Raw genomic sequence first — 57,671 nt, 5'->3', positions numbered from 1 at the left:
TTGTCGATTTTTCCAATCCTAATCATGAGCAGCAAATAGAGATAACGGATAAGACTTTAAACGAGATAGGCATTAAAGGGATTCCAACGATTTTTGCTTATAATAAAGCGGACCTTACCGATTTGGATATTCCCCAGGTGAATCGTGGTTCTGTGTATATGTCAGCGAAAAACAAAGTTGGCATCGAGGAATTGATAGATCAAATTCGTAAGCATATTTTTGTCGACTATATTCGCTGTGAAATGCTGATTCCATTTGAGCTAGGGCAGCTGGTTTCTTATTTCAATGAAAATGGTCACATAACGGAAACAGAATATGAAGCAATCGGATATCGAATAAAGCTTGAGTGCAAGAAAACGGATTATGAGAAATATAAACGATACGTTATTCATCCGGAATGAACCTGCCTGTTGATAAATTGTTAACTGTTTGTTGATAAGTGGAAAAGTCGATTCATTAATGTGGATAACTTTTGGTGGAATGCTTCTGTTCTGCAAAAACAAAGAGAATAATGCCATATAATATGTGAATAAGTTGTGGATAAAAGTGAAAAGACCCAGGAAACCAAGATTTGAGTTTCCGGGATTTTTTTTTATGTGGACAAAGTGTTGATAATTAGGCCTTCAGAAAAAATCATCCAAAGAATATCAATAAGTAGGATGAAAAGTACGTTTGAATGTAGAAAAATGACGATGTTTATCACTTATTGTTAGGAAATATAACATGATTATTACATATTGCATATCTAACATATGGAAATACTTTACACTTTGTATAATGTAACTTACTTTTTAACATTATAAAATAAAGAATACTCAATTCTCTGATTTATCATCAGGATTTGAGTTTTTAAGATTAGTAGGGGGGCTTTTTGTGTTAGAAGGAAGCAGGGACCGAGGCGTGACCAGTGAGAGAATGATAGAAAATAATAAACAAAACGAGAGAATTTTGGCTGGGAAATCGCCATGACTGTTAGTTGAATACATTGATGAAAACCATGTTGGCAATGCTTTCAATCGTTTAAATATGAGGACAGTGGAAAGAAAATCAATTCCTCCCTTTTTTATTTTTCAAAAATAAATGTTTGGAAGGAGAAATAGTGGATGAGTATGACGAGCCCGTTAAAAGGTGATCTGGAGATTAACTTTCAGGAAGCGGAGAGGGGTTTATCCCCGAGGGAAGCTTTGGAAGAATCGAATCGATGTTTATACTGCTATGATGCCCCATGCATCCAAGCCTGTCCGACCGGAATTGATATTCCAGGTTTTATTAAGAAGATAGCTTCAGGTAATTTTAAAGGGTCGGCCAAGACGATCATGACAGCCAATCCTGTCGGTGCCAGCTGTGCGCGGGTATGTCCGACAGAAGAGTTATGTGAGGGGGCATGTGTCCTGAACCATTCTACAAAGCCAATCATGATTGGCAATCTCCAGCGTTATTCCACAGATTGGGCCATCCAAAATAAACAAGCCCTATTCAAGGCCGGTAAGAAGAATGGCAAAAAAGTTGCCATTGTAGGAAGCGGTCCGGCGGGTTTGTCTGCAGCAAGGGAGTTAGCCTTGCTTGGCTACAGTGTAACCATTTTCGAAGCTGAAAAGAATCCAGGCGGATTAAATACATACGGAATTGTATCGTTCCGTTTACCTCAAAGCATTTCTTATTGGGAAGTTGAACAAGTAAAGAGTTTGGATGTTGATATTAAAACGAATACAAGGGTCGGAGTGGATGTTTCCGCAAATCAGCTGACTGCCGACTATGATGCGGTCATTTTAGCGATCGGCATGTCCGATGTTCCTAAGCTTGGAATTGAAGGGGAGGATTTGGCTGACGTTTATGATGCAATCGATTTCGTGAAAGCGACGAAAACAGGGGCAATCACTGATAAATTCATTGGGAAGAAGATGGCGGTTATTGGGGCTGGAAACACGGCGATCGATGCCGCGACCTGTTCTGTACGCCTGGGCGCCGAACAGGTGAGCATTATTTATCGTCGTACCCAAAAGGAAATGACAGCCTATGATTTTGAATATGAGTTTGCCAAACAAGAAGGTGTCGGGTTTCACTGGCTGACTGCCCCTTCCAGGATACTCTCGGATGAAAGCGGTCAAGTTACGGGCATCGAGTGCGTGAAGATGGTGCTTAGCGAGGCGGGGGAAGATGGCCGGCGCCGTCCAGTCCAAATTTCCGGATCAGAGTTCGTCATACCGGTCGATGGGGTCATTCGAGCTATAGGCCAATCCAGGTATGTAGGGTTGATTGAACAGTTCGGCATCCAGCATGATGATGGTGTCGTAACATTGGAGGGTGATTCCTATAGGACATCGAATGAAAAGATTTTTGCGTGCGGTGACGTGATCTTCGGTAAAGGCCAAGGTGAGGCAATGGTTGTTTCAGCTGCCCAGCAAGGGAAGAAGACAGCCTATGAAATTGACTCGATTTTGATGGGCGAAGCGGTGGATATTGCTTAATAACTATGAAAATTAGGAGGCTTATCATGGCTGATTTATCAATTGATCTTGCAGGTATTAAATCCCCCAATCCTTTTTGGCTTGCTTCTGCACCACCTACCAATTCGGGTTATCAAGTCCAGCGCGCATTTGAAGCTGGCTGGGGCGGAGCTGTTTGGAAGACATTGGGTGAACCCATCCTGAATGTCTCATCACGTTTTGCAGCGGTCGGCTTTAATGGACAGAGAGTTGCCGGGTTCAACAATATAGAATTGATTACGGATCGTCCACTTGAAGTGAATCTGAAAGAAATATATGAAACGAAGAAGAGGTTCCCTGATCATGCAATCATTGCATCGGTGATGGTGGAGCCACAACAGGAAAAGTGGCATGAAATCATCAAGCGAATAGAAGATGTAGGGGTCGATGGTTACGAGTTGAACTTTGGTTGCCCGCACGGTATGGCAGAGCGTGGGATGGGAGCTGCTTCGGGACAGGTTCCCGAGCTTGTCGAAAAGCAAACATACTGGGCGAAGGAAGCTGCATCCAAACCCGTCATCGTCAAGCTTACACCCAATATAACCGACATTACGGTTACGGCTGAAGCGGCGGTGCGCGGCGGTGCGGATGCAATAAGCATGATCAATACGATCAACAGCTTGGCAGGAGTGGACATCCATTCATGGAATACGATTCCCCATGTAGGCGGCAAGGGGGCTCATGGAGGGTATTGCGGTCCCGCCGTGAAGCCGATTGCTTTGAATATGGTGGCTGAGTGTGCAAGGAATAAAATGATCAATGTTCCCATTTCCGGAATAGGCGGCATTTCAAATTGGCAGGATACGGTTGAATTTTTATTGATGGGTTCGACTGGAGTTCAAATTTGTACGGCTGCCATGCATCACGGTTTTAGAATAGTAGAAGACTTGATTGATGGCCTGTCCAATTACCTTGATGAAAAAGGGATTTCTTCTGTGATGGATATTGTTGGTAAGTCGGTGCCGCGTTATTCCGACTGGGGGAATTTAGATCTTAATTACAAGGTCGTCGCGCGCATTAATAATGATGTGTGCATTAACTGCAATAAATGCCATATTGCGTGTGAAGATACATCTCACCAATGTATAGATATGTTAAAGGATACATCAGGCAGCTCCTTCTTGAGAGTGCGCGAAGAAGATTGCGTAGGCTGTAATCTTTGCTCGATCGTCTGTCCGGTCGATGGGGCGATCGATATGATCGAATTGACAAATGAATTACCGCCAATGACATGGAATGAACGCCAGTCGTTCCTTGGGGGCATAAGCAGTGAAAGTGTTGATTTCGTAAAATGATGGAGGGGTCGAAGATGAAGAAAATCATTAAAAATGGAACGATTGCAACCGCTGCAGATACGTATCAGGCGGATATATTGATTGAAAATGAGAAGATTGCAATGATTGGCAAGGACCTGTCGTCTGAGGGGGCTGAAATCATTGATGCAAAAGGCGCTTATATTTTTCCGGGGGGCATTGATCCGCATACCCATCTCGATATGCCGTTTGGAGGGACAACGACAAAGGATGATTATGAAACGGGGACGATTGCTGCTGCATATGGAGGCACAACAACGATCATCGACTTTTGTCTGACCGAAAAAGGGGTGCCGTTAAAGAAAGCAATTGAAACATGGCATGAGAAGGCCAATGAAAAAGCGGCCATAGATTATGGTTTTCATTTAATGATCAGTGAGATTAATGATGATGTATTGGCTGAGCTGCCAAGTATTATTGATAATGAAGGGATTTCTTCCTTTAAAGTCTTCATGGCTTACAAGAATGTTTTTCAAGCTGATGATGCCACGTTATACCGCACTTTGTTGCAAGCAAAGGAACTTGGCGCACTGGTCATGGTTCACGCTGAAAATGGTGATGTCATCGATTATCTTACAAAGCAGGCGCTTGCTGAAGGTAACACCGATCCAATTTACCATGCACTGACAAGGCCTCCGGAGCTTGAAGGGGAAGCGACTGGACGGGCAGCTAAACTGACGGAAATGGCAAATGGTCATCTCTATGTGGTTCATGTCACCTGTGAAGATGCGGTTGAAAAAATCACTGAGGCAAGAAATAAAGGGGTGGATATTTGGGGGGAGACTTGTCCGCAATATTTGGTTCTTGACCAATCTTATCTTGAAAAGCCCCATTTCGAAGGATCTAAGTATGTATGGTCCCCGCCGTTAAGGGAGAAGAAAAACCAGGAAGTGCTATGGAATGCTTTGAAAACGGGGCAGCTGCAAACGATCGGCTCCGATCAATGCTCGTTTGATTTTAAGGGACAGAAGGAGCTTGGACGTGAAGATTTCACGAAAATACCGAACGGTGGTCCAACAATTGAGGACCGCATGAGCATCCTCTTTTCTGAAGGGGTCATGAAAGAGCGTATTACCTTGAATCAATTCGTGGACATGACCTCTACGCGTGCTGCCAAACTATTTGGGTTATTCCCTAAGAAAGGGACGATTGCAGTGGGCTCGGATGCTGATATTGTCATTTTTGACCCGAAAGTTGAAAGGGCCATTTCTGCAGATACTCATCACATGGCTGTAGATTATAATGCGTTTGAAGGTATGGAAATTACAGGTGAACCAGTTTCCGTTTTATCGAGAGGTCAATTCGTCATTAAAGACAAACAATTTGTAGGCGAAGCTGGAAAAGGGCAATTCCTGAAACGGGCAAAATATAATGCGGCGCTGAAGCCGGATACCGGGAAAAAGCTTCCAGTCTAATTTCGGTAAGGAATGTTGCAAATTATTTTAGGGGGATTTTCTATGAGTGAGAAGAAAGAATATTTAAAGTCTCCCGATTTGCTGCCTATACCTCATAGTGAGAAAAATATAAGTGCAGCCGGATTTGGTTTCATTTGGGTGGGCATGGCTGTAGTATTGGCTGCCTTCGCAATCGGTGGGAACGGTGTTCAAAGTTTATCCTTAGGCTGGGTCGTTCTTGCAACGGTCATTGCCTGTGTGGTTCTCGGCTTTTTGATGACAATGACAGGAGATATTGGTGTTGAACATGGAATATCATTCCCGGTCTATATGAGGGCGCCGTTCGGTACGATTGGCACCCACATCCCTTCGGTTGTACGGGGTTTTGTAGCGTCATGCTGGTTCGGCCTCAATACTTACTTCGGAGCCACTGCAATGAACGCTATCTTCACAACCCTTTTTGATTTTGATAATTGGTTTATATGCTTCCTCATTTTTGCCGTTTTACAATTAGTCAACACGGCAATGGGAATAAAGTCGATAGAACGATTCGCCGACTTGGCGGCGCCCGTTATCATTTTAATTTCTGGCTGGATGTATTTCACTCTATCCGATCAGGCAGTGGCCCAAGGAAGAGATGTATGGTCCTGGATTGAAAGTCCGGTCACTGGCGGGGCTGCTGCCACGGCTTTCATGGTAGTCATCATGGCTAATATGGGATTTTGGGGCACGTTGACTGCGGATATGCCCACGCTTTCCCGCTATATAAAGGCACCAAAAAATGAAAAAAATTGGTTCAAGCGCAATAAGGGGCAAATAATTGGGAATATTATCACTTATCCCATCACGCAGACGTTCATGGTGATCATCGGAGCGGTTTCTTATATGGCTGTTTCCAATTATGATCCGGTGGTTGCCATACAGGGATCAGCAAGTGGAATTGCTCTCGGCGTCCTTTTAATCATGATCGTATTCGCTCAATGGTCGACGAATACTACGGCCAATGTCATTCCCGCAGCTACCATTTTCTCCAATGTCATGGGTCCTAAAATGCCATTTTGGGCAGGAGTCGTTGTGGCGGGGTTTATTGGGATAGTGGTTCAGCCATGGAGCCTGTTCGGCATCATAATAGAAGTTTTATTAATAATAGGTGGGATCCTGGCATCCATTGTCGGCATCCTTATAGCGGATTACTATTTCCTCCGTAAACGGAGAGTGAATGTAAAAGAACTCTATGAGAGTGAAGGCCAGTATAAATACTTGAATGGGGTGAATTGGGCAGGAATCATTTCTTGGGTGATTGGAGGAATCGGTGCCACGATTTTTTCGAATTATTCGTTTATTATTGGCTTACTTCTCGGCGGTGCAAGTTATTATATATTAGCTAAGTATTGGTGGTTCAAGCAATATGAACAAGCTGAAATAATGGATCCCAGCGATGAGAAATATTTAGGCATTTCCGTTGGCAGGGATTGGAGTATCGAAAAGGATCCAAAACTTGAGGAAGAGATGGTTTTTCCGGCTTCAACCGGCAAGGAGAACGTATGAAAAAAGGGGGGAATGGAAATGTCCGAATATCAAGAGTATCGCTTAGAAAGGGAACAAATCGATTTTTTACTTGAAAGAGGATATCGAATCACCCGTGTTTCCGAAAGTTTAAGTGGAGCTTTTCTCGATTTTGAACTGATTGAAGGAACGAAGCAGGAATGGAAGCAATTGAACATCAAAACCCCGGAAGGAAGGAAATACTTCTCTACATTGCTGTTCAAAAAATTGAATTGAAATAGTTATGGACCGGGCCTATTCCTCGCGAATGGGTCCTTTTTCTTGTACCTGTTCGAGTTTTTTGTAGAATTTTGACGTTAGATTTTCTAACAAGTGTCTGGAGATTTAAAGGTTGTCCGTTTATAATAGATTTTAAAGCAGTTTTATAAAAGGATGTGTATGGATGAATACATCGATTACAATCGAGGAAATTCTAACACGCAAGCATTTTAATCTGACGGATATAATTGCAGGTAGCAGTGGGATAAAGCGTCAAGTGAAGTGGGTACACTGCATGGAAGTCACCCAAATCAGCCATTTGTTAAATGGAAATGAACTGATTCTGACTACCGGTTTAGGGTGGAAAGATTGCGATGACACATTTCTATCCTACTTAAGGCAGTTAATTGAATGCGATGCAGCTGGACTCTGTATAGAGATTGGCGCCAACACCATGGCCGTGCCGCAATGTGCGATCGATCTCGCAAATGAACGGCAATTCCCTATCATCCTATTTCATGAAGAAGTCCCTTTCGTAGAAATCACGCAGGATATTCATTCCCTTATCATCAATAAACAATATGAGATGATCTCCAACTTAGAAAACTACTCCCAGCAGTTAAATAAAAATCTCCTCGAAATTGACCATTATGAACCAATCCTAAAATTTCTCCACAGCTATTTAAATGTACAGGTTATTCTTATCTTTAATGAAAATGATATAGCCAGCATTCCAAAAATAAAGAAAAAAATAACCTATCAAATGGTGGCGGACATATACGAAGAGAAGCGGAAATTGGATAAAACCGTTCTTGGACAGCCGATTCAAGTGCTCGGTGAAAATTATGCGGAACTGCTCATTTGCAGCAACGACAGAGAGTTGACTGATTTTGATTCACTGATCTTGGATCGAACGGCTACCGCATTGGCACAGCATCTATTAAGGGAGTTATATATAGAAGAAAAGAAAATGTCGGAAGAAAGTAAATGGCTTACAAATTGGATTGAAGGTGAATATAGTGACGAAGCAATCCGGGAGAGGCTTTCCTATATTGATCCGAAAATGCAGTTGGATGGCGGAATTGTTTGCATTTGCAAACAACACCCAAAATATAATAAAAGTTCCACAAAATTAGATGGAACCTATTTTAAGATAATGTTTAGAACAGTTTTTGAACAGTACGGCTTTCAGATATTTTCCATGGAAATACATCAGCATCTTGTTTTTATTTTAGGTGATAATCGTGCATCTGAAGATTGGAAATCAAGGGTTACAAGCGCGGTGGATCGAATCATGAAAATGGATGCAAGCGGGCGTAATCGCATGGGGCTGCTTTCCATTGGGTTTGGAAAGCATGTTCAAAGGTTAAGTGAGATTTATAAAAGTTATGAAACGGCCCGTGAGACTTTGCTGCTTCAGGATACATTACCAGAGGACAACAGGAGCTTCTTTTATCAGGACTTACATATGCATCGCATGATTTCGCTCATAAATAAACATGGTAATCTGGAGGAAACGGTATACGAATATTTAGGTCCGGTCATTGAATATGACAAGCAAAACAATGGTGAGTTAATGCCTACCCTGAAGACCTATCTTGCTTGTAACGGTTCCAAGCAGGAAACATCGAAACAACTATTCATTGTCCGGCAAACGCTATATCATAGGCTTGAAAAATTGGAGAAACTGCTAGGTTCTGATTTTATGCGTTCGGATAAGCGCCTAGGCCTTGAATTCATGATTTTTGCATTGGACTTCTTACAATACAGCAGCAGGCAGATAAGCGGAAAATATGTAGACAAATATATTGGGAGATAAAAAAATAAGTACGGCTGAAGGGTGTCCCTGGGACATCCTTTTTTGAATGCAAGGAAATAATGCTGACATCAAATTTGCCTATATAGCAGCTTCTTGATGTCAGCATCTTATATTAATATTCATCTTTTTTGGAAAGGCAGAGGTCACATTCCAAGAGGTAGGATTCAGCTTGTTCAGTGATATGGGTCCCGCATTCCGAACATTGTTTAGGCGGCAGTGTCCTGAAGAATTCCAATGGGTTTTTCGTTTGCATGATGATTCCTCCTTATGATTTGGTTTAATTTAGTCTTCGTGTTTCGAAAGGCAGCGGTCACATTCCATTAAGTAGGATTCAGCTTGTTCAATGATATGGGTCCCGCACTCCGAACATTGTTTAGGCGGCAGTGTCCTGAAGAATTCCAATGGGTTTTTCGTTTGCATGATGATTCCTCCTTCTTGATTTGGTTTAATCAGTCTTCGCGTTTGGAAAGGCAGTGGTCACATTCCATTAAGTAGGATTCAGCTTGTTCAGTGATATGGGTTCCGCACTCCGAACATTGTTTAGGCGGCAGTGTCCTGAAGAATTCCAGTGGATTTATAGTTTGCATGATGATTCCTCCTTTTTTTTATTTGGTTTAATCAGTCTTCGCTTTTGGAAAGGCAGCGGTCACATTCCATTAAGTAGGACTCAGCGTGCTCAATAATATGGTCACCGCACTCGGGGCAATGTTTAGCAGGGATATTGTTAAAAAACTCAATCGATTTTTTCATTTGCATGATATTTCCTCCTTTTAATGGTAGATATATTTTCCGATCGCTTTATTCTTCACGTTTGGAAAGGCAGCGATCGCATTCCATCAGATAGGAATCTGAGTGGTCCACATGTGTTTCACCACACTCCGGGCAATGTTTAAATGAATCGATTATGAATAAATCTGATTGATTTGCTTGCATGTCTCGCTCCTCCTCTTTATAGTACAGTTTTGGGTGTTTACTAGTTGTTATAATACAGTATATACCCGAATTTGGAAATTGTATAGGTATTTTACAGAAAATTTGAAATTTTTTTCGTTGATAGTGTGAAAACCTTATAGGAAAGGGATTTATCATCCATTTATTTTTGTATTTTTCTTCACGGCAAGTAGGGAATGGAAGAAATGATGCTTTTTATGAAAGGGAAAAACAAAGAGGGAGCGAAAGGGACAGGCGATTTTCAATTGGTTGAGCAAGGTATTAATGTAACAGATGTGGAACAGGAAAGTTCAGTGATAAGTGAATGCCTGTTTCAAAGCCTATGTAACAAATAATAGCTTGTTTTAAAATGAAGGCAATATTCAAGTGGCAGCGATTATTTGTAAGTTACTGGGGGAAATGCTTATTTAACAATCAGAAAAAATGTCCGTGTGGTTTTAGTACATCAGTAAAGAGGTAACTTGCTAGTAGAAGTACAATAATGGGAGGTAGCATATGTCGAAAGCGATGATTATCATCAATCCGTCTTCAGGTAAGGAAAAGGCAGGAAAGATTTTGCCGAAAGCGAAAGAGGCCCTTGGTGAGATTTATGATGAGGTAAGTGTTTGTAAAACGGAGGGAGAGGGGGATGCTACGGATTTTGCAAAGGAGGCCTGTGCAGAAAGGTTCGATGCTGTCATTTCCATGGGTGGGGATGGAACGGTGAATGAGATAGTGAATGGCTTGGGCGAGCAGCAACATCGGCCTATTTTCGGAATCATTCCACTAGGAACTATTAATGACTTCGCGAGATCTTTGGGAATACCCCTGAATCCCAATGCAGCCATTGAGATATTAAAGGATATGCATATTAAGGAATCGGACATAGGGAAGATCAATGACCGTTACTTCATGAATGTGTTGGCAGTAGGGGCGATCGCCGAGGCTACCTATAATGTTACCGTTGAACAGAAAACCCGTCTGGGGTCTTTTGCATATTTCATTGAAGGAGCAAAAGCGATCATTAAAAAGACTCCGTTTCCTTTAACGGTTGAACATGATCAGGGAAAATGGATGGGCGAGGCTCATTTACTAATTGCAACAATGACTAACTCTGTCGGCGGTTTCGAACAACTTGCACCAGAGGCGGAAGTGAATGATGGAAAGCTGCACACATTCATCATTAAGGATTTATCTCTTCCTCTCATCGTCAAGATCATTCCCAGTTTGATTAGGGGGGAGATCAAGGAGCATGACGAAGTTGAATATATTAAAACATCCAAGCTCCATTTAGCCACTTCAGAGGAACTGGCAGTCAATATCGATGGCGATGAAGGCATCCTTCTTCCTTTCCAGGCAAATGTACTGCACAAACATCTTCGTCTCTTTGTCCCGGGAACTAAATAAGTTTTTAGTCCCAGCTTGTTATGTGGGTGTCTTTTCACAAGGCTCTTTTTGTATAAAGATTGTTGTTTTTAAAACGATACTATTTAAGGTTGATTGGAGCGGAAGTGCGAGACTCCAGCGGGAGCAGCGGGACAGGTGAGACCCCACAGGCGTTTACGCCGAGGAGGCTCACCGCCCGCCCCGCGGAAAGCGAGCATCTGGAGGGGAAATCAACCACACCGCACTACTTGGTAAATAGCAACAAAGTATGCGAAAACAGCCTTTCACAAAGACCATTTTCATTCATCATGTGGGAAAAGCTGATTATGGTTAGCCAATCAGCTTTTTTCTGTTTTATGCGTACCTAAGTTTGTTGATGGAGTCGATTTTATACATCCAATCACCTCGAACTTCAGATATTATTACAGGTATCATTATTCAGGAGGATTCTAGGTTAAAATAGTTAATGCATGAATGAATGGGTATAAATATGTTACGCTAATAGTTATGAGAATAGATGAGAGAGGAAGTTTGATGTTTGTATGGAGTTTTTTCTTGTTATATTAGCCCTTCTTATATTGATTGGAGTGTCTAATGTAATTAATCATTTTATACCCTTTATACCTGTACCATTAATACAGATAGCACTGGGTGTCATATTTGCACTTTTACCCCTGGGTATGCATGTTGAGATGGAGACGGAATTATTTTTGCTGTTATTCATCGCGCCGCTATTGTTCAATGATGGAAAAAATGTACCCCGAACAGCACTATGGAAGTTGAGGGCACCCATTCTAATGCTTGCACTGGGCCTTGTATTCATAACGGTTTGGGCAGGCGGGTATTTAATTAATTGGATGATCCCTTCGATTCCATTGCCGGCAGCATTCGCTTTGGCGGCCATTTTGTCACCCACGGATGTTGTGGCAGTGAGCGCTTTGGCGAGTCGGGTCAAGTTACCGAAGAGCATCATGCACCTTCTCGAAGGAGAAGGACTAATGAATGATGCCTCAGGTCTAGTTGCCTTTAAGTTTGCCGTTGCAGCTACAGTCACTGGTGTTTTCTCCTTAGTCGATGCAACCTTCAGTTTCATATGGATTGCAATTGGTGGGTTTGTAGGTGGAGCAATACTTGCTTTCATCATTATCAGGCTTCGTGTATTTCTTCGCCGTTTAGGGATGGAAGACGTCACGATGCATATGCTGATCCAAATCCTAACTCCTTTTATTATTTTCCTCGCTGTGGAACATTTCCACCTTTCTGGGATTTTAGCGGTCGTGGCTGGGGGAATTGTCCATGCCATTGAACGAGATCGGGAAATATCACCAACTGTAGAACTTCAGGTCGTATCAAAGAGTACATGGTCCGTCATTTTATATGTATTGAATGGCCTTGTATTCGTTTTGCTTGGCTTGCAAATCCCAAGCGTTGCGAAAACTATATTTCAAGATCCAGCCTTCAATAATGGACAAGTGATCCTTTATATCGTAATCATTACACTTTTCCTCTTCGCTTTACGATTCATTTGGCTTACGGCTGCCTGGTCGATTGGCTGGATGACGAAAAAAGCAGGCGCCCAAAAACCTGACTTCAAAGCGGCCGGAATCATTACCATTTCCGGTGTTCGCGGAGCTGTAACGTTAGCGGGTTCGTTTTCGATTCCGTATGTGTTGGCGGATGGAAGTCCTTTTCCAGAACGTTCGTTAATCATCTTCATTGCAGCAGGAGTCATTTTGCTGACCTTGATTGTTGCGAGTGTATTTCTGCCAATAGTGGCACGGTCCGAAGAAGAGGAAGTGGTGGACAAGCAGGCTGACAAAACGAAAACTGCAACCATTCACTCACATCAAGCGGCAATTCGGGTGATTGAGTCTCAAATGACAGATGAAAACCGGGAAGCGGCTTTATCGATCATTTCGAGATACTTTACCAAGATCAATGAATTATCCTATGTAGAACAGGAGAAAGAGCCTGCTGCATTAAGGGAAGAAGAGAAAGAACTTCGCTTCAAGGCCCTTGAAGCAGAGCAAAGATTCCTGGATAGGCTCATTAAGGATGAAAAAGTGGACCGGGAGACGGCGTATATATGCAAGGAATACATCCAGCGTATGGAAAGTGCCGTAACAAATCGACTGAAGTTCCGTTTTTTCAGGTCGGTAACGCTTTTCAGAAGAAGTATGCTAAGGGTTTTAAAATTATTTTTCCCTAATAAAAGTGAAATAAGAAAAATCAATCTTGAGAGATTGGAAAAGGTCAGGGATCTTAAAATCAGGATGTATAAAGCTGCCATCCAAGAGGTACAGGCCGGAATTACAGCTGATAATCATAAGACATCCTCGATGATCATAGAAGAGTATAAAGTGCTGATTTTAAAATGCAAACGTGAAAATAGAGGCCGGACCCCGAGTAAAATGGCCGATTATGAAAGAGAGCTGTTCTACAAAGCGATCCAGGCAGAACGGGACGAAGTGCAGGATATGTTTGAAAAACGAGTAATTTCCCGTGATGTTGCCAACATACTCCGCCAGCAAATCAATTTACGGGAAGCACTGACAATCAATGAAAATACACATTGATTTACTTAAGGAGCACTGCCTATATATTCGGCAGTGCTCCTTGCGGTTTGTGAAGGGAATACCGGACTAGTCATCGAATCATTAATGTATCCATAATTGATGAAAGGGGGTGTGCTCAATGAAACAGGACAAGGAAATCGGGACCATCACCTTAACGCCTTATTTACCGGAACATCTTCACCAGCTTTCCCAGTTTTATTTACCGGATACACAAACCCCTTTTTCAGCTCTCCCCGAAGAGTCACTGAAATATTGCCGGGAAGATTGCGACAGGAATCCTATCGTAATATTGGCTGAGGGTATTCCAGTTGGTTTTTTCGTTTTACACATTGGCGAGAATATCACTCCTTTCACCAACGATAAAAAAGCGATATTACTCCGTGGATTTCTTGTTGATCAAAAGCATCAAGGTAAAGGGATTGCGAAGAAAGCCTTGCAAATCCTTCCGGAATTCGCAAAAGGGATTTTTCCAAACAAGGATTCGATCATCCTGGCAGTGAATGTCGGAACGTGATTGCAAAATCTCTATATTCGAAATCGGGGTATCAGGATACAGGGATTCAAAAAGTAGGCCGAAGCGGGTTGATGGAGATTATGGAGTATAGATTAGATACGATGAACAAGGATATGGAATAAGGAACGAAATACAAATATTGTTGAATCTAGACTTTTCCAAGAGGAGAGGTCTTTTTTGTCCAATTTGTTACAGGTTTCATTACGAAACCAATGAATTAGAAGGGCGGCTTTTAATAATGCCGCTGCCTTATGGTACACTTTACTTAATGCAAAATTCGTTAATCGAGGTGTAGTCCCAATGAAAACAGTCGTAGTCGTAGGTGGAGGCATTACCGGTTTATCAACCATGTATTATTTACAAAAAACAGTTAAAGCGAGGAGTCTCTCCGTACGATTGATATTAATAGAAGGAAATGAGGAACTAGGCGGTAAAATAAGGACTGTGCACAATGGTCCATTTAAAATTGAAGCGGGTGCCGATTCGATTGTCGCCAGGAAACAAAATATAAAACCATTTATTAAGGAATTGAACCTAGAGGATGAAGTTGTCTATAATGCGACGGGAAAATCATTCATCCATACAGATGGGATGCTGAAGGGAATCCCCGAGGATGCCCTATTCGGAATACCAATGAGCCTGGAGTCGCTGGCGAAAAGCGATCTGGTTTCCGCCCAAGGTAAGGTTGACGCCTTAAAGGATTTCTATACAAAAAATGAGACGTTTACGAAGAATGACTCAATTGGTGTATTTCTTGAAAGCTTCTTAGGTAAGGAATTGGTGCAAAAGCAGATATCGCCTGTCCTATCGGGTGTTTACTCAGGAAAATTAAATGAATTGACCATTGCCAAAACACTCCCGGAGATGCTGGATTATAAAAATGAATATGGCAGTATAATACGCGGTTTATCGGAAAATAAGCAGAAATACCAAAGCAAGGGAAATAAGAAGTTCCTTTCGTTTAAAAATGGCTTATCAACATTGGTTGATCGAATTGAGGCAAGCCTCGATATGGTGGAAATTTTAAAAGGGGTCAGTGTAGATAAAATTGGAAAAGGAGATGAAGGGTACGTCATTTCATTGGCAAACGGTGAAACGCTGGAAACGGACTTCATCGTATTGAGTACACCGCATACAGTTGCCCAGAAATTATTGGGTGATCGGGAGTTGGATGAGGACTTCGACGGCTTGATCAATAGTTCGATGATTAGCGTTTATCTTGGATTCGATATCCCGGACAGCATGCTTCCTAAAGACGGGACAGGTTTCATTGCAGGTGATAATAGTGATTTGATCTGCAATGCATGTACATGGACAAGCCGGAAATGGGAGCATACTTCTGAAAACAGTCAGCTTTTGGTAAGGCTTTTTTATAAAAGCTCTAGTCCGGACTATGAACGCTTACGGTCCCTTACAAACCAGGAATTGATCTCTGTGGCTTTACGCGATATTAAAAACAGTCTAAGCATTTCCGGGAATCCAGTAACGAGTGAAGTTACGAAATGGCATGAAAATATGCCCAACTACCATATTAAACATCCTCAAATCGTTCAATCACTGGAGGCAAAAATCTCCAAGGATTATCCGAATGTCTTACTTGCGGGCTGTTCATACAATGGTGTCGGAATACCGGACTGTATTGCTGATGGGGAAAAGAAAGCGCAGGAGATATGTCTGAAGTTGTAAAAGGGGACTGCCAGGTGGCGGTTTCAGACTGTAGACAAACTCGAGGAAAAATATCATCTACTGTTTTTTTGAGTGTTTGTAAAATGGAACGTTGATTTCCGCTCCAGGCACTCGCTTTCCGCGGGCGGTCCGGGAGCCTCCTCGGCGCGCTTGCGCCTGCGGGGTCTCCCCTGGACGCGCTTTTCCCGCAGGAGTCTCGTACCTTCCGTTCCAATCAACTTTATTTTAACTTTTAGCGATTTTGTAATAGGTACGATTGCAGCACCAGCTATGATAATAATATCTAAGAATTACAATTAGAAAACGTGATTGGAAGAGGACACCAAACATATTTGCGGTTCTTTTTTTAGCAATGTACGGAAAGAAAGGATCATCAAAAAGGTTTGACACGTCACATTTGGCAAGAATACGTGGAAGAATCATGAGAGGTAACTATTTCTATACCCTGCTTTGCTTCATTTCCAATAGTAAATCAGAAAGGACTGCCCTGTGGCGGTCCTTTTTTGTATTCACGCCTGGAAATACCGTTTGAAGTTTCCCGCATTTCCTGTATAATGATATTCGTAAAATTAAACTGAAAGTTTACTTATATAAAACTTTATCTACTGTGGGTTTACTATAAGTAAACCGATTGAGGGTAATGGGATGCAAATTGGAAAAAAAATAAAGAACCTTCGCTTGAAAAAGGGATTGACCCAGGAAGAATTGGGGGAAAGAACGGATTTAAGCAAGGGATATATTTCACAGTTGGAAAGGGATCTTAGTTCCCCTTCAATTGAAACTCTTTTCAATATTTTAGAAGTACTCGGCTGCAAGCCGAAGCAGTTCTTCGATGAAGAGGATCAAGTCCAAAAAGTGGTTTATGAAGAAGAAGCACAAACATTTTTCATCGATGAAGAACGCGGGTATCAAATCCAGTGGCTTGTGCCTGAATCGAATGAAAAGGAAATGGAACCTATTCGGCTGACTCTTCAGGAAAAAGGGGAGTTCAAACAGTTTGAACCATCCTTGTCTGAAACTTTCGGTTATGTATTACGCGGAAGAGTCATTGTAAAGCTAGGTACACACACGTATTTTGTCAAGGCAGGGGAGTCGATTTATTTTCATGCTTCAGATGAACATCAAATCATCAATGATTTTGAAGGTCCGTCAGAGTTATTACTCGTGGTGACGGAATCATACTTATAGAATTCAATACAAATGCAATCGTTGAAGATTGATGAGTAAGGTAATGGAGAGAGGGAAGAAGCTATGTCAAACGGGAATATAATACGCTTCGATCAGGTTACGAAGCAATTTGATGATGATACGGTAGTTCTCGATAATGTTAGTTTTGAGATCGAGAGAGGGAAGTTCTATACGCTCTTGGGTCCTTCCGGATGTGGGAAGACCACGATCCTTCGCTTGATTGCCGGATTTACGGAAGCCTCCAAAGGTGATATTTACTTCGAAGGAAAAAAGATCAATGATGTGCCAGCCAATAAAAGGCAGGTGAATACGGTATTTCAAGATTATGCACTTTTTCCGCATTTAAATGTATTTGAAAATGTAGCATTTGGTCTTCGGATCAAAAAAATGAAGAATTCGGAAGTGGAAATCAAGGTGAAGGAAGCCTTAAGCTTTGTTAATTTGGAGGGGTATGAAAAACGGGAGATCAGGGAAATGTCCGGCGGTCAGCGGCAACGGGTAGCGATTGCCAGGGCGATTGTTAATGAACCTGAAGTCATCCTACTGGATGAACCGCTATCTGCACTCGATTTAAAATTGCGTACAGAAATGCAATATGAATTGCGGGAGCTGCAACAGAGGCTTGGAATCACGTTTATCTTCGTCACTCATGACCAAGAGGAAGCATTGGCGATGTCAGATGAGATTTTTGTCCTTAACAAAGGGAAAATTCAGCAAAGCGGGACCCCTACGGATATTTATGATGAACCGCTGAATCGGTTCGTTGCCGATTTCATCGGTGAGTCTAATATTGTAAAAGGAAAAATGATTGAAGATTACCGTGTGGAATTCGTTGGCAGACAGTTCGAATGTGTCGACCAAGGATTGAACAGTAATGAAGCTGTCGATATCGTCATCCGCCCGGAAGATTTAGAGATTACTTCCGTAGATCGCGGAAAACTGCAAGTTCGGGTGGATTCCCAGCTATTTCGCGGTGTTCATTATGAAATCAGCTGTTATGACCATGATGGAAATGAATGGCTTGTCCAATCAACGAAAAAAGTGGCAGTTGGAGATGAAATAGGTCTTTATTTCGATCCGGAATCGATTCATGTCATGCGATTGGGTGAAACGGAAGAAGAATTCGATAAACGCCTGGAAGCGTATCATGATGGGGAAAGTCATGAAGAATAAAATATCCCGGAATATTTACTTCATACCCTATGTCTTATGGATTGCTTTATTCGTGATCGCACCCATTTTGTTAATCCTTTACTATTCCTTCTTTGACATTGAAGGCAATCTATCTTTGATTAACTATCAAAAGTTCTTTACGCCTGTATATTTAAAAATGACTTTAAGCTCATTTTGGTATGCTTTCCTGATTACGGGGATATCCCTTTTAGTCGCTTATCCGACCGCTTATTTGTTAACGAAAACAAAGCATAAGCAGTTGTGGCTTTTGCTGATCATCGTTCCTTCCTGGATCAATTTACTTTTGAAGGCTTATGCCTTCATTGGTATTTTTGGCACTTATGGTGTGGCGAATGGTTTTTTAGAAGCGGTAGGAATCGGAAAGCAGCAGATTCTCTTTACGGATTTCAGCTTCATATTCGTTTCGGTTTATATTTTCATCCCGTTTATGATCTTACCGATATTCAATGCGCTTGATAAAATGAATCCAACCCTTGTGGATGCGGCCAATGACTTGGGAGCGTCCCATTGGATGACATTCCGCCGTGTCATTTTCCCATTGACGTTAGATGGTGTAAAGACGGGATGCCAGGTAGTCTTCATCCCGGCACTTTCATTGTTCATGCTTACAAGACTGATTGCCGGTAACAGAGTCATTACGCTTGGTACGGCTATCGAGCAGCACTTCCTTGTGACACAGGATTGGGGAATGGGTTCCACAATTGCGGTATTTTTGATTATTATAATGTTCCTGATTATGTTTGTAACGGGTAACCGAAAGCAGGGTGTGTAAATTGGGCAAAAAATTATCACCAATATCAAGAGCGTTTCTCGTTTTGATTTTTCTCATACTCTATGCACCGATTTTCTTTTTAGTCTTTTACTCTTTTAACAGCGGTGGAACGATGTATGACTTTAAAGGGTTCACGATGGAGTGGTACAAGGAACTGTTCCAAGATACAAGGCTGCTGATCATTGTATTGAATACACTTGTGATCGCCTTATTATCCGCAGTGATCTCAACGATCATAGGCGTGATGGGGGCGATTGGAATTCGGTCCTTTACGAGCAGTAAAGCTAAGAATACGGTATTATCATTGAATAATGTATTGATTGTCAGTCCCGATGTGATCATCGGTGCTTCCTTCCTGATTTTATTCACAATGGCCGGGATCAAGCTTGGATTCTACTCGGTACTGTTGTCGCATATCGCCTTCAGCATCCCGATCGTAGTGCTGCTGGTCCTTCCGAAACTTCAGGAAATGAGCCCTACTTTAATTGATGCGGCCCGAGATTTAGGAGCAAGCCGGTGGGATGTATTGACGAAGGTGATCCTTCCATACATCTTACCAGGTATCTTTGCTGGTTTTTTTATGGCATTGACTTATTCACTTGATGATTTTGCAGTTACGTTCTTTGTGACCGGTAATGGCTTCTCCACTCTTTCTGTGGAAATCTATTCATTGGCCCGCCGTGGGATTTCATTGAATATCAATGCACTATCGACACTGCTGTTCGTCGTGACACTGCTATTGGTTGTCGTATATTACTTTATAACTCAACGTGCAAGGCAAACGGGAATGGGGGGGAAACGATGAAAAGGCTTGTCCAAATGTTTTTGATCATTTCCCTCGTATCCGCTTTGCTGCTATATGCGATTTCAAGGTTGAATTCATCGCAGGGGTTTACGAGCAGCAATACGCTTACCATCTATAATTGGGGCGATTACATCGATACGGATCTAATCGAACGTTTTGAAGAAGAAACAGGGATAAAGGTCATTTATGAGACGTTCGATTCGAATGAGGCCATGATGACTAAAATCGAACAGGGCGGTACTACTTATGATATTGCCATTCCGTCTGAGTATATGATCGATAAGATGCGGCAGGAAGACTTGCTGATTCCCTTGGATCATTCCAAGCTTCCTAATTTGAAAAACATCGATGAACGGTTCATCGACCTGCCATTCGATCCGGAGAATAAATATTCCGTCCCTTATTTCTGGGGAACTGTTGGAATTGTTTACAATTCCAAGATGCTCGGCGGCAAAGAAATAACGGCCTGGGCGGATTTATGGGATAAAGATTTAAAAAATGAAATCCTTTTGACGGATGGGGCTAGGGAAGTGATGGGCATGGGTCTGAACTCATTGAATTATTCATTGAATGATATAGATGAAGAACACCTTCAAGAGGCAAAATCCAAACTTGATGCCCTCACCCCGAATATTAAAGCGATAGTGGGAGATGAAAGCCGCATGCTATTGGAAGCCCAGGAAGCGGCGATCGGCCTTGTTTGGTCGGGAGTTGCTTCTGAAATCATGGCTGAAAATGAAGATCTCGAATACGTTGTTCCAAAAGAGGGGTCCAATTTATGGTTTGATAATATGGTCATCCCGAAAACAACCAAAAACGTCGATGCGGCTCACCAGTTCATCAACTTCATGCTGGACCCGAAAGTTGCGGCACAGAATGCTGAATATGTAAGTTATTCGACACCCAATAAAGAGGCACTGAAATATATGCCTGAAGAAGTGGTGAAGGATGAACGTTTCTATCCATCACCGGAACTGACAAAGAAACTCGAAGTGTACGAAAACCTCGGGAAGAAAAACTTGGCCCATTACAACGAACTCTTCCTTGAATTCAAGATGCATCGTAAATAACACAAGAAGAAAAGCATGGTGTAGGAATTCCCTCCGTACACCATGCTTTTTCCCATTCCGTTACCTGTATATCAAAAGTCGATATAACGGTATAATTTCGTTTTTTGTAGTGATCAACCAAATATCAAAGTAACTTGGTAGTAGAATGAAATACACTAAAATATCTGTAGAGATATAAGTATGTTAGTATAATGATAGGTTAGTGCATATTGAAGGTAAGATTAAAATCTTAAGGATTAATTAATATTTCCACGCTATCATTATAGAAAAATTAAGGGAGAGTATTCATGAAACTATTAAGAAGCACGAAGGCATATATTTGGGCAGGGAGCATTTTGATCATTGCCGGGATCATGGCATTTGCGATGATATCTTCCACGGATAAGACAATGGCGAGTATCGATGGCGAGAAAATCAATAAGGATGAGCTATATGATGCGCTTGTTGCGGGGTACGGAGCAGATACTTTGGACCTGTTGATTACGAATAAATTGGTTGAATTGGAAGCGGAAAAAGCGGGAATTAAAATTAAGGATGAAGAAATCCAGAAAGAAATCGATACTATGGCTGAGTCCTATGGTGATGAAAAGTCGTTAAAAGAGCAATTGGAAGCAAGCGGTTCTTCCATGGATGCCTTAAAAAAGGACATCGTGGTTTATCTGCAAACGAAAAAACTGGTCGAACCGAGAATTACCGTGACGGACGATGAAATCAGTACGTATTTTGAAGATAATAAAGAAACATTTGATCAAGCTGAACAAGTGGAAGCTAGTCATATCTTAGTAGAAGACGAAAAAACGGCTAAAAAAGTTGCGAAAGAAATTGCAGAAGGCGGTGATTTCGCTAAATTGGCAGCTGAATATTCCACTGATACACAAACGGCGGATAACGGCGGAAGCCTGGGGTATTTTGGGAAAGGTGATATGGTGGAGGAGTTTGAAGATGTTGCCTTTGATCTTGATATAAATAAAGTCAGTGATCCAGTCAAAACCGATTATGGGTACCATATCATAAAAGTAACCGGAAAGAAGGAAGCAAAAAAAGCTAATTTAGAAGACAGTAAAGATGTAATTAAAGAAACGCTTCTTTCTGAAAAATTACAAGAGGAATATCCCGTTTGGTTGGCCGAAGTGAAAAAAGATCATGAGATAACGAATAAATTAGAGGACTCTAACTAAGGTTATCAAGTGAAGTGATATACCGAACAAAGAAGCTGAGGCATAACGCCTCAGCTTTTTTAATGACTTGTATAATTTGGATGTTGATTTCCGCTCCAGGCACTCGATTTCCGCGGGCGGTCGTGCAGCCTCCTCGGCTTGGGCCTGCGGGGTCTCCCCTAGACGCGCTTTTCCCGCAGGAGTCTCGTACCTTCCGTTCCAATCAACTCCGTTATTAGATTTAGATAGAACCATACCTATTGAGTTGAAGTTGTTGCTTTTGGGTCAAATGGCTCGTGAACATCATTTGATGAAAGGCACGTTATCCGACCCCCATTTGCCTCAGCTTTCTAATGGCTTGTACAATTTGGACGTTGATTTCCGCTCCAGGCACTCGCTTTCCGCGGGCGTTCCGGGGAGCCTCCTCGGCTAGCGCCAGCGGGGTCTCCCTTGGATGCGCTTTTCCCGCAGGAGTCTCGCACCTTCCGCTCCAATCCACTTTGTTATTAAATTTAGATAGAAACCATACCTGGGAGTTGAAGGCGTTGCTTTGGGTCAAATGGTTCGGGAACATCATTTGATGAAAGGTACATTTTCCGGACCCCTTTTGTCTACAAAAACAAGCTGGGGCTTAATGCCTCAGCTTGTTTTATATATTAGAAGTTGGATGAAATGGATTTTTGATTGGATAATCCAGATTTTTTAACGATTTCATCACTCTCTTTTTCACCTTTATCATTATCGGATTTCAATGATTGTGATGGTGTTTCTTTCAGCTGTTTACCGGCAACGACCACTTTTGAACTGATGTCTTTCAATTCACTTGTTGCGTCTTTAGCTGTACCAAGGGCATCGGTGGAGATATCCTTTACTTCGGATACTTTACCCACCACGTCTTCATTAACGGTTTCATATAGTGTTTCAACGTCATTGATTGCCTCTTTAATCGTCTCCGTTGCCCCTTTGACTCCTGATACCATCTGTTCCTTCATATCGCCGGGATTTTCCTTGACCTGTTCAATCATATTCATGGAGTTGTCTTTTAAAAGGACGGCGGAACGCTTTACTTTATTTCTTGTATTGGAGTCAAGCAAGGTCAACGCACCACCAACAAGACCTCCAATCAGAATCCCTTTTAAGAGTTTGCTATTCGGTTGAGTTTCGATAGTCGATTGATTTTCGATGGTTGATTGAGTCATTTATATTTCCTCCTTTAGAATAGTAGATTGTGTGCTTACTTTGGGTTTTCCCTTATTTACCATAAGTTAAACTGGAAATAATAAACTATCATGGGATTGACATAATAAATAAAACAATAGTAATCTACATATAGTTAAATGACTGAACTACTTTTCGGGAGGTGCAACGATGACTAATGACAAAGTTTCTGGATTGATTGATCGATATATGAGGGTTTCCTTCTATGTCAATAAGATGGGTGAGCTTTTAATAAAAGATCAGATTTGTGATGTACTGACGAACGAACAATACTATACTTTACGGTTCATTCAACAACAGCGGTTGTGTACATCGACGGAAATCAGTGATGCCTTTTATATTAATAAGAGTGCCGTCACGTCCAACATCAACAGGCTGGAAGGCAAGGGATTGATAGAACGGGAACAGGACCTGGTTGACCGAAGGGTCTTTCACTTGAAGCTTTCCAAAGAGGGGGAAGCATTGTTACAGGAAACGGAAAATAAGATTCATAAATTGGTAGAGAGCATCATGACGAAATTCGATTATGAAGAGATCGTTAAATTCCTTGATACATATGAGAAGCTATCACAAATTTTCATTCAAATGAAAAATGAGGAATGGGAGGAAATATAAATGAGGGGGATCATTAAGGGAAGATGGCTGGTCATTATCGTTTGGGTTGCAATTACAGCAGGATTATTGTTTGCGGCACCGAATATGGCGGAACTTGTCCGGAATAAGGGACAGCTGGATGTACCGGCAGAGTATTCCTCCGGGATGGCCAATGAGCTAATGAAAGAGATCCAGGATAAGGATGAGTCACAAGTGGCTCTCGTATTCCATGGTGATAAGAAGCTGTCTTCCTCGGAATTGAAAGAGATTGAGATAGCGATCCAAAAACTTGAAAAGAATAAAGCAGAGCTTGGCATCAAAGAGGTCATGACCCATTTTAAAGAGCCCTCGCTAAAAGGTCAGTTGGTCTCGGAGAATGAATCAACAGTTCTGACTTCCATCACGATGGTGAAGGGGGACCGAGAAGCTAAGGACGTGATCGATGCCCTTTATAAAGAGTTGGATCAAGTGGATGTCGAGCATTATTACACAAGCAGCTGGATGATCGATGAAGATCTTAATGCCAATTCCCAAGAGGGGCTGAAGAAAACTGAAGGCATCACGGTCGTCTTCATTCTGGCTGTATTGCTGATAGTCTTCCGTTCAGTTGTGACACCGATCATTCCGTTAGTAACAGTCGGTTTCACTTATTTATGTTCACAATCCATCGTCTCATTCCTGGTGGATAAATGGGACTTTCCGATTTCGTCTTACACCCAAATATTCCTGGTAGGCATTTTATTTGGAATCGGGACTGATTATTGCATCCTGCTTCTTAGTCGTTTCAAGGAGGAGCTATCGTCACAGGATTCCTTGCCTGAAGCGATCGTGGAAACATACCGAACTGCCGGCAAGACTGTCTTCTTCAGTGGGCTGACCGTAATGATTGGCTTTGCGGCAATCGGTTTTTCTACTTTTAAGCTCTATCAATCTGCGGCGGCCGTTGCCATAGGGGTTTTCATTTTAATGATCGCCCTATATACGATCGTTCCATTTTTCATGGCGGTTCTTGGCAAGAAGCTATTTTGGCCGGCAAAAGGGAAGCTTGAGCATAGTGAAAGTAAACTATGGGGAATTCTCGGTAACTTTTCCTTGAATCGCCCATTGCTGGCGCTTATGATCGTTGCAATCGTCTGTGTTCCCTTTTTGTTTATGTATGATGGGAAGATTTCCTATAACTCCCTTGAAGAAGCGGGCGATGATGTTCCTTCCATCATGGCATTTAATATCATTTCCGATGAATTCGGGCCAGGACAATCCATGCCAACACAGATTGTCATAAAAAATGACGAACGCATGGATTCGGAGGATTACGTCGCACTTGCTGAAAAAATCAGCCAGGAAGTCGTCAAGGTAGATGAAGTCGATGTAGTTCGTTCCATGACCCGTCCGACAGGTGAACCCATTAAGGACTTATTTGTCGCGAACCAAGCCGAAACTTTGGAAAAGGGAATCGGGGAAGGAAATGAAGGCATTAAACAAATCAGTGATGGATTAAAAACGGCAGGCAGTGAGCTTTCCGATTCAGGACCGCGCTTGAAGCAAGCGACGGACGGAATAGGGGGTCTCATATCCGGGACCAATGAATTAAAGAGCGGCGTAGGTCAGGTGGAGAATGCGTTAACAAGCATTGAAGCAGGCATTCGCGATGGGTCCTCAGGGACTGGGGACATTAAAAACGGACTGATTGAGGTCAAGGCAAATTTGGAGAAGCTCGCCACCGGAAGCGGACAGCTCCTCGAAGGCTATAAACAATCAGCTAATGGGTTAAGTGAGCTGACAGGAGGATACAAAGAGATTCAATCTAACCTTACGGGCGTATCACAAAGCCTTGCTGGGTTAAATCCTTCTTTTGAGCAAATGGAAGCCACACATCCAGAATTACAGGCTGATCAGTCCTATCAAACGATCAAGCAAACGGTACAAGGGGCACAGGGTGGCTTGGAACCCATGGCAGCTGGCCTTTCCGAGCTCAATAGGAATCTTGGTTCAGTGTCCGGGGGTTTGAATACGGCGAATCAAAATATGGCAGAGATCGTAAAGGGTCAAACTTCTCTTGGGGAGGGCCTGAACCAATTGATTTCAGGTGTTGACACTTTACAAAAAGGTCTAAGCAGCATGGCCAATGGTCAGGGGGAAGTCATAAATAACCTGTCAGGATTTAAAGGCGGCCTTACCAGCTTAAGTAATGGGCAGCAAGAGCTCCTAAATGGTTTTTCAAGCCTCGGCGGGCAACTTACCGATTTGACAGATGGCTTAAATGAAAGTGCGGATGGTCTGAATGAAGTCCATGATGGACTATCGTCTGCACAGGGTTATTTATCAGGGCTGGCAAAAACGGATAAAACGGTAACAGGTATGTACATTCCCAAAGAAGTAGTGGAAAGCGAAGAATTCGGGGAAGCATTGAACGCGTATTTATCTGAAGATGGTAAAATCATGACCATGGATGTGGTATTCAAGGCGAATCCATATTCCAATGAAGCAATCGAGCAAATCGATTCGATTGAGGCAACTGTCGAAAGAGTAACGAAAGATACAAAGCTTGAAAATGCGCAGGTGGCGATAGGGGGAATCACAAGTACACATCATGACTTGGGCATGATGTCTGAGGAGGATTTCTCACGGACGGTCGTTTTGATGCTGTCGGGTATCGCAATCATTCTCTTTTTCATGCTGCGATCACTGGTCATGCCGGTCTATTTGATTGTGTCGCTCGTTTTGACTTATTATACAGCGGCAGCCATTACAGAGTTGGTTTTTGTTAATATTCTCGGTTATGCCGGCATCGGCTGGGCAGTTCCTTTCTTTGCTTTCGTCATCTTGATTGCTCTTGGCATTGACTATAGCATTTTCTTGATGGATCGCTTTAACGAGTGGAAAGATAAACCGGTCAAGGAAGCGATGTCACTGTCCATGAGAAAAATGGGAACGGTGATCATCTCAGCGGCTGTCATTCTGGGTGGAACCTTTGCTGCCATGATGCCAGCAGGTGTTTTATCGCTCTTGGAGATAGCCACTCTAATTTTGGTGGGGCTTGCTTTATATGCGTTTGTCATATTGCCATTGTTTATTCCTGTTATGGTTGCGGCGTTTGGAAATGCAAATTGGTGGCCGTTTTTGAAAAATAAGGAGTAAAGGGAAGTAACCATTAAATAAAAGAAGGCATCCTAATGGATGCCTTCTTTTATAGTTCACCACGACTGCTTCACGATGAACATAAAGCATATGTATTCCTTTTTGGCATATCGAATCATAATTGGGGAATTCTTGTTTTATATTTCGCGATGATCTTTTGATTGTGTTCATCTGCCCCTTCGATATTACTGCTCAGGAATACAGGAGGGGTCTCCCCTGATTCAATAATCGTTTGGATGACTTGCGTGAAAATCATATTGAGGAGAACGGCGCCGATCACGGTCGATCCAGAACCAAAAGATATATTATTTGATTTCAGTAATGTGTCACCTTTGGCAATATGATTGTCTATGACCAAATCAACGACATCGTGGAGATAATGCTTCTGTTTATGCCGTGAAGGACAACTTTTTGCATACTCCGGTGATGTTAGTCCAATGACGAAGGCCCCTTTTTCTTTTGCGATAGTGGCGACATCTATGGGAACGGGATTTACCCCGGATGATGAAATGACGATACAGACATCACCAGGACGGATATCCTCATCATGCATGAATTTCTCTGATAGGTCATTTTGCCGTTCAAGTTGGGATGACCTTGAAGCTCCCTTAAAAAGCATCAAATCTTCAACGAAAATAGGACGAATTGCGGCTAACCCACCTGCCCGGTAGAATACCTCTTCGGTCAAAATATGAGAGTGTCCGCTTCCGAATAGATGGATGATTCCATCCGACATCACCGCTTTTGAGATATGGTCCACGGTTTCCTTAATTGATTGCTTTTCCTGTTCTCCCACAATTGTGAGTAAAGCCTGCACTTCTTCAAAGTATGTGTTCATATTTTGTGACACCCTCCGATTACCTTTGGCAATTAAAATACTTTAGTGATGAAAATATTCAATTTTATCTGCTTATAGTGATAGTGAACTTATACCTGTCCGCACGATATGCCGATTTAACATATTCAAGGGGAGTTCCATCCATTAGGAACGTATGCCTTTGAATGAATAATATGGGTGAGTGCTTTGGAATCGCTAAATGGGTGACTTCTAATTCAGAAGCAATTGATGATTCCAACGTTTGTGTAGCATAGTCTATTTTAAGTTTAATGTAATTCTCCACATATTGGTAAAGGGAGAGGTTAATGATTTCTTCCGTTAATCCTTTAATTAAATTGGCAGACATGTACACGGTCTCGAGCGCCATTGGAACATCATCAGCCAACCGAATGCGTTTTATTTCATAAACGGGAGCATAAAGGGAAATGTGCAATTCACTGGCAATCTTCTTATCAGCCGGAATGATTTCAAAGCTCAGCAGCTTACTGCTTGGATTTAATCCCCTTGCTTTCATGTCCTCGGTGAAGCTGGTCAACCCATTGAGCTGCTGCTCCAGTTTCTTATCGGCGACAAAGGTTCCCCTTCCTTTTTGACGGTATAAGTATCCGTCATTCACTAAATTATTTATGGCTTGCCGGACGGTCATCCGGCTAATTTCGAATTGCTCGGCATATTCACGTTCAGATGGAAGGGCATTGTGCGCTTGGAACTCACCGTTTTCTATTTGTCTTTTTATTTGTTCTTCGATTTGAAAATAAATCGGAAGAGGTGAGTTTTTATCAATCATCGACTTTCGCTCCTTTTAGGGTATTATCACTCCGGATAACGCTTTTTGGTCTGCGATAATTGTAACACTATTATGTTTTTTTAGGATAGATGCAGGGAAGTCCTCGGAAATGTCACCGTGTATCAATTTCTTCAAGGTTTCAGCTTTTTCTTCACCAGATATCAGCAGCAGAATTTCCTTGCTTTTCATGATGGTTGAAATTCCCATCGTAACGGCATGTGTAGGAACTTCGTCTATGGAATCGAAATAACGTGCATTCGCTTGGCGCGTTGAATCTTCAAGTGTCACGACATGTGTACCCGATGTGAATGAAGTTCCAGGTTCATTAAAACCAATATGGCCATTTTGCCCAATACCAAGTATCTGAAGATCGATCCCTCCCACGGAATCAATCATTTCGTCATACCGTTTACATTCTCCGTTGGTATCATCGGCTGTGCCATTTGGCAGGTGAGTACGCTCTTTATTTATATTGATGTGAGTGAATAAGGAGTCATTCATATAATAATGGTAACTGTTTGGATCATTTGGTTTTAAGCCGATATACTCATCAAGATTAAAAGATGTTACATTTTCATAAGAAGTATGATTATTCACATGGTCTTCAATCAAATTATCGTACATTCCTTTTGGGGTGCCGCCTGTAGCAAGGCCCAATTTGATTTTTGGATTCCCTTTGACTTTTCCAATCACTATTTCTGCAGCTGTCCGGCTCATTTCCATGTAGTCCTGCACCTGTATGATCTTCATTATACATTCTCCTTTTTAAAAGCTAAATTTCCTCTGCAGAACGTCATTTCAACGTCCAAGCGGTCATTCAATATTACAAGGTCGGCGTCTTTGCCAACCTGGATGCTTCCTTTTCTGTCAAAAATCCGAAGCTGTTTGGCAGGGTTTTCTGCCGTCATTTTTATAATGTCAGTCATGGAACAATTGGTATATTCCAATGTGTTCTTGATGGCATCGTTCATTTTCAATATACTGCCGGCTAGTGTACCGTCTGAAAGCGTTGCTTTCGTTTCGTTCACATACACAGGCTGACCACCTAAATCATAGGTTCCCTTTTCAAGCCATTTGGCACGAAGCGAGTCCGTTATCAAGATCATGCGTTCACTTGTAATTTGGTTATATGCCAGCTTCACCATTTCCGGCCTGCAGTGAATGCCGTCAGCAATAAGTTCAACATATAGCTCGTCTCGAAGATAAGCAGCTCCCAAAACACCAGGTTCGCGGTGATGGAGTCCCCGCATCCCATTATAAAGATGTGTAACGTGGGTAGTGCCTGCCTGGATTGCTTCATCTATTTGGTCATATGTTGCATCTGAATGTCCAATGGAGGCTACGACGCCAGTTCCCCTTAAGTGGGCGGCTAGATCTAATCCATTTGGTTGTTCAGGAGCAAGCGTTACAAGCTTGATTTGATTTTCGGCCATTTCCTGCCACTTTTTAAATAGAGTGACATCAGGATCAATGATATAATCCTCAGGCTGCGCTCCTTTACGGGCTGGTGAAATGAAAGGACCTTCTAAATGAATCCCAACTATTTCAGCGTGTTCTTCCGTTTGATTTTCAATATATTTACCAGCATTAAGAAGTGCTGATTCAATGGCTTCGGTAGATTGAGTCATTGTAGTGGCCAGAAAGCTCGTGGTTCCTTCTTTGGGAAGAGTCTCCGCCATTGTTGATAATGCTTCATGTGTGGCATCCATTGCATCGGAATTGGATGCCCCGTGAATATGAATGTCGATGGCACCGGGAATTACCTGATAATCCGGTGAAAGAGTAATGACCTTTGCATCATCTTCCTGTTTGTAATGGCTGACTGGACCAACCTCGGCAATTTTTCCATCCACGACTTTAATATACCCATTTTTGTATGTTTCCTTTTCGCCATGAACTATTAGATTATTAATAATGAATGTTTTCATACATAATCTCCTTTATGAAAGTAAAACTTAATGAATGAGTCATGAAAAAGTTTCATATATTTTGCCCTCATTTTATCGTTTTTATCAAAAGTTGTCTAGACCAGTTAAGGGGTATAAGGAATAAAAAAGATATTATTGCTTTATTTTCGAAGAATATAGTATATTTTCAAGTAAATTGGTATAGACATCTATATATTTTCTGTGCTAGTATAATCCAAAGAAAAGTTATTATATTGATAAAATGAAAACGCTTTATACGTCTTTTCGTTCTGCTGAATTAAAAGAAGTTAGGAACAAGGGAGATGAGTTCGATGTTAAATTTTTTACAAAAGATTGGGAAGGCTTTAATGTTACCGATTGCTGTTTTGCCGGCAGCGGCTTTATTGCTTCGTTTAGGGCAACCGGATTTACTTGATATTCCATTTATGGCTGCCTCGGGAAAAGCGATTTTTGATAACCTTGCCATATTGTTCGCTTTAGGTATAGCAATTGGTTTATCAAAAGATGGAAGCGGTGCTGCGGCATTAGCAGGTCTTGTTGGTTACTTTGTTTTAACGAATGGTACACAAGCGATTAATAAAGATATCAACATGGCTGTATTAGGCGGTATTATATCGGGTATAGTTGCAGCTCTTCTATATAATAGATATTCCGAAATAAAACTCCCTGAATGGCTTGGATTCTTTTCAGGGAAACGATTCGTCCCGATCATCACTTCGCTGGCGATGATTATACTTGCGGGAATATTCGGTTTTGTTTGGCCTCCGATTCAAGATGTAATCAATAGTGTCGGAGACTGGATTACAGGTGCAGGGGCATTGGGTGCCGGCGTATTCGGCGTATTGAATCGCTTATTGCTTCCAGTAGGATTGCATCATGTCTTGAATAGTATGGTTTGGTTCGTTTTTGGTGAATACAATGGAGCGACAGGTGATATAAATCGTTTCTTCGCAGGGGACCCGACTGCTGGGCCCTTCATGACCGGTTTTTTCCCGATCATGATGTTCGGTCTTCCAGCCGCAGCATTTGCGATGATTGCAGCTGCTAAAAAAGAGAAACGTAAATTGGTGACGGGGATGCTTGTTGGGTTAGCTTTCACTTCTTTCCTAACAGGAATCACTGAACCTATTGAATTTTTGTTCATGTTCATCGCACCGGTGTTATATGTAATACATGCCCTTTTAACCGGGGTCTCCCTGGCACTGGCTGTTATATTGGATATCCATCATGGGTTTGGATTCTCCGCAGGGGCCATTGATTATTTCTTGAACTTTGGTATAGCGCAAAAACCGCTATGGCTAATACCGATTGGTTTGGTATACGCGGCAGTTTACTTCGTGATTTTCTATTTTGTCATCAAGATCATGGATTTAAAAACACCTGGCCGTGAAGACGATGAGGAAGTTGTGGAAGAAGAAACAATTGTGAAAACAGGGGATAAATATACCGATATGGGATCGCTTTTCATTCAAGATCTTGGCGGTAAAGAGAATATAAAGCTAATTGATAACTGTGCAACGCGCTTGCGTTTACAAGTGGCCGATTCAGGAAATGTGAATGAAGCAGCCTTGAAAAGGCATGGTGCACGAGGTGTCATGAAGTTGAATAAATCGAGTGTGCAGGTCATTGTTGGAACGAATGTTGAATTCGTTGCAAATGCAATGAAACAACTTGTCAAGAATGGCGTCGATCCAAGCAAAGTGAAAACAAGTTCAGCTGCACAAGTGGCAGAGGATAAAATGGAAGAAAACCAAGCTTTGGGTGCAAATGACTTTGTCCTTCCGATTGAAGGAACCGTTTTACCGATCGAACAAGTTCCCGATCAAGTGTTTGCCATGAAAATGATGGGGGATGGCTTTGCTATCGAGCCAGTCAACGGAAATCTAGTATCCCCAATCGATGGGGAAGTTCTAAGTATCTTCCCGACAAATCATGCACTGGGATTAAAAATGGATAATGGTCTGGAAATTCTGATCCATGTTGGGTTGGATACAGTTAAACTAAATGGCGAAGGGTTTACATCCCTTGTGCAAGAAGGTCAAAGAATAACAAAAGGAACACCTCTTTTGGAAATTGATTTAGATTTCATAAAACGGAATGCACCATCAACGGTCACTCCTATTATATTCACTAACTTACCAGAAGGAACGGCAGTGAAATTGCAAAAGTCAGGGATCCAGAAACAAAATACACCAGATATCATCCAATTGGAAAAACTATAAAACAAAGGGGTGTCGATATGTCGACACCCCTTCAGGCTGTAGGCAAACTCGAAGAAAAGCGAGTTTGCCTGCAGTTTTTTTATGGCTTGTACAATTTGGATGTTGATTTCCGCTCAAGAAACTCGCTTTCCGCGGGGGGGCGTGGAGCCTCCTCGGCTTGCGCCTGCGGTGTCTCCCTAGACGAGCTTTTGATTCGGGAATATCATTTAATGAAATATACGTTTTCCGAACCACTTTTAGAAGCACACCTTTCAATTGGATGAAACGGCTTCTTTGTATACTTCTTGCTGTGATAAATTGTCATAACCAAAACAAACGGGCGCCCCATTGGCAGGATCTATCATAACCCTTGCATGAATGCGAAAGACTTCTTCTAAAACGGCAGGTGTAATGATTTCGACCGGGGTACCGATTTTAACGATTTCACCTTCTTTCATCGTTATGATTTCATGTGAAAACCGGGACGCATGGTTGATATCATGCAGTACCATCACGGTCGTTATTTTTTGTTCTTTATTAAGCTTTTCAACTATTTGCAAAACTTCCAGTTGGTGGGCCATATCAAGATAGGTGGTCGGTTCATCCAGTAATAAAATCTCCGTTTTCTGTGCTAAAGCCATTGCCAGCCAAACCTTTTGTCTTTGACCACCGGATAGATTGGCGATTTGCCGGTTCCGAAATGAAAGGGTTTTTGTGATATCCATGGCCCATTCAATCGTTTCTTTATCTTCTTTCGTTAGTTTATTTACATTATTGCGGTGCGGATACCTTCCATATGAAATGAGTTCCTCTACCTTCAATTGGGCTGGTGCAACAGGGTTTTGGGGAAGTAACGCCAGCTGCTTGGCAATCTGCTTCGTATGGATCTTATGTAAATCCTGTCCTTGTAAAAAAACGCTTCCGTTCTTTTGTTTTAGAATACGGCCAATCGTCTTCAGTAATGTGGATTTACCACAGCCATTAGGACCTATGATTGTCGTGACCAGGCCCTTTTTTATTTCCAAATTCAAGTCTTTGAATACCGTGAATTTCTCGTAATTCGTTTCTAGATTTTCCGTACGGAGAATACTCACTGATCATCTCTCCTTCTACGCTTTAGCTTTAATTAGTAAATAAAGAAAATATGGGACACCAATGATTGAGATGACGATCCCGACTGGCAATTCAGCCGGTGCAAAAACGGTTTTTGCGATAAAGTCGGATAGGATGACTAGTAATGCGCCGACTGCCCCGGATACGGGGATGACCTGATTATGATGGATTCCTACTAGATGCTTGGATATGTGGGGAGCCATTAAACCTACAAATCCAATATTGCCCGATACGGAAACGGAGGCGCCCACCAATCCGATGCTGCAGAGTAAGAGGATGATCGTTTCCTTTTCCACTGTAATCCCCAAACTTTTAACACTCGATTCTTCCAACTGATACAAATCAAGTAAATAAGCCTTTTTCTTAATAATCGGAATCAGGACTATCATCCAGGGTAACATGGATGCGATGTATTTCCAGTTGCCATCATATATCGTACCTGAGAGCCAAACTGTTGCCATTTCAAAATCGCTTGATTTCATTTTTAATGATAAATATAAGGAAAGGGCACCAAACGCCGAGCCTATGGCGATTCCGGTCAGTAACAGGCGACCCATGTCCAGGGTGCCATTCTTCCAAGAGAAAAGGAAAATCAATAGGGCAGCCAAAAGCCCGCCCACCAAACCGAATAGCGGAAAACTCATAATGGAGAACCAGTCCGAGCCGCTGTTTTGACCTTGATAGAAAAACATGAAAATGACAATGGCTGTCCCAGCACCGGCATTAATACCGAGAATACCGGAATCGGCCAGGCCATTTTTCGTGACCCCTTGAATGACAGTCCCTGCAATTCCTAAGCTCACTCCCACCAAACCGGCAATCACAATGCGGGGGAGCCTGAAATCAAAGATGACCAAATCAAAATCGGACACTGGATTCACCCTGAATAAGGTTTGAAGGACAGCTTTGACGGTCATGTCGAATGTACCGGATATCAAGCTAAAATAACTTGTAACAACGATTAAACATAAAATGATGCTCATCGTGATGGTGAAGCGCCACCGTAAATTCTTATCCATTCTTTTCTCCTCCTTTCGTTCTTATTAAGTACAGGAAGAAAGGAATGCCGATCAGGGAAGTGACGACTCCTATGGGGGTTTCGAATGGATAATTAACAAACCGGCTCAATACATCGCACAGAGCTAGAAAAACCGCACCAATTACCCCTGCGCATGGAACGATCCACTTATAATCGATCCCGATTAAAAACCGGGTGATGTGGGGGATGATAAGTCCAACAAAACCGATTTTCCCTACAAGCGCCACTGCAATTCCCGTTAAGCAGATGACGGAAAGGAGGGCCACAGCTTTTATTATTTTTGTGCGCTGACCTAAATTGATGGAAATTTCTTCGCCTAAAGATAATATCGTAATGGATTTTGAGATGAATAGGGCGAGGATGATTCCCACCATTCCACACGGTATCGCCAATTTCAGTACATTGGGATCGATCTGGTGCAGCCTTGAGTTGTACCAAAAACTTACATTTTGGGAAATTTGGAAATAGGATGCTATGGCTGCCGAAATACTGCTTAGAAATGTCCCGATGACGGTTCCGATTATTGCCAATCGAACGGGGGATAATCCATTTGGAAGCAGCGACCCAAAACCAAAGACAATTCCGGCTCCCAATGCAGAACCTATCATGGAAAAGAGGATCATTTGGAATGAAGACATACCCGGAGCAAATACCATACAAAGTGTAATCACGAACGCAGAGCCATCAGTCACTCCCATAATTGAAGGGGATGCAAGATAATTTCTTGTCATCCCCTGCATGAGTGCTCCTGATATGGCTAGAAATGCCCCAACAAGGAGGGCACCCAAAACTCTAGGCAAGCGAGAAGCCATAATGATGGTATGGTCGACGTTACCAGAGTCATAGTGGAAAATCGCATTCCATACCGTTATGGAATCTATATTTTTGGCACCGTATAAAATGGATAAAACGATCGATATACAAATCAATAGGGGTGCCATACAAAGAATTATTATTGGTAATGAATTTGTTTTTGCCATATCATTCAACGCACCTTACTGTTTATTTAGCTAATTCTTCCGTGGCAGCCTTCAGGAAAGCCGTTTTACTCCAAGCCGTTCCGCCTTGAGCAAGAGGATCAACCGAGTTTACAAACACTTTATTATCTTTTACTGCCGTGATGCTCATCCAGATCGGGTTATTTTGCAGCTCTTTTAAAGCTTCAGGTTTTTGCGCATTTTCACTTTCCGTGAATTGCAAGAAGACATAATCTGGGTCAAGTTCCGCAAATTTTTCTAATGAAATCATTTCTTGTGCTTTAATAGGCTTGATTTCTTCAGGGACAGTCAAGCCTAGATCTTTATAGATTACTGGGTTGAAATACACATCCTCAGGATAAAGGAATAGGCTGCCGTTCCGGATCCTCACCACTAATACCTTTTTATCCTTCAGTTTTTCACCGAGTTCCAGTTTTGTTTTTGCGGCGTCATCATTATAGGTTGTGATGATTTTTTCAGCTTCATCTTTTTTACCTGTAAGGCTGGCCATTAACCGCAGGTTGTCTTCCCAATTTGTCGAAATATGTGAATAAGGGAATGTTGGCGCCACTTTTTCCAACTGTTCCGTCACATTAGCTGGAGATTTAGAAGACCACATGATGACATCAGGTTTCATCCCAAGAAGAGTCTCATAGTTTGGCTGCATTTTTTCACCGATCGACTTAGCACCTTCGAGGTCTTTAGCTAAATATTCAGGTATTTCCCCACCTACAGTAACAACACCAGCAGGTTTAACTCCTAATATGGCTGCATCTTCCATTGATTCCAAACTAGCAGTGGCGATACTGGTAACTTTGGCTGGGATTGTATACTCCTTATCCAGATATGTGACAGTTTGGGTCTTTGCTTCTTTTTTAGCCGAATCAGTCACTTTGCTTTTTTCTGAAGCATCCTCGGAAGTCTTTTCGGCATTACCGCAAGCGCCAAGCCCTAAACTGAATACTGTTGCCATACCAAGTACGAATAATTTCTTTTTCATTTGTCGGTTCTCCTTTTTGGATTTCTGGAATATAAATTTATCGCTTCTTCATTGTTCACGCAGAAAAAACTTTAATTGTAATAACCGATTTTTTCACTTCCTTTACCAGCTGGGTTGCAAAATAAAGATTAATATTTCTATGTAGTATTTGATAACGATTATCATTATCAATTCAACATGCTATTAAATATATAATTAATTTTCTATTATTTCAAGAATAATTTTCCATAATAATGTTTTTGGTATTTCAAAAAGGCTTGAAAATCAGGGGAGAAAGGGATCGAAAAGCCCCTTTTTGTAAAATGATAGGAAAAAAATTGCGGTGTATGGTTGATAAATTAATTGAGAAAGATTATCATTACCGATGTTGTGGTGATCTTTCTCAATTTCATTCTAGGCTGAAATTAAGAGAGATTAAATTATTTGAGAAGTAAACAATGAATAAAATTACTAGTATTAGAGGTTGGGGGGGATTCATTTAGATGATGCATAAAAAAATGGACAAAATAACTGCCAGTACAGAGGTTACGATCAAAGGAACTCAACAGCTTCACATGCATTCTAGTAATGGGAAACGTGAATACCAAATCTTTGTATCAAAACCATTGGGAGAGCCGCCACCCTCGGGATATCCGGTCATTTATTTGCTGGACGCAAATTCTGTTTTTGGAACGATGGTTGAGGCGGTACGATTGCAATCGCGCCGGCCGGAAAAGTCAGGAGTGGTTCCCGCCATCATTGTGGGTATTGGATATGCCACCGATGAACCATTTTCTTCTGAACGATATTATGATTTCACTCTGCCTGTTGAGGTTAGTGAGTTACCTGTAAGACCAGACGGAAGTCCATGGCCTTCACATGGAGGAGCGGAAAACTTTCTGAAATTCATAGAAGAAGATTTAAAACCGGAAATCGGTAAAAGGTATAAGGTCAATCTCAATAGCCAAACGCTTTTCGGGCATTCCCTTGGCGGTCTTTTCGCTTTATATGTTCTTTTTGAAAATCCGTATGCTTTCCAAACATATATAGCTGGAAGCCCTTCTCTCCATTGGAACAAAAAGTGGTTTCGTGAGGAGGAGGGTGGGTTTCTTTCCCGATTAAATCAAGGAAATGGTGATATCTCCTTATTGCTTGGTGTGGGGGAGCTGGAAGGCACCCATAAAAGCGGCATGAACGAAAATGCTTTGGAATTATCAAAACGTTTATCCAGAAAGGCTGGCAGAGTAAATGTTCAATTCAAGGAGTTTGAAGGGGAAGGGCATCTTTCAGTTTTGCCACCTTTGATTAACAGGGCCTTACGTTTTGCTTTGAAGAGAAATGTGCATGGTAAGGAATAGGTCTCTCCCAGTAAATCCATGGAAGGAACTTGACATAGAGACGCTGGTCAATGTTGCCGGAGTGTTACGGGAAGAAGTACAAACCAAGAAAGGCAAAAAGCAAATATTGTTCTTTGGATTGAAGCAACAAGGGGAGGAAAAATCGGAAAGGAACATATCGTGTTGATTAGGATGGGGAATTTCCATCTGGTTAATTTCCTGCAATCATTTATTTGTATTGCGGCCATATATGATAAAAAAAAGAGCCTGTAGATTGGAAACAGGCTCTAAAAATTATATTAGGTACTTAAGACTCAGCGGAAAAGAGTCTTAAGCATTCGAGCATATGCCGGTTATTTCTGAAGCATCAACGATACGCTGAACCTCTGATCCCTCAAGTGTCTCTTTTTTCAATAACTCTTCAACGAGCTCTTCATATTGTAAGCGATTCGAATCAATCAGCATTTCCGTTTCAGAAATCGCTTTTGTGAATAATTCCTGCATCTTTTGCTCCTTCTCACCTTTATTAAAGGTGAGGGTAAATCCATCTTGAAGCATTCCGGTATCGACCATTTGTTCAAGCAGGTGCTTCGCCTGTTGTACATCTCCGCCTACACCGATGCTATGTTCTCCTAGATACATTCTTTCCGCCACGCCACCTGCTAAGATCATTTTGACTTGATCAAGCAATTCACTGGCTGTTGCCAGATGAAGTTCTTTTGGTATTGGCGCTACATATCCAAGGGCTTCCCCACGCGGAATGATGGTCGCCTTTCGGACGGAACCGGGCTTTGTCAAAGCTGCAATCAGGGCATGTCCACTTTCATGAATGGCCACGCGCCGCTTCGTATCCGTATCATTCAAGGTACGTGATGTCGCTCCAAGTATCGTACGGTCAATGGCGTAATCAAGGTCCTGTTTACGAATCATGTCCTGTTCATTCCTCAGGGCATGACGTGAGGCAGTATCGAACAGGGAGCTTAAGTCAGCGCCGGAGAAACCGGATGTACTTTCAGCCAACTCATCCAGGGAAGCCAGGACATCTGTCGCTAGACGCTTTCCTTTCGTATGGATATCGATGATTTCCTTTCTTCCTTGTGTATCTGGAAGTGGAACTTGGAAAGAAAAATCGATCCTGCCCGGACGTAGAAATGCCTCATCGAGCATATCTTTCCGGTTGGTCGCTGCAATGAATAAAATGCCTTCATTTGGATGGCCTCCATCCAATTGCACAAGCAGTTCAGTTAACGTTTTTTCGCCTTCTTCCCCGCCATGAGCTTTCCTTTTACCAGCCAACGCGTCCACTTCATCGATGAAAATGACAGCTGGCGATTGCTTACGTGCATTTTGGAAAAGGCTGCGGACACGGGCTGCCCCGACTCCAACAAACATTTCGTTGAAGGCTGAACCGCTCGTTGAGAAGAAGTTTGCACCTAGCTCTTTTGCAATTGCCTGTGCAAGCAGCGTTTTCCCCGTTCCAGGGGGGCCATATAATAAAATGCCTTGAGGCGGCTTAATTCCAATTTTAGCTGAACGTTCAGGTTCCTTCAGTGTAGTGAGTGTCTGTAGGATTTCCTGTTTGATTTCGGATTGCAAACCGCCTACATCATCCAAAGTTATCTCTGGCAGGGGCTTTGGGGTGGAAAGGCTTTGTTTTTTACTGCCGATCCGCAATCCGTTCTTTGATTTTTTCTGTATTATGACACCGGTTGTGACGAGAGCCGCCATTAATCCGCCTAAAATCCATAATGCAGATTTATTAGTTGATGAAAAAGAATATTGAACGTTATAAGTTTCGACAAGTTTATTGATCATTTGACTGTTGGGAGGAATATTGGAAACATATTCTCCATCTGGCGTGGAGATGTGAAGAGTGCCATTTCTTTTTTCTTCAATGGTGACTAGGGCTCCATTTTGGGCTTTAATCGTCTTTTCCACCGAAGAAAAGGGAATGACCATATCCTTTGACTGAGTAACAACATACCAACTGACTCCAGCAATTATCACAATGAGAGCCGTAAGGAACGGCAGCAATTTCGAAACTAATTTAGAGTTCGAGTTCAATTTTTCATCTCCTTTAAGAGTATATATCCAGTATAAAATTTTTAAACATGTAATCTATAGGTCTTTATACCTTAAATTAAAGGTAAATGATGTAAAATGCAAGAAATAATATCTATTATGGAAGTTTAAAGAGACCGGAATTTAGAAATATTTAATCTAACCAGCATATTAGACTTTTTAAAAGCGAAATGCTAAAGTGAAATGGTCTAAGTCATGAAAAAATAAAATGGTAGAAGAGTGTGAAGTTCTATGAGTAAATTTATAAAAGACTATATGATTACGATGAAGGATATCGTTAGGGAAGGGGATCCCATTCTGCGTCAGGTAACGGATGAAGTTAGCCTGCCGATTTCGGATGAAGATCGTGAAACGTTGGAATGCATGATGCAATACCTGAAAAATAGTCAGGATCCAAAATTCCAAAAGAAGTTCAACTTGCGTGAAGGAGTTGGGTTGTCTGCAAATCAGATAGGCTTGAATAAACGCATGTTCGTCATGTATTTTCCCGATGAAAAGGGGAAGCTGTTTGAATATGCCCTTGTAAATCCGAAAATCATCAGTCATTCGGCCACAATGATCTATTTACCGCAAAGTGAAGGCTGCCTTTCTGTCGACCGTGATATTAAAGGTTATGTACCGCGTTATGAACGAGTTAAAATTAAAGCGTTGGATGGTAATGGCAAGGAAATAGAGATGCGGCTGAAGGGCTTTGCTGCAATCGTTTTTCAGCATGAGTTAGATCATTTAAACGGGATGATGTTTTATGACCGGATCAACACCGAAAATCCATTCAAGCTTCCGGAAAACGTGGAAGTGAAAAGTCTGTAAGGTCAAAAAAGGCAAAGCGCCATGCTTTGCCTTTTTACTGTTTTATGGCTGCGGAAGGATATCCTCTTCCATATGTTTTGCAAATCACTGAATATGGCCAGGGTGATTTGCTGGTACCCTTCTGAAGTGAAGTGGATGCCATCATCATTGATCAAGCGACCCAAGTAGCCTGAGGATTTAGACACCTCTAGTTCCGCTGCAAGGTATTTCAATAGTAGTAGAATGGTTTTTCGGAAAAAAAGCGCTGCAAGTGCAGCGCTTTATGTTTATTGCAATGATTCCTTTTTTGAAGGTGTTTCCACTCTTGTTTTTCCCATGAAGAACACAGTGACTGCAGCAAGACCGATTGGAATAAGGGCCAAGGTGAATATCAATGAAATCGAATCGGACATCGCATGAACGATTTTATCCAGGATGAAGTCCGGAATCTCGGCACGTGCATCCGATTGGAAGAGCTCACGTGGGTCATCCATCAATCCGGCTGTATCCGGACCACCTTGCATTCCTTTAAAAGCATCCGTCATTTTACTTGTGAATACATTAGTCTGAATCGCTCCATAAATCGTTACACCGAGTGTCATCCCAAAAGAACGGAGGAATGAGTTTGTGGAGTTGGCCGACCCCCTGAACCTAGGTTCCAAGTTGTGAATGGACGCAATAGGCAAAAGTGAGAAGGAAAAGCCCATGCCAAATCCAGTCAGAATCATGTACATGGTTAATAAAGTCCTGCTGGTATCAGGGGTGATGGTCCCTAATAGAAGCATTCCTGCAAAATAACAGATGACGGAAATCGTCATTAAGTTGCGAAAGCTTGTTTTTGTATTGAATATCCCGCCAACTGCACTGCCGAAAACAGAACCAAGCATCATGGGAGTTAGGATCAATCCGGCATTTGTTGCGGAACCACCATAAACTGCCTGAACGAAAATCGGGATATAGACGGTTAAAATAATGAATGTACCGCCATAAAGAATGGCTAAAATCTGAGAAGTGGCAAATAATCGCCTTTTAAACAGCCATAATGAAATGATTGGATCTTTGGCTCTTTTTTCGAAAAAGAAAAATGAAACGAAGAAAACCACAAAACTGGCAAACAGACCTATGATAGGAGAGGAACTCCAGCCATACTCCCCGCCCAGTTCGAGAGCGAACATTAAGCTGATAACGGCAATGACGAGAGTTGCTGCGCCACCCCAATCAATTTTTTGCTCTTGGGTGTTGGGTGACTCCTTATAATAATTCCAGATGAAAAATAAAGATATGACCCCAATCGGAACATTGACGTAGAAAATCCAGTGCCAGCTGGAGTATTCAGTAATATAAGCACCTAAAAGCGGTCCCAATACACTTGAGGCCCCAAATACAGCGCCGAAAAGGCCAGTTAATTTCCCGCGTTTTTCAGGTGGGAAAATATCAAAAATGATCGTAAAGGCTATAGGCATCAAAGCGCCTCCGCCTATCCCCTGGATTGCACGGAAGATACTTAACTGCACGATGCTCTGAGCCATGCCGCATAATGCGGAACCGACCAAAAAGACTATAAGTCCAAAAATAAAAAACCGCTTTCTTCCATACATGTCGGAAAGCTTACCGAAAATCGGCATACTTGCCATAGTTGCGACCATATAGGCAGATGTCACCCATACGAACTTATCGAACCCGCCTAAATCAGAAACGATCGTTCCCATTGCAGTCGCAACAATCGTATTATCCATTGCTGACATCAAGATACCCAATAGTAAACCGGCAACAATGAACTTTTGTTTTTTTTGATTGTTCATTTATTTTCCTCCTTCAAATCAACCAGCTAATGAATTTCCTTTACATGGTTGAGTGGTAAACGTTAAGATGAAACAAAATATTTATCTTGAAAATCAAGATAAATTTAAGTGTAAAAGGGGTGGCATTTTATGTCAAGCGATAATGGGTTGAATGCAGCTCTGTTAGAGAGTTTAACACACAGATTGCAGCGGTATGGGATGAGGTCCGTTTTATTTCAGCAAAACATGGCCCAGAAAATAGGGGTTTCCCATACGGACTTGAAGAGTGCTGAAATATTGGATGAAACAGGATCGATTACCGCCGGTGAATTATCTAAAATTACAGGATTGAGCACGGGATCGGTTACGGCACTGATCAATCGCCTTGAGAGATCCGGTTATGTTAAAAGAGAACGAGATCAATTGGATGGAAGAAGGGTAATGATTGCACCGATACCCGAAAGGCAGGAACAGATTAAATCGCACTATCAATCGCTCTCAATGGCAACCAAGGAGTTATGTTCGGCTTATAATGAGCAAGAGCTAATGTTAATCAATAAATTTATTGAGGATATCACAAAAATCATGGACAAAGAAAATGACAAGTTAATGAGTGAGCGTGAAAGGTAGCTGATATATAGGCTGCCTTTTTTTATCTTTAGCAGCCGGTGGCTTATCATCCGAAAGGAAAAGGGATATAGTTGAATATTTTGGAAGAAAATGAACAATGTCATGTTTCCATTAAAATATATATTGATAATGAATTTCATTATCTGCTAATATGAATCTACAAATCATTTCAAAGGGAGAATACAATATGAAGAAAGCAAAGGCGTCATTAGCAGTCTTACTATCAACCAGTCTATTATTTGGCTGTGCGCAGGAAAAGGAAGGAACTAAACCGGCAGATGATAAGGCCAAAGAAGTGAGTGCGAGTAAGCTTGATGGTGTATCTAGCGAGTACCGGGAATATGCCATTGGTGAAATAGAAGAGTTCGTAAACGCAACGGAAGAATTCACTACGGCCGTATCTGCCGGTGATATTGAAAAGGCGAAGGAATTATACGCACCAGCACGGATGCATTATGAGAGAGCGGAACCCATCGCTGAAGTTTTTGGCGATCTTGATCCCAAAATCGATGCGCGTGAAGGGGATGTCAAAGATGAAGAATGGGGCGGTTACCATAGGATTGAAATGGGATTATGGAAAGAAAATACAACGAAAGGATACGAAAAGTATGCAGAGCAACTAATGAGTGATGTCAATTTGCTTCGTGCCAAAGTTGAAACGGTTGAGGTAACACCCGATTTGTTGATCACGGGTGCGGTGGATCTATTGAATGAAGTTTCCACGAGTAAAGTGACAGGAGAAGAGGACCGATACTCCCATACCGATTTATATGATTTCGTGGCAAATGTTGAAGGTGCAGAGAAGATCTATGAACTGCTTACTCCAGCTCTAAAAGAAAAGGATGAGAAGCTTGCTGAGGAAATCCAAAAACGTTTTGACGATGTATACGGCTTGCTTGAAAAGCATAAGGAAGGAAATGGATACATCTCATATACGGATTTAAAGGAATCTGAAGTCAAAGAGTTAAGTCAAGCAATTGATGCATTAGCTGAACCACTTTCACAAATAGGGATTGTAACGGAGGAATCTTAATTGAAAGAACATACGCCGAAAGATGAAACCGGACTTTTTACAAAAAAGGTGAGTCGTCGAAATATGTTGAAAACGGCAGGGGTCGGTGGAATCGGAGTCGTGATAGGGGCATCCGGGTTTGGCGGGCTGCTGACACTTTCTGAACAAAAGGCGAAGGGACAAACTAAGGATATTGTTCCTTTTTATGGAGCGCACCAGGCTGGTATCACCACTGAAGCGCAAGATAACCTTTACTTCGCATCATTGGAAGTAACCACGGATAAAAGGTCCGACTTAATCCAGTTATTTAAGGATTGGACAGAGGCTGCAGCTCAGATGACAGCGGGGAATTTGATTGGTGAAGCATCACTTAATACGAATATGCCCCCAAAGGATACAGGTGAAGCGAAAGAATTATCACCTTCCAATTTAACGATCACTTTTGGAGTGGGTCCGACCCTGTTTTCGAAGGATGGTAAAGATCGATTTGGTTTGAAATCAAAAAGGCCTGCTGAATTAAAGGACCTGCCCAAATTCCCTTTAGATGCTTTAGAAGAAGAATGGAGCGGTGGGGATATTTGTATTCAAGCATGTGCGGATGATCTTCAAGTGGCTTTCCATGCCGTCCGGAACTTAGTGAGGATCGGCAGAGGAAAAACGATCATTCATTGGGCACAAACAGGTTTTCAACGGACTAAGCAAGCCGATTCACAAAAAACGACACCTCGGAACTTATTCGGGTTTAAGGATGGGACGGTCAATCCGGATACGAATGATGATAATGAAATGAATGAGCATGTTTGGGTGAAGGGTGAGGACGGTCCTGACTGGCTTGTTGGAGGCAGTTATATGGTGGTGCGCCGAATCCAGATGTACATTGAAGTTTGGGACCGGACTATATTGAAAGAACAAGAAAATACATTTGGCCGTCATCGCGACAGTGGAGCTCCACTAGGAATGAAAAGTGAGTTCGATACCGTTGATCTCGAAGCTAAAGACCCAAATGGAAATCGGATCATTCCAGAAGATTCACATATGAGTCTCTCCAGGGGGGACGGAAAAGCAAAGATATTGCGGCGTCCCTATTCATATGCAGATGGAATGGATCCTAAAACGGGGAGCTTCAATGCCGGCTTGCTATTCATTTGTTTTCAGCGAAACCCAAGTAAACAATTTATACCCATACAAGAGCGACTGGCGAAAAATGATAAGCTCAACGAATATATCGTTCACAGGGGCAGTGCCATGTTCGCTTGTTTACCAGGTGTGAAAAAGGGTGGCTATATCGGGGATTCCCTTTTTGGATAAATATAATTTCAAATGATGACGTGAAAATCGCCAGCATGGATATTATCCAGTTGGCGATTTTAGTTCATGAATAAGGAGGGACCACTATGACCGTTTCTAGATGGAAGAGTGGGATATTGGTTTTAGTCGTCAGTCTTTTATTTCTTTCGACTGATATAAAGATGGTTTCGGCGGGTGAAAACCATGATCAGCTCTTTGTTTATATTGGCGATAGTTTAATGAAGGTAAAATCAGGCGACCTTGAGGAAGTATCGAAAAATATCGCTCTATTCGAGCAAGATTGGAAAACGATAAAAACGGACAGCGAGAGTGCGAGGAAAGTCGACGAGAAGCTATCCGCTGTAAAAAGTGCTGTGAGCGACCAAGACTCCACAGATGAAATCAAAAAGCGATTATCGGCATTATCAAGTACTCTTGTTATTTATGATACAAACGAAAACCCTGTTGACAAGACTGACTATAAAGAACGGTTACAAGGGATACTTCCATTAATAGATAAGTTGGAGGTTTTGATAACTGAAGGTGACTTTGATCAAGCTAAAGTTCAATATACCAATCTCCTGAATCAATGGACCGATGCAGAGGTCATTGTCAGGGAGAAAAGTGTTGCTACATATGGTGAGTTTGAAACGAAAATGGCCTTTGTGCGGATAGCGATTACCCAAGACCCACCTGATCCGGAAAAAGCCCAAAAAAATCTAACTGAATTGAAGGGTCTAATCGAGGATTTCCTTGCGGGTAAAGTTGAAGAAGGAAGCCAGAAGAACACCTATTCACTTGGGGATGTAACAGAACTTTTACAAGGAAGTGCAACGGATATTGAAAAGGATGACATCGATTCTGCCGTTGATAAGCTTAATGAAATCTTAACAATTTGGCCCAATGTCGAAGGGGAGGTCTCCACAAGGGACAGCAAGCTTTACAGTGATATGGAAACGAAAGTCCCGACCGCAATCAGCCTATTGCAATCGAAAAATGTAAAGGTGGATGAAGCAAAGGGAATCGTATCCGATTTAAACACAAGGTTACTCCCTTTAATTGATGATACGGGCTATACAACATGGGATGCCGCTCTGATCCTTTTACGGGAAGGGTTGGAAGCACTCTTGATTGTAGCTACATTATTGTCCTTCCTTAAGAAAATCGGGCAAGCGGACAAACAAAAATGGATTTGGACAGGAGTGGGTGCGGGTTTAGTTGCCAGTTCCATATTGGCGGTCATAATCAATATCGTTTTCTCTCAGATCACGGCTGCTTCAAGCCGGGAATATATTGAGGGAATCACTGGGATAATAGCAGTATTGATGATGTTGACAATTGGTCTTTGGCTTCATGGTAAATCGAATGTCCATGCATGGAACCGTTATATCGGCAAGCAAATGAACCAAGCCATTGCGACGGGTAGCATCATCTCTTTCGCTTTAATCAGTTTTCTATCGATATTCCGTGAAGGTGCCGAGACGATTATCTTTTATGCTGGAATGGCTCCTTATATGGATTTAAAGCAGCTGCTTAGCGGGATTTTCCTGGCCTTCCTCATTTTAGTGGTAATTGGTTTCATCATGCTGCGGTACAGTGTGAAATTACCGATGACCCTATTCTTTAAAGTGGCTACAATATTCATATATGCCTTGGCTTTCAAGATTCTTGGAGTCTCCATCCACTCACTTCAGGTTTCTCAAGTGATACAGACAAATACGATCAGCTCCTTCCCATTTGTAGAAACGATAGGTCTTTATCCAACAATGGAAACGCTGGTGCCGCAAGGTGTATTATTATTGCTGATTGCATTGGCCACCATTTGGGTCAAAAAGAGTAATTCCTTACGTGCAACCGAATAATAAAATGGGACTGACAAATGTCAGTCCCATTTTATGTGTGGGATTAGCGAATAGATCGGCGATAGGAATATTGCTTCCATTGATAAAGGATGAAGCAGCCGATGCAGAATCCAAGAATGGCTATGAGAGAAGCCACCCCGACCATCAAGGTGAATATATAACCGGTAACGTTCCAACCGAGCAAGAAAGAAGTGAATCCAAGTCCTAAGCAAACGACTGCTATGGCCTGGTTGAATTGTTGCTGTGAATGATCTTCAGGAATATAATCGGAGGGATTCTTTTTCAGAAAGAGCTTTGCGAGACGCATCACTGGATTGAAATTAAAGAGAAGACCCAAAAGCCCTGCTGTTAAAGGAATCACTAATATCCATATTTGTCCCGTAAATAAGGCGGTGGCTACGCTTAACAAAATGACCCATTGATTCGTTCGTACTAAGGGACGGGGAATGGAACGGATTTCACTCGCCATACTAATACCAACCTTCCTTATGTGTTTTATAATATTTTATCTTTATTTTAATCACTTGTGAAGTGGAAAGCTAATAAAATAAAACCAAAATCTCACCTTATTTATAATTATTTTAATTTAGTATTGATTATCATTATAAAGGTGTTATAATATATACAACAAGCAATTAAAGTGAGGAGGACAGTATAAATGGTAGCAAAAGTTTGTGAAACATGCGGAACACCAATAAAAAAGCTAAAGCATTCTTCCCTATGCCAATGCGGTCCTAAGATATTGAGCAATCAATTCTCAGTTAAAACAAAAAAATAAATCCGTGGATTAAATGATAAAATTAAACCGATTATTCAATTAATCGGTTTTTGTTTTTCCGTTGAAGGGTAAAAAGAGGGTAATAAATATTTTTCAATTCAAATAAAATAATGTACGATTATGGAATAAAACGTCATGGAGGAAATGACATGCTTTCAGTTTGTCAAACCATCACGTGACGGTTAGGAGGGGTTATGTTGGGAACGAGACTTTAAAAATTGGCGAGTTGGCGGAAATGGCGAACGTTACGAAACGAACTGTAGATTATTATACGAACCTAGGCTTGCTTAAAGCAGAACGTTCCGCCTCTAATTACCGTTATTATTCAGTCGGTGAACTTGAAAGGCTCCGCCGTATCGAGGGATACAAAAGAGAAAACCTTTCATTGGAAGATATTAAAGAACTACTTAAAAAGGATAATGAAGACACATCAGCAATTGAGGAAAAAGGTCTTCAACTCAAGAATAAAATGGATGGCCTGAACGAGGAACTTCAGGAATTCATCGGCTTGATCGAAAAGGGCGGAAAAAGTGAGCTTCTTCTAAAAAAACAGATATCCCGTGAAAGCATGGCCTTGATCCAATCATTACTAGTGTTGCTGGTATGATTAAAATTTATCTCTATAGTTTTATGCACGAAGGTGCATATTAACGAATATAGGCTAAATGGTTTTGGTTCATGTAATAAGGCAAAAATCGCTTTTGAAACGAAAATAACCATTTATACAGGAGGTGCTTGGGATTAAGCTGTACATGTTAATCCGAAGGTCAGAAGGATTGGCACTATATGGCGAACCCGCACATATTGGAGATTTTTATAAAATTATTAGCAGTAGCTGTATTAATAGCATTAACCGCATTTTTCGTTGCATCGGAATTTGCAATCGTGAAAGTCAGAAGTTCCCGAATCAATCAATTGATTGAGGAAGGGCATAGAAATGCCCTCGCAGCCAAGAAAGTGACATCCCATATTGATGAGTACTTATCTGCCTGTCAATTGGGGATTACGGTAACGGCCTTAGGTTTGGGGGTGTTGGGTGAACCGACGGTCGAGGCGATCTTGAAACCATTGTTCACCAAATGGGGATTAGAGGAATCCGTAAGTCACATCATCTCGTTCCTGATCGCATTCGGTTCCGTAACATTCCTTCATGTTGTAGTCGGTGAATTGGCACCTAAAACGGTTGCGATTCAAAAGGCTGAAGAGGTAACCTTGCTTTTTTCAAAGCCGTTAATTCTCTTCTACCGCATTTTATACCCATTCATTTGGTTACTGAATGGTTCTGCGCGCCTTCTGACAGGCATTTTCGGATTAAAGCCAGCATCTGAGTCAGAAATGGCCCATTCTGAAGAAGAACTGCGCATCATTTTATCGGAAAGCTATAAAAGCGGTGAGATCAACCAATCGGAATACAAATATGTAAATCAGATATTTGAATTTGATGAGCGTATTGCCAATGAAATCATGGTTCCGCGTACGGAAATGACCGTTATCGAAAAAGGCATGCCATTATTGGAAGTTGTTGAACTTATTCAAGAAGAACAATACACAAGGTATCCGGTCATAGACGGTGATAAAGATAATGTCGTGGGAATGGTCAATATCAAGCGACTTTATACAGCGACGATTACAGAAGATAATGTAACAGCTTTGACGGTGGATTCCTTTGTGACACCCATCATCCGTGTCCTTGAAACGATCGCCATTCATGATTTGCTGCTGAAAATGCAGAAGGAACGGATCCATATGGCAGTTTTGACTGATGAATATGGCGGAACGGCCGGTCTTGTTACGGTTGAAGACATCCTTGAAGAAATCGTTGGGGAAATCCGTGATGAATTTGACCAGGATGAACGTCCGCTCATTCAAAAGATTGATGAAGGGCATTATGTATTCGACGCTAAAACATTGGTTGAAGATGTCAATGATACCCTTGCAATCGATTTGCCGGAGGAAGATATCGATACATTGGGAGGATGGTTCCTGACAGGCAGATTTGAGATTGCTGTCGGGGATAAAATCGAATACGCCGGATATGAATTTACTGTAAAGGAAATGGACGGCCACCATGTTTTATATGTTGAAGTGCAGAAGATAAAATAAACAGGATCACAACAAGAGCCGAAAGTGGAAACTTTCGGCTTTTATTAGGTGTGAACAAGTCTATTTGGTGTTGATGGCAATGGTCAAGGCAGACTGTTACTTAATTGGAAAAGGAATTCCTTAAAAATTACACTGAGGGTAACCATTTCAGCTTGGGAAATGTTAAAATTGACTTTGAGCAATGAATCTATCTATATATCATTTTAAAGTTTCAAAGAATAAAAGTAATATTAATGATAGTTTTCAGATTTATTTTGCAATGCCGTTTATTATGGCTGGTATAAATAAGTATCGAAGGTGGGCGGGAAAATGGGTTTTAAGAAGAAGCAAATGCTGGGATTTGGTTTAATCTTGCTTTTCTTGGCTATTTTACTTTCTTTCATGATGGTTACGCTTAACAATTTAAAGAGCAGCATGACTGAAATAGTTGAAAATCGCTATGAAAAAGTTCAAGATTCGATGGAAATCCGTCAGCTTTTTTCCAGGTCGGACCGTGAGATCCTGTTTGCAGCTAATGATGCAAACAAAGAAGAAAGAGCAGAGAGCCTCGAAATCATCAATGAGAATCATAGTTTGATTGAGTCTAAAATTGCTGGGTTATCAGGTTCGTTAAATAAGGCGAAAGCAAAGCAATTATTGAAAGAGTTCGAGACTCAATATGCTTCTTACTCCATAACGGAGGCTGAGATCATCCAAAAGATAAAGTCGGGAGACTCTTCGAGTCTAACAAGCCTGATGAATGACCAGAGGGAAAAACGAACGAAAGTCATCAGTACGATGGACGACTTTAAGGATTACCAAGAAGGTGTCATGAAAGATACATTAAGTAATTCGAAACAAACCTATGAAGATATGATCGGTTTTGTAATTTTTGCTGTTATTCTCAGCATTTTGGTTATTTCCGTAACAGTTGTTTGGATGATTCGCAGTACATCGAAAGATCTGCAATCGATTACGAAGGTCATCGAAAATATCGATTATAAAAATTTATCGGTCATACCAAGAGTTCCGGTTCGGACTACTGATGAAATTGGTGATATAGCGAGATCGTTCAATGATATGGCGGAATCGCTTGAAGACTATAATCGAAAAGAGAAAGATTTCACCGAAAAGATCAGTGAACAGAACTGGATCCAGACCCGTGTTGCAGATATAGCTACCATGTATCAGCGCATTGTTGATGTGGAAGTTCTGGCTGACCGGTTCATTACAAGGCTTGCACCGATGATGGGAGCTTCAATTGGAGCTTTTTACGTCAAACGGGGTGAGGGTGTGGATATGCGTTTTGTGAAGCTTGCCAGCTTTGCTGGAGATGGCGAAGACTCAGGCAGACGTGAATTCCGTCTTGGCGAAGGGTTGATCGGACAATGCGCCCTTGAAAAGAAATCCAAAGTCATTGACGATATCCCTGAAGATTTTCAATTGGTTACGACAGGATTGGGGGAAGTCAACCCGAAAAGCATTTTCATTGCACCAGTCGTTTTTGAGGATGAAGTTGTGGCGATGGTTGAACTGGCAAGTCTGGAGACTTTTACGAAGTTGCAAAAATCTTTCCTTAACCAGGTTCTTGATACTCTAGGAATCACGATTAATAATGTAGAGGGCCGGATGGAAATAGAGCGTTTATTGAAAGAATCACAAGCACAGACCGAAGAGTTACAGGCTCAATCGGAAGAATTGCAGTCACAGTCAGAGGAAATGCAAGCCCAATCGGAGGAACTGCAAACCCAGGCTGAAGAGTTGCGAATGATCAATGAACAATTAGAAGAGAGAAATCGTGAAACTGAAGAAAAATCGAAAGAGCTTCAAGTCGCAAAACAAAATCTTGAAAAACAAGCGGAAGAATTAAAGTTAAGTTCAAAATATAAATCTGAGTTCATGGCAAATATGTCCCATGAATTGCGGACGCCGCTCAATAGTATTCTGATTTTATCAGAAATGCTTTCAGATCCAAATGATAGTAAATTAAATGAAGAGCAACAGGAATTCGCTCGTGTCATTAATTCATCGGGCCAAGATTTATTAACGTTGATCAATGACATTTTGGATTTATCAAAAGTTGAAGTCGGAAAGCTTGAAGTTGTCTTTGATGAAATGAATTTGAGTGAACTTCCTGAGTTATTGCACCGTAACTTCGACCATGTAGCGAAGAAAAAGAACATTGACTTTATAATAGAAAAAAGTAAAAACGTTCCGGATATTTTCTTTACGGATGAACAGCGCTTCCAGCAAATTTTGAAAAACCTATTATCCAATGCATTTAAATTCACGGAAAAAGGTTCTGTGTCCGTCCAAATCCAAAAAGCTGATGAAGAAAATGTAGCACAATGGATACAGACAAAAGGAGCTAGCAATTGGGTTGAAATTAAGGTGACGGATACGGGCATCGGAATATCAAAAGAGAAGCAAAAACTTATCTTTGAAGCGTTCCAGCAAGGTGACGGAGCTACTATGAGAAAATATGGCGGTACGGGCCTAGGGCTATCGATTTGCCGGGAGTTTGCCAAACTTCTGGGAGGCTGGGTCATTGTAGATAGTGAAGAAGGGCAAGGCAGTACCTTTACTTTCTTTATTCCAAGCATGCCAGAGGGCTTCAAAAATGTCGGTGAAGCAATAGCTGCTTCTCCGGAAGTGGCAGCAGCTAACCACGATGATTCTGCAGCGCCTTTTGGCGGTGAAGGAGAATCGGATGTAGTTATAATGGAAGAAGAAGATCGGGATAAGGCCAAACCATTCTGCAATAAAACAGTACTGGTCGTCGATGATGATCACCGTAATATATTTGCGCTGAAAAATGCGCTGAAGCATGAGGGGATGGAAATCCTTACAGCTGAAAACGGCTACGAATGTTTGGAACTTCTTGAAAAAGGAAACGATATAGATGTTATATTGATGGATATCATGATGCCGGGCATGGACGGTTACGAAACGATGACCAGAATTCGCGAGCAAAGTAAGTTCGAGGATCTTCCAATCATCGCGCTAACTGCGAAAGCGATGAAAGGCGATAGGGAAAAATGCCTTAAGGCCGGCGCTTCCGATTATGTCAGCAAGCCATTGAAATTGGATCAGCTGCTATCCGTCCTAAGAGTATGGCTGACTAATTGATTGATAGAACGTACGGGTAAGGAAGGTTTTGCATGAAGGATACTTTAACGATTGAAGAAAGAGAAGATTTGGAAATCGAATTATTATTAGAAGCCATTTATTCGGTTTCTGGCTTTGACTTTCGTAAATATATGCGTTCTTCAATAAAAAGAAGAGTTGAAAATAGAATGAGACTGGACCATATTCGCAGGATTAGCGGAATGATAGAAATGGTTTTATATGAAAAAGGGTATGTCGAGAAGCTTTTGAGAGATTTTTCAATAAATGTCACTGAAATGTTTCGCGATCCGGAGTTCTTTAAAGCCTTTCGTTTGAATATTGTACCGCTCCTGAAAAAACTTCCTGAAATCAGAATTTGGCATGCGGGTTGTTCGACCGGTGAAGAAGCCTTTTCCATGGCTATCATCCTCAAGGAAGAAGGACTTTATGATAAGGCAAGGATTTATGCCACTGATATGAATGATGAAGTTCTCCGTCATGCGGAAAAAGGGATATTACCTTTAAATAGAATGCAGTCTTATACGAAAAACTACTTGCAAGCTGGAGGTAACCAGGAATTTTCGGAGTATTATACAACCGATTATCAAAATGCTTATCTTCATTCGGATCTCCTTAAAAACATTGTGTTTTTCCAGCATAATTTAGTTACTGATGGTTCGTTCAATGAGTTTCATATCATCATGTGTCGGAATGTGATGATTTACTTTACCGGTGAATTACAAACCTATGTTAATCAGTTGTTTTATGACAGTCTTTGTAAAGATGGCTTCCTTGCGGTTGGCAGTAAGGAAACACTTCATACATCATCCTTTTCGGAAGATTATGAGGACTTTGACTCAAAGGAACGAATTTATCGGAAATTGTAAAAAGAAAGAGTCCGCATATAAGCGGACTCTTTCTTTATGATTTAGTGCATTATTTTCACTTTTTTTGCATTTCTATGTTTAAGGTATCGGAAGAAGGGGTATATATAATGAGTTGGTCTCCATCCAGAATCGCTGCCATGGTTTATCATTATCAAATGAGACAGAACTTCGTTATAATATTTAAGGGAGTTTTAGAAAGTGCCGATCCATAAATGAAGATAAATGTTGCCGCTCGATATAAGCCAAAAGGGGAATGAAAGAATGACGATTTTAATCGTAGATGATAACCAGGTTAACCTTTTCGTTATAGAGAAAATTCTAAAACGAGCTGGCTATACGGATTTTCTATCATTAACTTCAGCTGTTGAGATGTTTGAATATTTACAGGTGGATAGTCCGCAACCTAAAGAGACTTCAGTTGATATCATTCTGCTTGATATCATGATGCCGGAGATCGATGGGATAGAAGCGTGCAGGAGACTTCAAAGTATTCCTCACCTTAGAGATATACCCGTCATTTTTGTGACCGCCCTTGAAGATTCAAATAAGGTCGCCGAGGCACTTGATGTTGGTGGAATTGATTATATAATGAAGCCTATCAATAAAATAGATTTACTTGCGAGGATTCGCGTGGGGTTAAGACTTAAATATGAAAAAGATTGGCATAAAATGCAGGATGAAAAAATCCGCAATGAATTGGATCTTTCCATGCAGGTTCAAAGCAGCTTATTAAGTGAACCCATTATAAATGACCACTTAACTATAAGGGCATCATACTTACCTGCGAATAAATTAGCAGGGGATATGTACTACTGGCACCGCATCGATGAAAATCGGTATGGGATCATCCTGTTGGATATGATGGGGCATGGCATATCCGCCTCACTTGTGTGCATGTTCATTTCCTCCGTATTGAGGGATGCCATCAGGACACATACAGATCCAGTGGCAGTAATAAACGAAATGAATCACTGGATGAGTACCCTTAATAAAGAAGATAATCAAGTGCATTATTATTTTACCGCGATTTATATGATCATTGATACAGAGCAAAAGACAGTGGAATATGTAAATGCCGGACATCCTCCGGGATTTGCTTTAATGGACGATGGAAAAGTGGCCTCACTTTCAAAAGGGACATGTCCTGTTGGGTTCTTCTCGGAAATGAAAATAGAGAAATCCGTCATTCATTATGAAGAGAAGATTCAGCTGATGCTATTTACGGATGGAGTCATGGAAGCGATAGATCGAGAAGGGACGGAAGGACTCGACCAAATAAAAGAAGTGGTCTCGACGAGGTGGTTTGATTGTAAAGAATCTCCCCCTATCGATTTATTGATGTCCCCGGAAATGCAGCAAGATCAACCTGATGATATGTGTGTTGTTGTTATTCAAGCAAATTGAAGAAGGAAGAGGCGGCAGATTATCTGCCGCCTCTTCTCTATAAAAAGGGGGGTCACTTTTTATATGAAATGAGAATGTTCGTTAAGAGAGTGAATCCTGTATGCGGCTATTTGCAATTAACGGTCATCTTTCAATTTACTAATGCCATCTTGGAGATTGCCTTTTAATTTATCGACTTTACCTTCTGCTTGTAAGTGAGGATCATTTTTCGCGTTTCCGACTTGGTCTTTCGTTTCACCTTTAACTTTATTTACAGCACTTTTTACTTTGTCTGATAAACCGCTCATTATGTTACCTCCTTTTTCTTTATATGCTATATATACCCATGAAGTGTATGGGTAAACCTGATTTATATGAGAAAGGAGTTTAAGAAGCGATTATTGCCCTTTTGCTTAACCTTTGGATGAACTGATATGACCGATCGATGATATGATCTTTGTCATGATCCAACGAGGCCACATGATATGAATTTTCAAGGGGAGCCATCTCCTTATCACCGGACATGACAGCATCGTAAATCTGATAGGAGCAAGAGTCTGGTACAACGTGATCTTCTGGAGAATGGAAGATTAGTATTGGGCAAGAAACGTCTACTAGTTTTTGACTAGTATGTTCCATTATATCGAGCAATTGATTAATCGCTTTTGCCGGAACTTGGTCATATGTGATTTCTTTAGTTGTATCGTCTTTTATGTCAGGCTTGCCTTCAGGAACGAAGCGCGGAACCGATTGGTTACGATACTTTTCATATTCAGGAACCTGGAGAGCGGCATTGATGGTGAGAATTCCATCACAAGCCACTTTTGTAGCTAAATCGAGAACAAGGGCGCCTCCCATTGATTGTCCGATGGCGAATACATGGGTGCAGGTTCGCTTTAATTTTGCATAAGCCATTTCAACATCTTGTATCCATTCCTGGTAATGACTCGTTTCCATTTCATATTCATCCGTTCCGTGGCCCGCCAGTCGAGGAGCGAAGACAGTAAAGCCTTTGGCGGCAAATTTTTCACCTAAATACCTTACACTTTGTGGCGTTCCGTTAAAACCATGGCAAATAAGAATGCCGATAGAATTGCCGGGTAAGAAAAAAGATTCCGCACCTGGTATTACCATTGCTGCTGTCATAATCCCATCTCCTTTAATTTAGCTAAGTTTTATTGAAAGAAAGTTTATGAATAAAATTAACTATTCCGATTATTTTACTTGGTTATATAATAGCATACGGAAAAATGTGAAGTCAACTTGGTTATATTCCGAATTTCATTATCATTATGAAGCATTAAAAAAAGGATATAAAGATACTTATTAGATCTATTCCATGTATCGTTGCCATTCTTTCTACTATATAAGTACTGTCTTGTATTTGTTGATAAAATGAAGAAGCTAATAACCTGTGCAAGATATAAATATAAGAAATAGAAAAAAAGGCGTTGACTTTAAAGTGAAATGGGATTAATATAAATAAGCACCAACTAAGACAAACGAAAAACTTCATCACTTTCGGCAGATTGCTGAAAGAAATAACTATTGACTTCTTACTATGAAAATGATAAGATGAAATGGTCGCTGAAAAACACAGCGATTTAAAATAAGTTAAAAACTTCGCAGAAGTTGACAACTAATCAATAAGATGTTATGATGAATAAACAGTCGTTCGAAAGAATGATTGTGAAATTGCTCTTTGAAAACTGAACAAAACAAAGCGCCAACGTTAAATTTTAAGTGAGCACACACTATCAAAAAAGCAAATGAGCAAGTCAAACATT

Annotated in this window: 53 protein-coding genes (1 of these 53 running past the window's edge); 34 read left to right on the top strand and 19 right to left on the bottom strand. The window is 41.5% G+C overall.

All coding sequences use genetic code 11. From position 1 onward, the window contains the following. The 7 genes from hflX to BW986_RS26975 all read left to right on the top strand — a co-directional run. Positions 1 to 401 carry the 3' portion of a GTPase HflX gene (gene hflX, locus BW986_RS27005; protein WP_076372646.1) on the top strand. 865 nt of this gene lie to the left of the window's left edge, so 401 of the gene's 1,266 nt are visible here — the last part of the coding sequence; its start codon lies off the left edge, out of view; its stop codon occupies positions 399 to 401. 708 nt (positions 402 to 1,109) lie between these two features. Then, positions 1,110 to 2,468: an NAD(P)-dependent oxidoreductase gene (locus tag BW986_RS27000; RefSeq protein ID WP_397223229.1), complete on the top strand. Its 1,359-nt coding sequence runs from the start codon at positions 1,110 to 1,112 to the stop codon at positions 2,466 to 2,468. 26 nt (positions 2,469 to 2,494) lie between these two features. Further along, on the top strand, positions 2,495 to 3,781 hold the full coding sequence (preA, locus tag BW986_RS26995; protein ID WP_076372642.1) for an NAD-dependent dihydropyrimidine dehydrogenase subunit PreA: 1,287 nt from the start codon (positions 2,495 to 2,497) through the stop codon (positions 3,779 to 3,781). Positions 3,782 to 3,795: 14 nt separating this feature from the next. Next, entirely contained in the window at positions 3,796 to 5,214 is a 1,419-nt protein-coding gene (gene hydA / locus BW986_RS26990; RefSeq protein WP_076372640.1) for a dihydropyrimidinase, read from the top strand. Positions 5,215 to 5,256: 42 nt separating this feature from the next. Beyond that, entirely contained in the window at positions 5,257 to 6,741 is a 1,485-nt protein-coding gene (locus tag BW986_RS26985; RefSeq protein ID WP_076372638.1) for an NCS1 family transporter, read from the top strand. 18 nt (positions 6,742 to 6,759) lie between these two features. Further along, positions 6,760 to 6,975 carry a hypothetical protein gene (locus tag BW986_RS26980; protein ID WP_063236190.1) on the top strand — a complete coding sequence of 72 codons (216 nt, stop codon included), beginning with the start codon at positions 6,760 to 6,762 and terminating at the stop codon, positions 6,973 to 6,975. 166 nt (positions 6,976 to 7,141) lie between these two features. Next, the gene (locus BW986_RS26975) at positions 7,142 to 8,776 is read left to right on the top strand and encodes a PucR family transcriptional regulator (RefSeq protein WP_076372636.1); all 1,635 of its coding nucleotides are present in this window, start codon (positions 7,142 to 7,144) and stop codon (positions 8,774 to 8,776) included. Positions 8,777 to 8,888: 112 nt separating this feature from the next. Here the strand turns inward: BW986_RS26975 and yhfH (BW986_RS26970) are convergent, their stop codons facing one another. Genes yhfH (BW986_RS26970) through yhfH (BW986_RS29885) form a run of 5 tightly spaced genes read right to left on the bottom strand, consistent with a single transcriptional unit; the run spans position 8,889 to position 9,709 of the window. Continuing rightward, the gene (gene yhfH, locus BW986_RS26970; protein ID WP_076372634.1) at positions 8,889 to 9,029 is read right to left on the bottom strand and encodes a protein YhfH; all 141 of its coding nucleotides are present in this window, start codon (positions 9,027 to 9,029) and stop codon (positions 8,889 to 8,891) included. Positions 9,030 to 9,058: 29 nt separating this feature from the next. Then, entirely contained in the window at positions 9,059 to 9,196 is a 138-nt protein-coding gene (gene yhfH / locus BW986_RS26965) for a protein YhfH (RefSeq protein ID WP_076372632.1), read from the bottom strand. A gap of 29 nt (positions 9,197 to 9,225) precedes the next feature. Further along, complete coding sequence (yhfH, locus tag BW986_RS26960; protein ID WP_076372630.1) at positions 9,226 to 9,363, bottom strand: protein YhfH; 138 nt, start codon at positions 9,361 to 9,363, stop codon at positions 9,226 to 9,228. Between the two features lie 31 nt (positions 9,364 to 9,394). Next, positions 9,395 to 9,532, bottom strand: a complete 138-nt coding sequence (gene yhfH, locus BW986_RS26955; RefSeq protein ID WP_076372628.1) for a protein YhfH — start codon at positions 9,530 to 9,532, stop codon at positions 9,395 to 9,397. Between the two features lie 42 nt (positions 9,533 to 9,574). Next, positions 9,575 to 9,709 (bottom strand): protein YhfH, encoded by a 135-nt coding sequence (gene yhfH / locus BW986_RS29885; RefSeq protein ID WP_098372155.1) that lies wholly within the window; start codon positions 9,707 to 9,709, stop codon positions 9,575 to 9,577. Positions 9,710 to 9,903: 194 nt separating this feature from the next. On the opposite strand from yhfH (BW986_RS29885), the gene BW986_RS30475 reads away from it, so the two are divergent. From BW986_RS30475 to BW986_RS26900, 11 genes are all read left to right on the top strand, one after another. Beyond that, positions 9,904 to 10,062 carry a hypothetical protein gene (locus tag BW986_RS30475; RefSeq protein WP_179086180.1) on the top strand — a complete coding sequence of 53 codons (159 nt, stop codon included), beginning with the start codon at positions 9,904 to 9,906 and terminating at the stop codon, positions 10,060 to 10,062. Between the two features lie 160 nt (positions 10,063 to 10,222). Further along, positions 10,223 to 11,113, top strand: coding sequence for a diacylglycerol/lipid kinase family protein (locus BW986_RS26950; protein ID WP_076372626.1), 891 nt, complete (start codon positions 10,223 to 10,225; stop codon positions 11,111 to 11,113). A 521-nt stretch (positions 11,114 to 11,634) separates the two neighbouring features. Next, positions 11,635 to 13,668 carry a Na+/H+ antiporter gene (locus BW986_RS26945; protein ID WP_076372624.1) on the top strand — a complete coding sequence of 678 codons (2,034 nt, stop codon included), beginning with the start codon at positions 11,635 to 11,637 and terminating at the stop codon, positions 13,666 to 13,668. Between the two features lie 118 nt (positions 13,669 to 13,786). Beyond that, positions 13,787 to 14,182, top strand: coding sequence for a GNAT family N-acetyltransferase (locus tag BW986_RS26940; RefSeq protein WP_260321006.1), 396 nt, complete (start codon positions 13,787 to 13,789; stop codon positions 14,180 to 14,182). Positions 14,183 to 14,482: 300 nt separating this feature from the next. Further along, entirely contained in the window at positions 14,483 to 15,868 is a 1,386-nt protein-coding gene (locus BW986_RS26935; RefSeq protein WP_076372622.1) for a protoporphyrinogen oxidase, read from the top strand. 645 nt (positions 15,869 to 16,513) lie between these two features. Continuing rightward, positions 16,514 to 17,056 carry a helix-turn-helix domain-containing protein gene (locus tag BW986_RS26925; RefSeq protein WP_076372618.1) on the top strand — a complete coding sequence of 181 codons (543 nt, stop codon included), beginning with the start codon at positions 16,514 to 16,516 and terminating at the stop codon, positions 17,054 to 17,056. 63 nt (positions 17,057 to 17,119) lie between these two features. Continuing rightward, complete coding sequence (locus BW986_RS26920; protein WP_076372616.1) at positions 17,120 to 18,229, top strand: ABC transporter ATP-binding protein; 1,110 nt, start codon at positions 17,120 to 17,122, stop codon at positions 18,227 to 18,229. Then, entirely contained in the window at positions 18,219 to 19,022 is an 804-nt protein-coding gene (locus tag BW986_RS26915) for an ABC transporter permease (protein WP_076372686.1), read from the top strand. The genes BW986_RS26920 and BW986_RS26915 overlap by 11 nt, the downstream gene beginning before the upstream one ends. A gap of 1 nt (position 19,023) precedes the next feature. Further along, positions 19,024 to 19,827, top strand: a complete 804-nt coding sequence (locus BW986_RS26910) for an ABC transporter permease (protein WP_076372614.1) — start codon at positions 19,024 to 19,026, stop codon at positions 19,825 to 19,827. Then, a complete protein-coding gene (locus BW986_RS26905; protein WP_076372612.1) occupies positions 19,824 to 20,897 on the top strand; it encodes an ABC transporter substrate-binding protein in 1,074 nt (357 codons plus the stop codon). Before BW986_RS26910 ends, BW986_RS26905 begins: the two co-directional genes overlap by 4 nt. A 287-nt stretch (positions 20,898 to 21,184) precedes the next feature. Next, positions 21,185 to 22,075 (top strand): foldase protein PrsA, encoded by an 891-nt coding sequence (locus BW986_RS26900; RefSeq protein WP_076372610.1) that lies wholly within the window; start codon positions 21,185 to 21,187, stop codon positions 22,073 to 22,075. Between the two features lie 635 nt (positions 22,076 to 22,710). On the opposite strand, the gene BW986_RS26890 is transcribed toward BW986_RS26900, so the two are convergent. Beyond that, positions 22,711 to 23,253, bottom strand: coding sequence for a hypothetical protein (locus BW986_RS26890; RefSeq protein WP_076372606.1), 543 nt, complete (start codon positions 23,251 to 23,253; stop codon positions 22,711 to 22,713). 169 nt (positions 23,254 to 23,422) lie between these two features. Here BW986_RS26890 and BW986_RS26885 point away from each other — a divergent pair, with 169 nt between their 5' ends. Together BW986_RS26885 and BW986_RS26880 are read left to right on the top strand one after the other, a co-directional pair. Further along, positions 23,423 to 23,887 carry a MarR family winged helix-turn-helix transcriptional regulator gene (locus tag BW986_RS26885; protein ID WP_076372604.1) on the top strand — a complete coding sequence of 155 codons (465 nt, stop codon included), beginning with the start codon at positions 23,423 to 23,425 and terminating at the stop codon, positions 23,885 to 23,887. Continuing rightward, positions 23,888 to 27,004: an MMPL family transporter gene (locus BW986_RS26880; RefSeq protein ID WP_076372602.1), complete on the top strand. Its 3,117-nt coding sequence runs from the start codon at positions 23,888 to 23,890 to the stop codon at positions 27,002 to 27,004. A 115-nt stretch (positions 27,005 to 27,119) separates the two neighbouring features. On the opposite strand, the gene BW986_RS26875 is transcribed toward BW986_RS26880, so the two are convergent. The 4 genes from BW986_RS26875 to nagA all read right to left on the bottom strand — a co-directional run bounded on the left by BW986_RS26875 (position 27,120) and on the right by nagA (position 30,557). After that, positions 27,120 to 27,842, bottom strand: a complete 723-nt coding sequence (locus BW986_RS26875; RefSeq protein ID WP_076372600.1) for an SIS domain-containing protein — start codon at positions 27,840 to 27,842, stop codon at positions 27,120 to 27,122. Positions 27,843 to 27,906: 64 nt separating this feature from the next. Then, positions 27,907 to 28,629 (bottom strand): GntR family transcriptional regulator, encoded by a 723-nt coding sequence (locus BW986_RS26870; RefSeq protein ID WP_076372598.1) that lies wholly within the window; start codon positions 28,627 to 28,629, stop codon positions 27,907 to 27,909. A 15-nt stretch (positions 28,630 to 28,644) separates the two neighbouring features. Then, positions 28,645 to 29,379, bottom strand: coding sequence for a glucosamine-6-phosphate deaminase (gene nagB / locus BW986_RS26865; protein ID WP_076372596.1), 735 nt, complete (start codon positions 29,377 to 29,379; stop codon positions 28,645 to 28,647). Continuing rightward, positions 29,379 to 30,557 (bottom strand): N-acetylglucosamine-6-phosphate deacetylase, encoded by a 1,179-nt coding sequence (nagA, locus tag BW986_RS26860; RefSeq protein WP_076372594.1) that lies wholly within the window; start codon positions 30,555 to 30,557, stop codon positions 29,379 to 29,381. The genes nagB and nagA overlap by 1 nt, the downstream gene beginning before the upstream one ends. Before the next feature lie 311 nt (positions 30,558 to 30,868). Between nagA and nagE the strand changes: the two genes are divergently transcribed. Both nagE and BW986_RS26850 read left to right on the top strand, forming a co-directional pair. Next, the gene (gene nagE, locus BW986_RS26855) at positions 30,869 to 32,779 is read left to right on the top strand and encodes an N-acetylglucosamine-specific PTS transporter subunit IIBC (protein WP_076372592.1); all 1,911 of its coding nucleotides are present in this window, start codon (positions 30,869 to 30,871) and stop codon (positions 32,777 to 32,779) included. A gap of 17 nt (positions 32,780 to 32,796) precedes the next feature. After that, positions 32,797 to 33,042, top strand: a complete 246-nt coding sequence (locus BW986_RS26850) for a hypothetical protein (protein ID WP_076372590.1) — start codon at positions 32,797 to 32,799, stop codon at positions 33,040 to 33,042. Here the strand turns inward: BW986_RS26850 and BW986_RS26845 are convergent. From BW986_RS26845 to BW986_RS26830, 4 genes are read right to left on the bottom strand one after another with little or no spacing between them, the layout of a single operon-like run. Continuing rightward, positions 33,031 to 33,852: an ABC transporter ATP-binding protein gene (locus BW986_RS26845; RefSeq protein ID WP_076372588.1), complete on the bottom strand. Its 822-nt coding sequence runs from the start codon at positions 33,850 to 33,852 to the stop codon at positions 33,031 to 33,033. The two genes, BW986_RS26850 and BW986_RS26845, sit on opposite strands and share 12 nt — an antisense overlap. 15 nt (positions 33,853 to 33,867) lie before the next feature. Beyond that, positions 33,868 to 34,890, bottom strand: coding sequence for a FecCD family ABC transporter permease (locus BW986_RS26840; RefSeq protein ID WP_076372586.1), 1,023 nt, complete (start codon positions 34,888 to 34,890; stop codon positions 33,868 to 33,870). Further along, a complete protein-coding gene (locus BW986_RS26835) occupies positions 34,883 to 35,890 on the bottom strand; it encodes a FecCD family ABC transporter permease (protein ID WP_076372584.1) in 1,008 nt (335 codons plus the stop codon). Before BW986_RS26835 ends, BW986_RS26840 begins: the two co-directional genes overlap by 8 nt. A 22-nt stretch (positions 35,891 to 35,912) precedes the next feature. Then, positions 35,913 to 36,887, bottom strand: coding sequence for an iron-hydroxamate ABC transporter substrate-binding protein (locus tag BW986_RS26830; RefSeq protein WP_076372582.1), 975 nt, complete (start codon positions 36,885 to 36,887; stop codon positions 35,913 to 35,915). Positions 36,888 to 37,369: 482 nt separating this feature from the next. On the opposite strand from BW986_RS26830, the gene BW986_RS26825 reads away from it, so the two are divergent. Both BW986_RS26825 and BW986_RS26820 read left to right on the top strand, forming a co-directional pair. Then, on the top strand, positions 37,370 to 38,224 hold the full coding sequence (locus BW986_RS26825) for an alpha/beta hydrolase (protein ID WP_076372580.1): 855 nt from the start codon (positions 37,370 to 37,372) through the stop codon (positions 38,222 to 38,224). Further along, positions 38,211 to 38,390 (top strand): hypothetical protein, encoded by a 180-nt coding sequence (locus tag BW986_RS26820; RefSeq protein WP_076372578.1) that lies wholly within the window; start codon positions 38,211 to 38,213, stop codon positions 38,388 to 38,390. Before BW986_RS26825 ends, BW986_RS26820 begins: the two co-directional genes overlap by 14 nt. Positions 38,391 to 38,533: 143 nt before the next feature. Here the strand turns inward: BW986_RS26820 and BW986_RS26815 are convergent, their stop codons facing one another. Further along, on the bottom strand, positions 38,534 to 40,267 hold the full coding sequence (locus tag BW986_RS26815) for an AAA family ATPase (protein ID WP_076372576.1): 1,734 nt from the start codon (positions 40,265 to 40,267) through the stop codon (positions 38,534 to 38,536). Positions 40,268 to 40,516: 249 nt separating this feature from the next. Here BW986_RS26815 and def point away from each other — a divergent pair, with 249 nt between their 5' ends. Beyond that, positions 40,517 to 41,095 carry a peptide deformylase gene (gene def, locus BW986_RS26810; RefSeq protein WP_076372574.1) on the top strand — a complete coding sequence of 193 codons (579 nt, stop codon included), beginning with the start codon at positions 40,517 to 40,519 and terminating at the stop codon, positions 41,093 to 41,095. A gap of 266 nt (positions 41,096 to 41,361) precedes the next feature. On the opposite strand, the gene BW986_RS26805 is transcribed toward def, so the two are convergent. Next, on the bottom strand, positions 41,362 to 42,876 hold the full coding sequence (locus tag BW986_RS26805) for an MDR family MFS transporter (RefSeq protein ID WP_076372572.1): 1,515 nt from the start codon (positions 42,874 to 42,876) through the stop codon (positions 41,362 to 41,364). 129 nt (positions 42,877 to 43,005) lie between these two features. On the opposite strand from BW986_RS26805, the gene BW986_RS26800 reads away from it, so the two are divergent. From BW986_RS26800 to BW986_RS26785, 4 genes are all read left to right on the top strand, one after another. Next, positions 43,006 to 43,485 carry a MarR family winged helix-turn-helix transcriptional regulator gene (locus tag BW986_RS26800; RefSeq protein ID WP_076372570.1) on the top strand — a complete coding sequence of 160 codons (480 nt, stop codon included), beginning with the start codon at positions 43,006 to 43,008 and terminating at the stop codon, positions 43,483 to 43,485. Between the two features lie 187 nt (positions 43,486 to 43,672). Continuing rightward, entirely contained in the window at positions 43,673 to 44,518 is an 846-nt protein-coding gene (efeO, locus tag BW986_RS26795) for an iron uptake system protein EfeO (protein ID WP_076372568.1), read from the top strand. Further along, complete coding sequence (gene efeB / locus BW986_RS26790; RefSeq protein WP_076372566.1) at positions 44,519 to 45,805, top strand: iron uptake transporter deferrochelatase/peroxidase subunit; 1,287 nt, start codon at positions 44,519 to 44,521, stop codon at positions 45,803 to 45,805. An 86-nt stretch (positions 45,806 to 45,891) separates the two neighbouring features. Beyond that, positions 45,892 to 47,646 (top strand): FTR1 family iron permease, encoded by a 1,755-nt coding sequence (locus tag BW986_RS26785; RefSeq protein WP_076372564.1) that lies wholly within the window; start codon positions 45,892 to 45,894, stop codon positions 47,644 to 47,646. 43 nt (positions 47,647 to 47,689) lie between these two features. On the opposite strand, the gene BW986_RS26780 is transcribed toward BW986_RS26785, so the two are convergent. Further along, complete coding sequence (locus BW986_RS26780; protein WP_076372562.1) at positions 47,690 to 48,115, bottom strand: DUF4395 domain-containing protein; 426 nt, start codon at positions 48,113 to 48,115, stop codon at positions 47,690 to 47,692. A gap of 484 nt (positions 48,116 to 48,599) precedes the next feature. Here BW986_RS26780 and BW986_RS26775 point away from each other — a divergent pair, with 484 nt between their 5' ends. The 5 genes from BW986_RS26775 (at position 48,600) to BW986_RS26755 (ending at position 55,905) form a co-directional block, all read left to right on the top strand. After that, entirely contained in the window at positions 48,600 to 49,031 is a 432-nt protein-coding gene (locus BW986_RS26775; RefSeq protein WP_260321009.1) for a MerR family transcriptional regulator, read from the top strand. Between the two features lie 179 nt (positions 49,032 to 49,210). Next, on the top strand, positions 49,211 to 50,527 hold the full coding sequence (locus tag BW986_RS26770; RefSeq protein ID WP_397223200.1) for a hemolysin family protein: 1,317 nt from the start codon (positions 49,211 to 49,213) through the stop codon (positions 50,525 to 50,527). Between the two features lie 309 nt (positions 50,528 to 50,836). Beyond that, positions 50,837 to 53,635: a response regulator gene (locus BW986_RS26765; RefSeq protein ID WP_076372560.1), complete on the top strand. Its 2,799-nt coding sequence runs from the start codon at positions 50,837 to 50,839 to the stop codon at positions 53,633 to 53,635. A 32-nt stretch (positions 53,636 to 53,667) separates the two neighbouring features. Next, positions 53,668 to 54,501: a CheR family methyltransferase gene (locus tag BW986_RS26760; RefSeq protein WP_076372558.1), complete on the top strand. Its 834-nt coding sequence runs from the start codon at positions 53,668 to 53,670 to the stop codon at positions 54,499 to 54,501. A 261-nt stretch (positions 54,502 to 54,762) separates the two neighbouring features. Continuing rightward, positions 54,763 to 55,905: a PP2C family protein-serine/threonine phosphatase gene (locus tag BW986_RS26755; protein ID WP_076372556.1), complete on the top strand. Its 1,143-nt coding sequence runs from the start codon at positions 54,763 to 54,765 to the stop codon at positions 55,903 to 55,905. A gap of 116 nt (positions 55,906 to 56,021) precedes the next feature. Here the strand turns inward: BW986_RS26755 and BW986_RS26750 are convergent, their stop codons facing one another. After that, a complete protein-coding gene (locus BW986_RS26750) occupies positions 56,022 to 56,192 on the bottom strand; it encodes a CsbD family protein (RefSeq protein ID WP_076372554.1) in 171 nt (56 codons plus the stop codon). Between the two features lie 79 nt (positions 56,193 to 56,271). Next, on the bottom strand, positions 56,272 to 57,030 hold the full coding sequence (locus BW986_RS26745) for an alpha/beta hydrolase (RefSeq protein WP_076372552.1): 759 nt from the start codon (positions 57,028 to 57,030) through the stop codon (positions 56,272 to 56,274). Between the last annotated feature and the right edge of the window lie 641 nt (positions 57,031 to 57,671).

Source organism: Peribacillus simplex (assembly GCF_900156045.1).
GTDB lineage: Bacteria > Bacillota > Bacilli > Bacillales > DSM-1321 > Peribacillus > Peribacillus simplex_D.
Note: the sequence above shows the minus strand (reverse complement) of the source record. Positions and strands in the feature narration are given on the sequence as shown.

Coding starts and splice junctions, on each gene's coding strand:
- BW986_RS27000 (WP_397223229.1), top strand. CDS start 1,110: ATGACGAGCCCGTTAAAAGGTGATCTGGAGATTAACTTTCAGGAAGCG.
- preA (WP_076372642.1), top strand. CDS start 2,495: ATGGCTGATTTATCAATTGATCTTGCAGGTATTAAATCCCCCAATCCT.
- hydA (WP_076372640.1), top strand. CDS start 3,796: ATGAAGAAAATCATTAAAAATGGAACGATTGCAACCGCTGCAGATACG.
- BW986_RS26985 (WP_076372638.1), top strand. CDS start 5,257: ATGAGTGAGAAGAAAGAATATTTAAAGTCTCCCGATTTGCTGCCTATA.
- BW986_RS26980 (WP_063236190.1), top strand. CDS start 6,760: ATGTCCGAATATCAAGAGTATCGCTTAGAAAGGGAACAAATCGATTTT.
- BW986_RS26975 (WP_076372636.1), top strand. CDS start 7,142: ATGAATACATCGATTACAATCGAGGAAATTCTAACACGCAAGCATTTT.
- yhfH (WP_076372634.1), bottom strand. CDS start 9,029: ATGCAAACGAAAAACCCATTGGAATTCTTCAGGACACTGCCGCCTAAA.
- yhfH (WP_076372632.1), bottom strand. CDS start 9,196: ATGCAAACGAAAAACCCATTGGAATTCTTCAGGACACTGCCGCCTAAA.
- yhfH (WP_076372630.1), bottom strand. CDS start 9,363: ATGCAAACTATAAATCCACTGGAATTCTTCAGGACACTGCCGCCTAAA.
- yhfH (WP_076372628.1), bottom strand. CDS start 9,532: ATGCAAATGAAAAAATCGATTGAGTTTTTTAACAATATCCCTGCTAAA.
- yhfH (WP_098372155.1), bottom strand. CDS start 9,709: ATGCAAGCAAATCAATCAGATTTATTCATAATCGATTCATTTAAACAT.
- BW986_RS30475 (WP_179086180.1), top strand. CDS start 9,904: ATGGAAGAAATGATGCTTTTTATGAAAGGGAAAAACAAAGAGGGAGCG.
- BW986_RS26950 (WP_076372626.1), top strand. CDS start 10,223: ATGTCGAAAGCGATGATTATCATCAATCCGTCTTCAGGTAAGGAAAAG.
- BW986_RS26945 (WP_076372624.1), top strand. CDS start 11,635: ATGGAGTTTTTTCTTGTTATATTAGCCCTTCTTATATTGATTGGAGTG.
- BW986_RS26940 (WP_260321006.1), top strand. CDS start 13,787: ATGAAACAGGACAAGGAAATCGGGACCATCACCTTAACGCCTTATTTA.
- BW986_RS26935 (WP_076372622.1), top strand. CDS start 14,483: ATGAAAACAGTCGTAGTCGTAGGTGGAGGCATTACCGGTTTATCAACC.
- BW986_RS26925 (WP_076372618.1), top strand. CDS start 16,514: ATGCAAATTGGAAAAAAAATAAAGAACCTTCGCTTGAAAAAGGGATTG.
- BW986_RS26920 (WP_076372616.1), top strand. CDS start 17,120: ATGTCAAACGGGAATATAATACGCTTCGATCAGGTTACGAAGCAATTT.
- BW986_RS26915 (WP_076372686.1), top strand. CDS start 18,219: ATGAAGAATAAAATATCCCGGAATATTTACTTCATACCCTATGTCTTA.
- BW986_RS26905 (WP_076372612.1), top strand. CDS start 19,824: ATGAAAAGGCTTGTCCAAATGTTTTTGATCATTTCCCTCGTATCCGCT.
- BW986_RS26900 (WP_076372610.1), top strand. CDS start 21,185: ATGAAACTATTAAGAAGCACGAAGGCATATATTTGGGCAGGGAGCATT.
- BW986_RS26890 (WP_076372606.1), bottom strand. CDS start 23,253: ATGACTCAATCAACCATCGAAAATCAATCGACTATCGAAACTCAACCG.
- BW986_RS26885 (WP_076372604.1), top strand. CDS start 23,423: ATGACTAATGACAAAGTTTCTGGATTGATTGATCGATATATGAGGGTT.
- BW986_RS26880 (WP_076372602.1), top strand. CDS start 23,888: ATGAGGGGGATCATTAAGGGAAGATGGCTGGTCATTATCGTTTGGGTT.
- BW986_RS26875 (WP_076372600.1), bottom strand. CDS start 27,842: ATGAACACATACTTTGAAGAAGTGCAGGCTTTACTCACAATTGTGGGA.
- BW986_RS26870 (WP_076372598.1), bottom strand. CDS start 28,629: ATGATTGATAAAAACTCACCTCTTCCGATTTATTTTCAAATCGAAGAA.
- nagB (WP_076372596.1), bottom strand. CDS start 29,379: ATGAAGATCATACAGGTGCAGGACTACATGGAAATGAGCCGGACAGCT.
- nagA (WP_076372594.1), bottom strand. CDS start 30,557: ATGAAAACATTCATTATTAATAATCTAATAGTTCATGGCGAAAAGGAA.
- nagE (WP_076372592.1), top strand. CDS start 30,869: ATGTTAAATTTTTTACAAAAGATTGGGAAGGCTTTAATGTTACCGATT.
- BW986_RS26850 (WP_076372590.1), top strand. CDS start 32,797: ATGTCGACACCCCTTCAGGCTGTAGGCAAACTCGAAGAAAAGCGAGTT.
- BW986_RS26840 (WP_076372586.1), bottom strand. CDS start 34,890: ATGGATAAGAATTTACGGTGGCGCTTCACCATCACGATGAGCATCATT.
- BW986_RS26835 (WP_076372584.1), bottom strand. CDS start 35,890: ATGGCAAAAACAAATTCATTACCAATAATAATTCTTTGTATGGCACCC.
- BW986_RS26830 (WP_076372582.1), bottom strand. CDS start 36,887: ATGAAAAAGAAATTATTCGTACTTGGTATGGCAACAGTATTCAGTTTA.
- BW986_RS26825 (WP_076372580.1), top strand. CDS start 37,370: ATGATGCATAAAAAAATGGACAAAATAACTGCCAGTACAGAGGTTACG.
- BW986_RS26820 (WP_076372578.1), top strand. CDS start 38,211: ATGGTAAGGAATAGGTCTCTCCCAGTAAATCCATGGAAGGAACTTGAC.
- def (WP_076372574.1), top strand. CDS start 40,517: ATGAGTAAATTTATAAAAGACTATATGATTACGATGAAGGATATCGTT.
- BW986_RS26805 (WP_076372572.1), bottom strand. CDS start 42,876: ATGAACAATCAAAAAAAACAAAAGTTCATTGTTGCCGGTTTACTATTG.
- BW986_RS26800 (WP_076372570.1), top strand. CDS start 43,006: ATGTCAAGCGATAATGGGTTGAATGCAGCTCTGTTAGAGAGTTTAACA.
- efeO (WP_076372568.1), top strand. CDS start 43,673: ATGAAGAAAGCAAAGGCGTCATTAGCAGTCTTACTATCAACCAGTCTA.
- BW986_RS26785 (WP_076372564.1), top strand. CDS start 45,892: ATGACCGTTTCTAGATGGAAGAGTGGGATATTGGTTTTAGTCGTCAGT.
- BW986_RS26780 (WP_076372562.1), bottom strand. CDS start 48,115: ATGGCGAGTGAAATCCGTTCCATTCCCCGTCCCTTAGTACGAACGAAT.
- BW986_RS26770 (WP_397223200.1), top strand. CDS start 49,211: ATGGCGAACCCGCACATATTGGAGATTTTTATAAAATTATTAGCAGTA.
- BW986_RS26765 (WP_076372560.1), top strand. CDS start 50,837: ATGGGTTTTAAGAAGAAGCAAATGCTGGGATTTGGTTTAATCTTGCTT.
- BW986_RS26760 (WP_076372558.1), top strand. CDS start 53,668: ATGAAGGATACTTTAACGATTGAAGAAAGAGAAGATTTGGAAATCGAA.
- BW986_RS26755 (WP_076372556.1), top strand. CDS start 54,763: ATGACGATTTTAATCGTAGATGATAACCAGGTTAACCTTTTCGTTATA.
- BW986_RS26750 (WP_076372554.1), bottom strand. CDS start 56,192: ATGAGCGGTTTATCAGACAAAGTAAAAAGTGCTGTAAATAAAGTTAAA.
- BW986_RS26745 (WP_076372552.1), bottom strand. CDS start 57,030: ATGACAGCAGCAATGGTAATACCAGGTGCGGAATCTTTTTTCTTACCC.